Here is a 56,036-nt window from a genome sequence, read left to right as displayed (position 1 = left end):
CGCGACCCCTACCCTCCGCTACGGCTCAGCTCAGCCGCTCGATCACCATGGCCATGCCCTGGCCGCCGCCCACGCACATCGTCTCCAGGCCGAACTGCTTGTCGTGGAACTGCAGGCTGTTGATCAGCGTGCCCGTCAGGCGGGCGCCGGTCATCCCGAAGGGGTGACCCACGGCGATGGCCCCGCCGTTGACGTTCAGCTTGTCGAGGGGGATCTCCAGGTCCCGGTACGACGGGATGACCTGGGCCGCGAAGGCCTCGTTGATCTCGAACAGGTCGATGTCGCCGACCGTCAGGCCGGCCCGCTTCAGGGCCTGCTTCGACGCCTCGACCGGGCCCAGGCCCATGATCTCGGGGGAGAGGCCGGTGACACCGGTGGAGACGATCCGGGCCAGCGGGGTCAGGCCCAGCTCGCGGGCCTTCGTGTCGCTCATGATGACCAGCGCGGCGGCGCCGTCGTTCAGCGGACAGCAGTTGCCGGCCGTCACCAGGCCATCGGGGCGGAAGACGGGCTTCAGACCCTGAACGCCCTCCAGGGTCACGCCGGCGCGCGGGCCGTCGTCGGTGGAGACGACCGTGCCGTCCGGGGTGGTGACCGGGGTGATCTCGCGGGCCCAGAAGCCGTTCTTGATGGCCTCCTCGGCCAGGTTCTGGGAGCGGACGCCGAACTCGTCCATGTCCTGACGGGTCACGCCCTTCAGGCGGGCCAGGTTCTCGGCGGTCTGACCCATGGAGATGTACGCGTCGGGGACGAGGCCGTCCTCGCGCGGGTCGTGCCAGGACGAGCCCTCGCTCTCGGCGACGGCGGCCGTACGGGCCTCCGCGTCCCCGAAGAGCGGGTTGTGGGTGTCGGGCCACGAGTCCGAGTTGCCCTTGGCGAACCGCGACACCGTCTCCACGCCCGCGGAGATGAACACGTCGCCCTCGCCCGCCTTGATGGCGTGCAGGGCCATCCGGGACGTCTGCAGCGAGGAGGAGCAGTAGCGGGTGATGGTCGTGCCCGGGAGGAAGTCCATGCCCATCTGCACGGCCACGATGCGGGCCAGGTTGTTGCCCTGCTCGCCGCCCGGCAGACCGCAGCCCAGCATCAGGTCGTCGATCTCGCGCGGGTCCAGCTCGGGGACCTTGGCCAGGGCTGTCTGGATGATCGTCGCGGTCAGGTCGTCCGGGCGGACATCCTTGAGGGATCCCTTGAAGGCGCGCCCGATGGGGGAGCGGGCGGTGGAAACGATGACGGCTTCGGGCATCGGGACTCCAAGGGGGTGCGTCGTTGCGGGACCGGATGCGAAGTTACCGCCCCGTACGGTCGAGGTCACCGGCCTGGGGGTGTGATGCCGGTCGCTCCCACCGGTCCGCGCCGGGGGTCGCACCCCCAAGGGTGCGCCTCCGGCCGCGGACCGCGAAGGAAGGGGGGCCTACGGGGCGAGCCCCGCTGCGTCCGGGGCCGCGGGGGCCGGGTCCTCGCCCGACACCCGCCGCCGCCGGCGGTGCTTGAGCAGGACCCAGGGGCCGCGGCCCGCCGTGACCTCCGTACCCGCCTGGCCCGCCGCGGCCGACGCGGCCTTCGCCACCGGCAGCATGTCCTCGTCGCGCGAGACGTCCAGCCGGTCCGACTCGGGCCACAGGCCGAGCGCCGCGCACAGCGTGGGCAGCACGGCCATGGCGGCCGTCGCGTACCCCTCCGCCGACGGGTGGTAGGAATCCGGGCCGAACATCTCGCGCGGGTTCGCGGCGAACTCGGGCCCCAGCAGGTCCCCCATCGAGACCGTACGGGCCCCCAGGGCGACCACCCCTATGGTCTGCGCGGCGGCCAGCTGCCGGGACACGCGGCGGGCGAGCCAGCGCAGCGGCTGGTACACCGGCTCGATCGTGCCCAGGTCCGGGCAGGTGCCCACCACCACCTCGGAGCCGGCCAGCCGCAGCCGCCGCACCGCGGACGTCAGCAGCCGCACCGACTGGGTCGGGGGCATCCGGCGCGTCACGTCGTTCGCGCCGATCATGATTACGCACACGTCGGGCGGCGGCGCGTCCCGGTCCAGCAGCAGCCCGACCTGCCGGTCCAGATCGTCCGACATGGCACCCGACAGGGCCACGTTGCGCAGCTCGACCGGCCGCTCCGCGACCGCCGCGAGCCCCGAGGCCATCAGCGCGGCCGGGGTCTGCCGGGCCCGCCGCACACCGAGACCGGCGGCCGTCGAATCGCCCAGCATGCCCAGCCGCAGCGGGCCCGGGCTCTGCTCGGGCCCGCCGAACTCGCTCCCGTACAGCCCGTCCGCGCGCGGCGGCTCGCCCAGCCCGGTGCCCACCGTGCGCTTGGCGAACTGCACCTCCGCCAGTACCAGCCCGACCGCGGCGGCCCCGACGAGTCCGAGGCCGCCTCCGCCGTACGCCGCCCCCGCCGCGATCCGGCGGGCTGTTCTCGCCCTGGACATCCTTCAGGCCACCTCCTCGCGTCTCATTGACCCCTACCTGCCCCGTACGAGCGGTCGGTCAATCCCTTTCCGCATACCCTGGCCGGACCTCCCGGAGAACCCGTGGAGTCCCCTCCTTGGAGAACATGGTGCAATTCCACGACTCGATGATCAGCCTCGTCGGCAACACCCCGCTGGTGAAGCTCAACCGTGTGACCGAAGGCCTGCAGGCCACCGTCCTTGCGAAGGTCGAGTACTTCAATCCCGGCGGATCCGTGAAGGACCGGATCGCCGTACGGATGATCGAGGCCGCCGAGCAGAGCGGAGCCCTCAAGCCCGGTGGCACCATCGTGGAGCCGACCAGCGGCAACACGGGTGTAGGACTCGCCATCGTGGCCCAGCAGAAGGGCTACAAGTGCATCTTCGTCTGCCCTGACAAGGTGTCCATGGACAAGATCAACGTGCTGCGCGCGTACGGCGCCGACGTGGTCGTCTGCCCGACCGCCGTCGACCCCGAGCACCCGGACTCGTACTACAACGTGTCCGACCGCCTCGTGCGCGAGACCCCCGGTGCCTGGAAGCCCGACCAGTACAGCAACCCGAACAACCCCCGTTCGCACTACGAGACCACCGGTCCGGAGCTGTGGGAGCAGACGGACGGGAAGATCACCCACTTCGTCGCGGGCGTCGGCACGGGCGGCACGATCTCCGGCACCGGCAACTACCTGAAGGAGGTCAGCGGCGGCAAGGTCAAGGTCATCGGCGCCGACCCCGAGGGCTCGGTCTACTCCGGCGGCTCCGGCCGCCCGTACCTCGTCGAGGGCGTCGGCGAGGACTTCTGGCCGACGGCCTACGACCCGAACGTCACCGACGAGATCATCGCGGTGTCCGACAAGGACTCCTTCCAGATGACGCGCCGGCTGGCGAAGGAGGAGGGCCTCCTCGTCGGCGGTTCCTGCGGCATGGCCGTCGTGGCCGCGCTCAAGGCCGCCGAGGGCCTCGGCCCGGACGACGTGGTCGTCGTCCTGCTGCCGGACAGCGGCCGCGGCTACATGAGCAAGATCTTCAGCGACGAGTGGATGGCGGGACACGGCTTCCTGGAGGAGGCCGGACCGTCCGCCCGCATCGGCGACGTGCTGGACGACAAGGAGGGCGGCATCCCCTCCCTCGTCCACATGCACCCCGAGGAGACCGTCGGCGAGGCCATCGAGGTCCTGCGCGAGTACGGCGTCTCCCAGATGCCGATCGTCAAACCGGGCGCCGGCCACCCCGACGTGATGGCCGCCGAGGTCATCGGCTCCGTGGTCGAGAAGGAACTGCTCGCGGCGCTGTTCGCGCAGCGCGCCTCCCTCTCCGACCCGCTGGAGAAGCACATGAGCTCGCCGCTGCCGCAGGTCGGCTCCGGCGAGCCGGTGTCCGAGCTGATGTCGGTGCTCGGCGAGGCCGACGCGGCGATCGTGCTGGTCGAGGGCAAGCCCACCGGTGTGGTGAGCCGCCAGGACCTCCTCGCCTTCCTGGCGAAGACCGCGAAGTAGGCGACGGCCCGGCCCGGGGCACGGCGCGCGGGTGAATGCCCGCCGCCCGCCCCGGGCACCGGCGTTTTTTGGCCGTCGCGCAAACGGTACGGGCCGGACACGTGACAGCAGCACGGCCTTAACACGACCCCGGCACAGTGGTGGTTGTCGGCAGGGAGCCCGGGAAACCGGACCCGGCAGACACCACCGACGGTGTTCGCACACCTCCGGAGCGGCTCCCGGACCAGCGGACACCACGGACGCGGACGGCCCTGACCCGGCCGTGTCCCGCGTGGGGACCGCCGTCGTCCCGCCCCTCGCCCGCGAGGGTGCGGCGGTCCCCACGCACCAACCCCTTCTCCTTCCGGCTCGGTTCGCTTCCGGGCACCTTGTGCCGGCTCGTGACGGCGTACGTGCTCGAAGACCGCTCTCCCCGGCCACCGCCGGGAGGTGCGCCCCCGGCGCGCGGCTTCCGGCGCGCGTTCGCCCGCGCTCCCCGGCGCGCCCCTTCGGCTCACCCGCCGGGCGCGGCCCGGAAGCGGCGGCGCACCGCCGGGGAAGGGCCTCAGCCCGCGTCGTCCGGCCGGGCACGCCGCCGGCCCCGGCACGGGGGCCGGCCCCGTATCCGCCGTATCCGCATCGCGGGCACCGGCTTGCCCCGCTGCATAACCGCATGCAGAGTGCTCCGTGACTGAATAAATCACCGGGACGGAGGGGGCGGCATGAACGACAGCCCGGCGGCGCGGCTCCAGGCGCTGTTCGAAGGGCACCGGCTGACGCCGACCCAGCGGCGGATCGCGCACTGCATGGTGCGCGGGGCGGCGGAGGTGCCCTTCCTGTCGAGCGTCGAGCTCGCCGAGCTGGCCGGGGTGAGCCAGCCGTCGGTGACCCGGTTCGCCGTGGCGCTCGGTTTCGACGGCTATCCCGCGCTGCGCAAGCACCTGCGCGAGGTGGCTCCGGCCGAGCGGGCCGCCGCCGTCCGGGAGGACACGTACAACGAGTACCAGCAGGCCGTCCTGGGCGAGATCGAGAACCTGCGGCAGCTCGCCGAGATGCTCGCCGACCCCGCCCCGGTCGCGGAGGCGGGGCGGCTGCTCGCCGCCTCGGCCCCGCTGCCGGTGCTCGGGCTGCGGGCGGCGTCCTCGCAGGCGCGCGGCTTCGCGTACTTCGCCGCCAAGGTGCACCCGGACGTGCGGCTCCTGGACGAGGGCGGCTCGATGATGGAGGACCGCATCGACGCGGCCCTCTACGAGGGGGCCACGGCCCTGCTGTGCTTCGCCCTGCCCCGGTACCCGCGCGAGGTCGTGGACACCCTGGAACGCGCGCGCGGGGCGGGCCTGACCGTGGTGACGGTCGCGGACTCGGCCTTCGCCCCGGTGGCCCGCCATTCGGACCTCCTGATCCCCGCCCCGGTCGGCACCGGCCTGGCCTTCGACACGGCGTGTGCGCCGATGCTGCTGGGCCGGGTCCTGCTGGAGGCGATGGCGGACGCCCTGCCGGACGCCCAGGCCCGCCTGGAGGCCTTCGACTCCCGTGCGGCGGCCCGCGGCCTGTTCGTGGAGTGAGCCGAGTGAGCTGAGTAAGCCGAGTGAGCCTCAGCGGTACCTGAGCTCCGCCAGCTCGGTGGCCAGCCGCAGGCGCAGGGCCGGGATGTGCGCGAGGACGGGCAGCAGGGTGTTGCGCACGGCGCGCACGGCCCGGTTCCGGGTGGTCGCGACCCGGGTCATCCGGTGGGTCAGGGCCACCACGCGCAGGGCGACGGGGCGGCGGGCGGCCTCGTAACCGTCGAGGTCGCCGGAGGCCAGGGCGCGGCCGAGGGCGTAGCCGTCCTGGATGCCGGTGTTCATGCCCTGTCCGCCGGCCGGGCTGTGCACGTGGGCGGCGTCCCCGGCGAGGAACAGCCGGCCGGCGCGGTAGCGGTCGGCGACGCGGTGGTGGATCCGGAAGCGGGAGGACCAGACGAGTTCGCGGACCCTCGCCCGGCCGGGGACGCGTTCGTCGAGCAGGCCGCGGACGAAGGCGAGGTCCGGTTCGGCGGGGGCCTCGGCCACGGTGGCGACGATCCGGTAGCGCCCGGATGCGCCGGGGCCGTCCCCGGGCAGCGGGGCGATGACCACGAGGCCGGCGGCGCCGAAGACGAGCGACACCTCGCGCGGGCCGGGGGCCCAGTCCATCACCACGTCCGCGAGGACGAAGGACTCCTCGTACGCGCTGCCCTCGAAGGCGATGCCGGCGGCCTTCCGGACCGCGCTGTGCATGCCGTCGGCGCCCACGACGTGCGCGGCACGCAGGGTCTCGCCGGTGACGGTCGTGAGGGTGGCGCCGTCCGCGTCCTGGGCGACGGCGGTCACCTCGTAGGGACGGTGGACGTCACCGCCGAGCGCCCGCAGGCGGTGCAGGAGGACGGCCTCGGTCTCGTACTGGGGGACCATCAGCGCGTACGGGTGGGCCGTGGGCAGGCGGTCGAAGTCGACGGCCGCGAGCGGGCGGGCGCCGTCGCGGATCCGGAAGCGGGAGACGGTGACGCCGCGGCCGACGAGGTCGGCGGTCAGCGCGCCGCTCGGGTCGAGCGCGTCGAGGACCTCCAGGGTGCGGGCGTGGACGACGGCGGCGCGGGAGGTGTTGGCGCCCTCGGCCTGCCGGTCGAGCAGCACGAAGTCGATGCCGGCTTCCGCCAGGGTCACGGCGAGGGCGAGTCCGGTGGGGCCGGCGCCGACGACGGCGACCTCGGTGCGGGCGGGGAGCGGGAGTGCGGCGGTGCTGGTCATGGCGGCCTCCTCCGGGTGGCCAACGTTTGTTGGCCAACGACTGTTGACATCAGGGTGCGCCGGTTCCGCCGTCATGTCAACAGTTGTTGGCACACGCGTGTTGGCCTACGCTTGTTGGCGTGACCGAACGACGCTCCTCCGAACAGACCCGGGCCGTGATCCTGCGCGCCGCGCGCGAGCGGTTCGCCGCCCACGGGTACGAACGCACGACCATCCGGGCCGTCGCGGCGGACGCGGAGATCGACCCGTCGATGGTCATGCGTTACTTCGGCAGCAAGGAACAGCTCTTCGACGCCGCCCTGGCGGTGGACCTGCGCCTGCCGGACCTCGGCGCGGTGCCGGCCGGGGAGCTCCCCGCCACCCTCGTGCGCCACTTCGTGCAGCGGTGGGAGGGCGACCCGGCCGACGACGCCCTGCTGGTGCTGCTGCGCTCGGCGGTCACCAACGAGCGGGCCGCGGCCCGGATGCGGGAGGTCTTCGCCACGCAGGTCGCCCCCGCCCTGGCGGCGGCCCTCGGCCCGGAGCGCGCGGTCCGCACGGCCGGCCTGGTCTCCACCCAGCTGCTGGGCCTGGCCCTGGCCCGCTACCTGCTGCGCCTGCCCGCGGTCACCGCGCTGACCCCGGACGACCTGGTCGCGGGCCTGGCCCCGGCGCTGGCGGTCACCCTGGCCGCCGACTGAGCCCCGGCTCCGGCGGTCACCCTGGCCGCCGACTGAGCCCCGGCTCCCGCAGGAGTGCGTCGCCGAAGGCCGCGCCCGCTTCCGCCACGATGTCCGCGGTGGACTGCGCCGGGCGGGCGAGGCTGAAACGGACCCGACCGCCCGGGGCCACCGTGAAGCCGTGGACCGCCGGGCGCGGCAGGCTGTTGTAGCCGTAGTGGGCCGTGAAGAAGTACGCGCCCGTGTCCGGGACGCCGATCAGGTCGCCGGGGCCGAGCAGCGGCAGCTCGCGGGCCGTGGCCAGCAGGTCACCCGCGAAGCAGGCCGGGCCCGCGACGTCCTGGGCCACCGCGGGGCCGGTCTTCGGGGCGCCCTCGGCGTCGTACGGCAGGATCCGCACCGGCCAGGCCGCCGGGGCGTAGGCGGTGCGGGTCGCCAGCTGGACACCGGCATGGGTGAGGGCGATGGGCCGGGAGCCGCTGCTCTTGGTGTACTCGACCCGGGCCAGCACCAGGCCGTGCTTGGCCAGCAGGGACCGGCCGAATTCGGTGACCAGGCCGTACGCGCCGTCGAAGAGCGCCGGGACGGCTGCGCGCAGGGCGGACACGTACCCGGCGTACGTCGGGCCCGCCTCGTCGGAGGTGAAATCGACCGGCAGGCCGCCGCCGATGTCGAGGGTGTCGACCTGGCGGCGGCCGGCCGCCGTGTTGATCTCCTCGGCCAGGGCGTGCAGCTCCCGCACGCCCTGCGCGATCAGCTCCAGGGGGACGCCCTGCGAGCCCGAGTGGATGTGCAGGCGGGTCAGCCACGGCCGGTCCAGGAAGGCGCGTACGAGCCACTCGCGCGCCCCCCGATCGCGCAGGGCGACGCCGAACTTCGAGGTGGACGTCGCCGTGGACAGCGCGTCGATGGCGCCCGCGCCGGTCTGCGGGTTGATCCGGACGCCGATCGGGGCCGCGGTGGGCGCCGCGGCGACGAGGGCGTCCAGGCGCTCCAGCTCCTGGCGGTTGTCGGCGTTGACGGCGATCCCCAGGGCGAGCGCCTCGCGCAGCTCGGCCGTCGTCTTGGCGGGGGAGTCCAGGACGGTCCGGGCCGCGGGGACCCCCGCAGCCCGGGCCAGCGCCAGCTCGCCCGGGCTCGCGACCTCGCAGCCGAGCCCGGCGTCCGCGAGCAGTCGCAGCACCGGGACGAGCGGGGCGGCCTTGACGGCGAAGGCGTGCAGCACGGGTGTGCCGGGTGCCAGGGCGGCCGCGAAGGCCGCGGTCAGGGAGGCCGCCGAGGCGCGGATCCCGTCGGTGTCCAGCAGGCAGACCAGGGGCTCCGAGGAGTCGCTCCCGCCCACCAGCGCCTGCTCGACGGCGGCCCGCACGACCAGGTTCCGGCGCTCGGCGATGTCCTCGGTGGCCATGTCCGCCATCCCATCATCCGACGGGGCCGACCGCAGCTGTTGACTGAATCTATTCAGGGCGCGAGGATGTGAATGGAATTACCAACATCGGAGGAGGCACCGCCATGTCAGGACCCCGCCCCGTACGCGCCGCGCGCGGCACCGAGCTCAGCGCCCTGGGATGGCAGCAGGAGGCCGCGCTGCGGATGCTCCAGAACAACCTCGACCCCGAGGTCGCCGAGCACCCCGACAAGCTCGTCGTCTACGGCGGCACCGGCAAGGCCGCCCGCGACTGGCGCTCGTACGACGCCATGGTCCGCACCCTGCGGACCCTGAAGCAGGACGAGACGATGCTCGTCCAGTCCGGCCGCCCGGTCGGCGTCATGCAGACCCACGAGTGGGCGCCGCGCGTCCTGCTCGCCAACTCCAACCTGGTCGGCGACTGGGCCAACTGGGAGGAGTTCCGCCGTCTGGAGCACCTCGGCCTGACCATGTACGGCCAGATGACCGCCGGTTCCTGGATCTACATCGGCACGCAGGGCATCCTCCAGGGCACCTACGAGACCTTCGCGGCCGTCGCGGCCAAGCTGCACTCGATCGGCAAGGGCGGGGTCGGCGGCACCCTCGCCGGCACGATCACCCTCACCGCCGGCCTCGGCGGCATGGGCGGCGCCCAGCCGCTGGCCGTCACCATGAACGACGGCGTCGCGATCTGCATCGACGTCGACCCGCGCGCCATCGAGCGCCGCATCGAGCACCGCTACCTGGACGTCAGGGCCGACAACCTGCGCCACGCCCTCCAGCTGGCGGTCGAGGCCCGCGACGCCCGCAGGCCGCTCTCCATCGGCCTGCTCGGCAACGCCGCCGAGCTGCTCCCGCAGATGCTCGCCGAGGGCGCCCCGATCGACATCGTGACGGACCAGACCTCCGCCCACGACCCGCTGTCGTACCTGCCCGTCGGCGTCGACTTCGACGACATGGCCTCCTACGCGGCCAAGGACCCGGCCGGCTTCACCACCCGCGCCCGCGAGTCCATGGCCCGGCACGTCGAGGCCATGGTCGGCTTCATGGACGCCGGCGCCGAGGTCTTCGACTACGGCAACTCCATCCGCGGTGAGGCCCAGCTGGCCGGCTACGACCGCGCCTTCGCCTTCCCCGGCTTCGTCCCCGCCTACATCCGCCCGCTCTTCTGCGAGGGCAAGGGCCCCTTCCGCTGGGCCGCCCTGTCCGGCGAGGCCTCGGACATCCACAAGACCGACAAGGCGATGCTGGAGCTCTTCCCGGAGAACGAGTCCCTGCACCGCTGGATCAAGATGGCCGGCGAGCGCGTCCACTTCCAGGGCCTGCCCGCGCGCATCTGCTGGCTCGGCTACGGCGAGCGCGACAAGGCCGGCGAGCGCTTCAACGAGATGGTCGCCGACGGCACCCTCGCCGCACCCCTGGCGATCGGCCGCGACCACCTCGACTGCGGCTCGGTGGCCTCCCCGTACCGCGAGACCGAGGCCATGCTCGACGGCTCCGACGCCATCGCCGACTGGCCGCTGCTCAACGCCATGGTCAACGTCGCCTCCGGCGCCTCCTGGGTCTCCATCCACCACGGCGGCGGCGTCGGCATGGGCCGCTCCATCCACGCCGGACAGGTCACCGTCGCCGACGGCACCGCGCTGGCCGGCGAGAAGATCCGCCGCGTCCTGACCAACGACCCGGGCATGGGCGTCATCCGCCACGTCGACGCCGGCTACGACATCGCCGAGACCGTCGCCGACGAGCGCGGCGTGCGCGTCCCGATGCGCGAGGGCGACGACGCGTGAGCGAGAACGAGTTCACGCCCGCGGCCGGACCGGCCGCGGGCTCCGCCGGGGCGCCGTCGTTCCACCGGATGTGGGCCGAGCTCGCACCCGTCGGCCGCGACGCCGACACCGGCGGCTACCGCCGCTACGCCTGGAACGGGGCCGACGCCGACTGCCGCACCTGGTTCCAGGAGCAGGCCGAGGCACGCGGGCTCACCTACGAGACCGACCGCAACGGCAACCAGTGGGCCTGGCTCGGCGACCCCCTCGCCGGGGACGCCGTGGTCACCGGCTCGCACCTGGACTCCGTCCCCGACGGCGGCGCCTTCGACGGCCCCCTCGGCGTGGTGTCCTCCTTCGCGGCCCTGGACGAACTGCGCAGCCGAGGCGTCCGGTTCACCCGGCCGCTCGCCATCACCAACTTCGGCGACGAGGAGGGCGCCCGCTTCGGGCTCGCCTGCGTCGGCTCCCGGCTCGCCGCCGGACAGCTGACCAAGGAGAAGGCGTACGAGCTGCGGGACGCCGACGGCATCTCCCTGCCCCGGGCCATGGAGGCCGCCGGGTACGACCCCGAGGCCATCGGGGCCGACCCCGAACGGCTCGCCCGCATCGGCGCCTTCGTCGAACTGCACGTCGAACAGGGCCGCGCCCTGGACCTGTCCGGGGACCGGGTCGGCATCGCCTCGGCGATCTGGCCGCACGGCCGCTGGCGGTTCGACTTCCGCGGCGAGGCCAACCACGCCGGCACCACCCGCCTCGTCGACCGGCGCGACCCGATGCTGACGTACGCGGCCACCGTGCTGGCCGCCCGCACGGAGGCGGCCCTCGCCGGCGCCGTCGCCACCTTCGGGAAGATCTCCGTCGAGCCCAACGGGGTCAACGCCATCCCGTCGCTGGTGCGCGGCTGGCTCGACTCCCGCGCCGCCGACCAGGCCACCCTCGACACGGTCGTCACCGCCATCGAGAAGGCCGCCCGCGAGCGCGCCGACCGGGACGGCATCGACCTCGGGATCGTCCGGGAGTCCTTCACCCCGGTCGTCGAGTTCGAGCACGCCCTGCGCGACGAGATGAACCGGATCCTGGGCGGGGCCGTCCCCGTCCTCGGGACCGGGGCCGGACACGACGCCGGAATCCTCTCGGCCGCCGTCCCGACCGCGATGCTGTTCGTGCGCAACCCGACCGGAGTCTCCCACTCCCCGCGGGAGTTCGCCGCCGAGGACGACTGCGTGGCCGGTGTCCTCGCCCTCGCCGACGTACTGGAAGGCCTGGCATGCCGCTGACGACGTACTGGCTGGAGCACGCCTGGCTCGGCACCCTCGTCGAGCCGGGCGTCCTGCTGGAGGTCACCGAGGACGGGCGGATCGGCACCCTGCGCACCGGGGTCGCGACCCCGCCCCCCGGTGCGGGGATCCTGCGCGGCCTGACCCTGCCCGGGCTGGCCAACGCGCACAGCCACGCCTTCCACCGGGCCCTGCGCGGCACCGTCCAGATCGGCTCCGGCACCTTCTGGACCTGGCGCGAGCTCATGTACGAGATCGCCCAGAACCTCACCCCCGACAGCTACTTCACGCTCGCCCGCGCCGTGTACGCCGAGATGGCGCTGGCCGGCATCACCAACGTCGGCGAGTTCCACTACGTCCACCACGCGCCCGGCGGCACCCCGTACGCCGACCCCAACGCCATGGGCGAGGCCCTGATCGAGGCCGCCGCCGCGGCCGGCATCCGCATCACCCTCCTCGACACCGCGTACCTGTCCTCGGGCTTCGGTGAGGCACCCAACACCCACCAGCGGCGCTTCTCGGACGGCACCGCCGACGCCTGGGCCGCACGCGTCAGTGCCCTCAAGCCCCGCGGGCACGCCCTGATCGGCGCGGCGGTCCACTCGGTGCGGGCCGTGCCCGCCGACCAGCTGGCCACCGTCGCCCGCTGGGCCGAGGAACGCCGGGCGCCGCTGCACGTCCACCTCTCGGAGCAGACCGCCGAGAACGACGCCTGCCAGGCCGCCCACGGCCGCACCCCGACCCAGCTGCTGGCCGACCACGGTGTGCTCGGCCCGCGCACCACCGGCGTTCACAACACGCACCTCACGGACGCGGACATCGCCCTGCTCGGCGGCACCGGCACCGGCACCTGCATGTGCCCCACCACCGAACGCGACCTCGCCGACGGCATCGGCCCCGCCACCCGGCTCCAACGGGCGGGCAGCCCGCTCTCGCTGGGCAGCGACAGCCACGCCGTGATCGACCTGCTGGAAGAGGCCCGCGCGATGGAGCTCAACGAGCGCCTGCGCAGCCGCACGCGCGGCCACTGGACGGCGAACGCGCTGCTCACCGCCGCCACCGGCGACGGGCACGCGGCGCTGGGGCTGGCCGACGCGGGCCGCCTGGAGGCGGGCGCGCTCGCGGACTTCACCACGCTCGCCCTGGACTCCGTCCGCACGGCCGGTCCGCTGCCGCGGCTCGGTGCCGAGACGGCGGTCTTCGCCGCCACCGCCGCGGACGTCCGCCACACGGTCGTCGGCGGCCGGCACGTCGTCCGCGACGGCCACCACACCCTGGTCGAGGACGTCCCGTCCGCCCTGTCCGAAGCGATCGCGGCCCTCCGCCCCTGACCGTGCCGCCCGCGGCGAGCCCTTCCCCCACCCCGCCCTTTCGCCGTTTCCCGGGGCTCCGCCCCGGACCCCGCGCCCCGCACTCCCCCGGCCACCGCTGGGAGGTGCCCCCCGGCGAGGCTGGTGGTTCCAGCCCGTCCGACGCCCCAGGACCGGGTCCGGGCGGAGCCCGGTCTCGGGAAGCGGCGGGGTGGGGGACAAGCAAGCTCTGAGAGGACTCTCATGACCACCACCGCCATCACCAACATCGGCAGTCTCGTCACCAACGACCCGTCCGTCGGCGACGGCAGCCCCCTCGGCCTGATCGAGAACGCCACCGTCGTCATCGACGGAGACAAGGTCGTGTGGGTCGGCCACGCCGACGGGGCCCCGGCCGCCGACGCCGCGTACGACGCGCAGGGCCGCGCCGTCATCCCCGGCTTCGTCGACAGCCACAGCCACCTCGTCTTCGCCGGCGACCGCACCCAGGAGTTCAACGCCCGGATGTCGGGCCGCGCCTACTCCGCCGGGGGCATCCGCACCACCGTCGCCGCCACCCGCGCCGCCACCGACGCCGAGCTGGAGGCGAACCTCGTCCGCCACCTCGACGAGGCCCGCCGCCAGGGCACCACCACCTTCGAGACCAAGTCCGGCTACGGCCTCACCGTCGCCGACGAGGCCCGCGCCCTGCGCATCGCCTCCGCGCACACCGAAGAGGTCACCTACCTCGGCGCGCACATCGTCTCCCCGGACTTCGCCGAGGACCCGGCCGGTTACGTCGACCTCGTCACCGGCGAGATGCTGACGGCCTGCGCCCCCCACGCCCGCTGGGTCGACGTCTTCTGCGAGAAGGGGGCCTTCGACGGCGACCAGGCCCGCGCGATCCTCACCGCCGGCGCCGCCGCCGGCCTGATCCCGCGCGTCCACGCCAACCAGCTCTCCTACGGCCCCGGCGTCCAGCTCGCCGTCGAGCTGGAGGCCGCCTCCGCCGACCACTGCACCCACCTCACCGACGCCGACGTCGACGCCCTCGCCCAGGCCGCGGACACCACGGTGGCGACCCTGCTGCCCGGTGCCGAGTTCTCCACCCGCGCCCAGTGGCCCGACGCCCGCCGCCTGATCGACGCGGGCGCGACCGTCGCGCTGTCCACGGACTGCAACCCCGGTTCCTCCTACACGAGCTCCATGCCGTTCTGCATCGCGCTCGCCGTGCGCGACATGCGGATGACCCCCGACGAGGCCCTCTGGGCGGCCACCGCCGGCGGCGCCCGCGCGCTGCGCCGCGCCGACATCGGCGTCCTGGCCCCCGGGGCCCGCGCCGACCTGGCCCTGCTGGACGCCCCCAGCCATGTCCACCTGGCCTACCGGCCGGGCGTACCGCTGGTGTCCGCGGTGTGGCGGAAGGGCGTCCGCGCGCACTGACGAACGGTCGATCCGGGCCTGTCCTTTGTCTTCCCTCCGTAAGGCCCCGGGCGTACCTTGAGCCACCGATCTGATGTCCCGTCAGTTATCTGTGGCCCGAGGGGAAGACGAAGGTGACCGACCGCAAACGCTCCACCGCGCTCGCGCTGGCCTCCGCGCTGGCCGGATCGGCGGTACTGCTCGCCGCCCCCACGGCCCGTGCAGCGGTCGTCGACGTGGCCTACGACTGCAAGACCCCGATCGGGGACAAGTCGGCGGTGTCGCCCATCGACATCAAGGCCGTCAAGGAGGGCGACGGCTACAAGCTGACGATGTCCTTCCAGAAGGGCGTCTCGTCCAGCCCCATCGAGCTCGGCAAGGGCGCGATGAGCCCCAGCGCCGTCATCGTCGTCGGCGGGGCCGAGAAGGCGTCCGTACCGGTCTCCGGCCCGTCCAACCCCGAGGCCGTGCCGCCCGACACCCCCATCAAGATCACCGACCTCTCGGGCACCTACACCCCCGGGAAGAGCGGCAAGGTCACCTTCACCGCGGGCGTGCTCACCATCAAGGCGATGGGCACCACGACCACCTGCACCCCCGGCAACGGCCCCGGACCCTCACTGGAACTGGACGTCACCGCGGCCGGCGGCGGGAGCGGCACACCCTCCGGCGGCGACTCCCCGCCCGACACCCTCCCGCAGACCGGACCCGCCGACTCCGCCCTCGCCCTCGGCACCCTCGGCGGCACCGTGATGCTCGCGGGCGCGGCCGGCGTGCTCTGGCTGACCCGGCGTGGCCGGCAGGCCCGGTCCTGAACGGGGCACCCCCGGCCATGCCCGTGCTCCACAGCCCCCGGCGCGACGTCCGCCGCCTCCTCCTCCTGGTCCTGCTCGCCGCGGCCGCGCTGCACACGGTCCCCGCCGCCCCCGCGGCCGCCGACGAGCCGGGCTGGACCGCCGAGCCCGCCGCCGGAACGGCCGCTGCCCGGCCCGGCGGCACCCGGCCCTACTTCTACCTGGAGGGCGCCCCCGCGGCCGTGCTGGAGGACCGCCTCGCCCTGACCAACACCACCGACCGGGAGCGCACCGTCACCCTGCGCGGGGCCGACGCCTACAACACCGCCGACGGAGCCCTCGCGGTGCGTCCGGCCACCCCCGTGCCCGGCGCCGCGTCCGCGCCCGGCGCCGGTTCCTGGTTCAGCTTCGGCGCCGGAGCCACCGTGAGGATCCCGCCCCGTACCCGCGCGGTGGTCCCCTTCACCGTCACCGTGCCGCCGACGTCGTCACCCGGCGACCACCCCGCCGCCGTGATCGCCGCCGAAGCGGGCCGGGAGGTGGGCGTACGGGTCCACCTGCGGGTCGGCGGTCCCACCCTGGCCGCCCTCACCGTCGAGGACGTCGCCGTACGGGGCCGCGGCGCGGCCTCGGTCGTCGCCTACACCCTGGTCAACCGCGGCAACGTGGCCCTCGCCCCCGAACTGGACATCCGCGCCGAGGGCGTCTTCGGCGAGGTCCCCGGCCGCGGCCCGCGCGCCGTCCCCGTCGAGCTGCTCCCCGGGCAGCGGGTCGAGCTGACCGAGCCCTGGCCCGGCGCCCCGGCCCTCGACCGGGTCCGTGTCACGGTCACCGTGACCGCCCCCGGCGGCGCCCGGGCCGCCGGGGCCGCCTCCGCCTGGTTCCTGCCGTGGCGGGCCGCCGGCTGGACGGGCCTCGGGCTGCTCGGCCTCGGCGGGACCGCGCTGGGCGCGCTGTTCCTCGTACGCGGCCGGCGTCCGCGGCGGGGACCGGCGGACGGCGGGTCCGACGGCGGACCCTCCGGGAGGCCCGGAGCGACGACCCCTGCACCGGAACACGAACTGACGGGAGCCTCCAGGTGAGCGCCATGGTCGGCGGCATGGTCGGCGGCACGGTCGGCCGCACCGCCCGGTCCCTCCTGCTGGGGCTGGCGGCGTGCGCCCTCGCACTCCTCCCCGCGGTCCCGTCCGCCGCGGCCGAGGTACGGCCCACCGTGGCGCTCTCCCTCCAGGAGGCCGCCCAGGGCACCGAGCTCACCGTGACGGGCACCGGCTGGCGGGCCAGGACCCTGGTCATGCTGCTGGTCTGCGGGCAGAACATGATCGGCGGCACCAACAGCTGCGCCAACGCCGACGGGGCGGCCGTCTCCGTCGCCGATGACGGCCGCTTCGCGGCGCAGCTGCCCGTGGTGGCACCGCCGAAGCCCTGCCCCTGCGTCGTCAACGTCACCTCCGTCAACGGGGACCGGTCCACCGTCGCCGTCCCCCTGAAGATCACCGACCACCCGGTGGCCGAGCTGCCCGCCGAATCCGGCACGGGCCGCCTCGCGATGCTCACGGGGGTCCGGCTGGAGGGTGAGGACGGCGTGCTGACCTGGTTCGGCGCCCCGGCCGTCCGGAAGTTCGAGGTCACCGTCGGCAACCTCGGCACCGCCCCGGTCAAGGACCCCGTCTTCCAGCTCGGCATCGCCCACGGCGTGTTCGCCCCGCTGTGGGAGGAGGCCCGCTGGAAGGGGACCATCCCGCCCGGCGGCAAGGCGGAGGTCGCACTCGACGTCACCCTCCCCGCGGGCGCCCACGGCGACCACACGATCTCCCTCAAGTACGGCGAGACCGTCGTGGCCACCCAGCCCTGGGCAGTGGCCCGCCCGTACGGGGTCCTGCTCTTTTGGGGCCTGCTCCTCGTGGTGATCCCGGCCGCCCTCTTCCGCATCGGCATGGCCGTCGTCGACAGGGTCCGGCCGCGCACCGGGCACGGCGCCGGACGCCACCGGGGCGTACGGGCCGCCGCCGAGGTCGCGGCGGCCGTCACGGCCCGGCTGCCCCGGTTCCCCGCCGCGCGGCCGGCCGCGACGGCCCCGGCCGAGCGGCCGGCGGCTGAGCCCCCGGCGACCACCACGGCGGCCCTGCCGTGGTTCACCCCGGACAGCGCGCCGGAGACAGCACCACAGACGTCCGCACCGTCTGAGAACCGTTCGACGACGAAGGGACCATCGTGAAGAACCGACGGAGTGTGAGCGCGGCCCTGGTCGCGCTGCTGCTCGGCGGCGCGGGCCTCGCCATCACGGCTCCTCCCGCCCAGGCCGCGGAGGCCACGTTCAAGGTCAGGTGCGTGCCGCCGGCCGGCGGCGGCTCCCCGGTCGAGGGCGAGACCACCGCCAAGGTCACCGCCCCGGCCACGGCCAAGGTGGGCGACGAGGTCGAGGTGTCCTGGGAGACGGTCAAGCCGGCCTCGAACAACACCGACCTGATGGACATCCCGCGGGACTCCGTCCAGCCCACCGGCTGGATCACGGTCGGCGGTGGCGGCGGGGAGCTGAAGGTCGTCGGGGAGAAGAAGAACCCGCCGATCCCCAAGAAGGCCCCCATGCAGATGTCCACGATGAAGGGCAAGCTGAAGCTCACCAAGGCGGGCAGGGTCAGCCTGACCCCGGGCAGGTACGACGTCGCCGTCACCTTCCCCTTCGGCACCTTCGTCACCAAGTGCGCGCCGGTCGGCGAGGTCAGGGGCGGGGCCGTCATCGACGTGTCGGACGGCTCCAGCGGCGGCACCACCACGGGCGGTACGACGACAGGCGGTACGACGACGGGCGGCACCACCAGCGGCGGCACGACGACCGGCGGCACGAGCTCGGGCGGCACCACCACCTCGGGCGGCAGTGGCGGCGCAGGCGGCCGGACCGACTTCCCCGGCAAGGCGGTCGAGGTGAGCTTCGACTGCGGGGCGGTCGTCCCCGGCGGCATCAGGACCCCGGTCACGATCAACGCCAGGAAGAACGGCGGCAGCTACGACCTCACCGTCAAGACCGCCAAGGGCGCGATGGCGGCCCCCATGGCCCTGCCCGCCGGAGCCCTCAAGCCCTCGATGGACGTGAAACTCGGCGGCGCGGACAGCGGCACCGTCAAGGTCTCCGGCCCGGCCAACGCCGAGCCCATCCCGGACAAGGCCCCGGTCAGCCTCAGTGACATGACCGGCACCTACAAGCCCGGCAGGTCCGGCAAGGTGACGCTCAGCCCGGACCGGCTGACCATCGACGTCACGATGGCCCCCGGCTCCACGCCGATCAACGTCCCCTGCAAGGCGACCAGCAGCGGCGTCTCGCTGGAACTGGACACCACCGCCCAGCCGGGCGGCTCGGGCTCCTCGACCGGCGGCACCGGCAGCGCCGCCTCGGGCGGTCTCGCCGAGACCGGCGCGGAGGACGAGGGCGGCATCAAGGCCCTCGCCCTCGTCGCCGGCACGGTGATCCTGCTCGGCGGCGCGGTGTTCACCTTCACCCCGTGGCGCCGCCTGCGCGGCACCCGCTGACACGGGAACGGCCCGGCACACCTTCCGGTGTGCCGGGCCGTTCCCCCGCCGGGGCGGGACGGGTCAGTTCACTCCGTCCATCAGCGCGTTGACCTTCTTGCGGTACATGGCGATCGCGACACCGGCGAGGACGGCGGCGAACGCCTGGAAGAGGATCACGCCGACACCGTTCATCTGGACCTCGGCCAGGCCGAGCAGACCGGTGACGCAGTCACCGGCGGTGACCGCGAGGAACCAGACGCCCATCATCTGGGAGGCGTACTTCTGCGGCGCCATCTTCGTGGTGACCGACAGGCCGACCGGCGAGAGGCACAGCTCGGCGAGCGTGTGCATCAGGAAGATGAGCACCAGCCACCACATGGTGACCTTGGTGTCGTTGCCGGCGGTCTGGCTCAGGGGGATGGCGAAGACGAAGAACGAGGCGCCCACGATGATCAGGGCCACCGAGAACTTCACGATGGTGCTGGGCTCGCGGTTGCGGCGGGCCAGCGCCACCCAGGCGGCGGCGAAGACCGGGGCCAGGGCCACCACGAAGAGCGGGTTCAGCGACTGGAAGATGGTGGTCGGGACTTCCCAGCCGAACAGGCTGCGCTCGGAGCTCTTGTCACCGAACAGCGAGAGGGTCGAACCACCCTGGTCGTAGATCATCCAGAAGACGGCCGCGGCCACGAAGAACCAGATGTAGGCGCTCATCCGGGTCTGCTCGCCGGCGGTGAGGTCCTTGTCCCGCTTGATACGGGTGAGGACGGCGACCGGGATGATCAGACCGGCGATCGTGATCGGGTACAGCGCCCACTTGATGGTGAACATGTCCGCCGCGACCACGGCACCGTAGAAGACGGCGACGGCGGCGAGGACGGCGAGGGCCTTGGTGACCACGGCCTTGCGCTCGGCCGGGCTCAGCGGGTTCGGGACGACGCTGCTCTTCGGGCTCAGGGTCCGGCCGGCGAGCAGGAAGATGACCAGGCCGATGCCCATGCCGACGGCGGCGAGGAAGAAGCCCAGGTGCCAGTTGATCGTCTCGCCGATGGTGCCGATGGCGATCGGCGCCGCGAAGGCACCCACGTTGATGCCGATGTAGAAGATCGTGAAGCCACTGTCACGGCGCGGGTCGTCCGCGTCGGTGTACAGGTGGCCGACCATCGTGGAGATGTTGGCCTTCAGCAGACCGGAGCCGACCGCGACGAGCAGCAGGCCGACGAAGAACGCCAGCTGGCCGGGGACGGCGAGCGCCACGTGGCCCGCCATGATCACGAAGCTGGCGATGGCGACCGTCTTGCGGGCGCCCCAGACGCGGTCGCCGAACCAGCCGCCGGGCATGGCCATGAGGTAGACCATGGCCACGTAGACGGAGTAGATCGCCGTGGCCGTCGCCGCGGTGAAGCCGAGGCCGCCGCCCTGGCTGCCGGTCGCGGCGTCGACGCCGCCGGAGACCAGGTACAGGACGAGAAGCGCACGCATGCCGTAGTAGGAGAAGCGCTCCCACATCTCGGTCATGAACAGCGTGGCCAGGCCGATCGGGTGGCCGAGGACGGTCTTCTCGTGAGCGGGGCTCGGTGAGGCCGTCGTCAGGCTGGAAGCCATGGTCGATCCTTGCTTGCTCGGGACGCTTCGGCTTCGTGAGCTCATCCGCGCCCGGTGGGGGGTGGCCGGCACCGGCGGACGGACGTCCCACCCCACGCCTCGGGGTCTCGCCCCCGTCCAACGAGGGGGCGAAGGGAGTCCGCAACCGGGATCCACGCCCGCCCGCGCACCATCACGCGAGGGGCCCGGCCAACAGGTCGTTCACTGCCGTCAAGGCCGGCCGGTCAGTCGGTGATGAGACTGCCCGTCCGGTTCTGGACAGAAAGAGAGACCTATGTGCTGCTTTTCGGCACAAAGGTCCCTGAGGTATTGCATCAGGCGTCTCGCCACCATACGACACGACAGTGCGGCATATGAAAGGACTTGAGAGATGGATCACAAGGCGAGTCGGGAACCGTTCGACCATATTCGAAGGCGCTCCAGCGTTCATAAGCCCAGATCGGAAGGGGTCTGCAGGCAGGCCTCTCGATTCAGTCGCCGCGGACTACCATCACCCACATGACGCGTGTACTGCTCGCCGAGGACGACGCATCCATTTCGGAGCCCCTGGCCCGCGCTCTGCGCCGGGAGGGGTACGAGGTAGAGGTCCGGGAGGACGGCCCCACCGCCCTCGACGCCGGACTCCAGGGCGGGATCGACCTCGTCGTCCTGGACCTGGGCCTGCCGGGCATGGACGGACTGGAAGTCGCCCGACGGCTGCGCGCCGAGGGACACGGCTTCCCGATCCTGGTCCTCACCGCCCGGGCGGACGAGGTCGACACCGTCGTCGGCCTGGACGCGGGCGCCGACGACTACGTGACCAAGCCCTTCCGCCTGGCCGAACTCCTGGCCCGGGTCCGGGCCCTGCTCCGGCGCGGCGCCACCGAGACCGCCCAGCCCCCCGCCACCCACGGCGTACGGATCGACGTCGAGTCGCACCGCGCCTGGATGGGCGAGGAGGAGCTCCAGCTCACGGCCAAGGAGTTCGACCTGCTGCGCGTCCTGGTGCGCGACGCCGGCCGGGTCGTCACCCGTGACCAGCTCATGCGCGAGGTCTGGGACACCACCTGGTGGTCCTCCACCAAGACCCTCGACATGCACATCTCCTGGCTGCGCAAGAAGCTGGGCGACGACGCCGCCAACCCCCGCTACATCGCCACCGTCCGCGGCGTCGGCTTCCGCTTCGAGAAGAGCTGACCCCCGACCCCCTCAGGGCGAGAAAGGCCCTAGCCCATGCGCCGCCGCCTCATCCAGTCCACGCTCGCCGTGGTGCTCGTGGTGATCGCCGTCTTCGGGGTCTCCCTCGTCATCGTGGAGACCCGGACCATCACCAGCAGCGCCCAGGACCGGGTCGAGGCCGAGGCGCTGCGCCTCGTGGGCATCGTCGAGGCGAACGTCCTGGAGAAGAAGCCGAACCACCCCGCCGAACTCGCCGAGCAGCTCGACGCCGGGCACTACGCGCGCATCACGATCCCGGGGCAGCCGGCCGTGGAGGTCGGCGCCTCCATCTCCGGCAGCGTCGTACGGGGCACCGCCCGCGGCGAGCAGGGCGAGATCGTCGTCGTGGAGGAGGCACGCTCCACCGTGACCAGGGAGGTCGTACGGACCCTGGCCGTGGTCGGCGCGGTGGCCCTGCTGGCGGTCGTGGCCGCCGTACTGCTCGCCGTACGGCAGGCGAACCGGCTGGCCTCCCCGCTCACCGACCTGGCCGAGACCGCCGAACGGCTCGGCTCGGGCGACCCGCGGCCCCGGCACAAGCGGTACGGGGTGCCCGAGCTGGACCGGGTCGCGGACGTGCTGGACTCCAGCGCCGAGCGGATCGGCCGGATGCTCACCGCCGAGCGGCGCCTCGCCGCGGACGCCTCCCACCAGCTGCGCACCCCGCTCACGGCGCTGTCGATGCGGCTGGAGGAGATCACGGTCACCGACGACCTGGCGACCGTACGGGAAGAGGCCACGATCGCCCTGACCCAGGTGGAACGGCTCACGGATGTGGTGCAGCGGCTGCTCACGAACTCGCGTGACCCCCGCACGGGCTCCGCGGTCCCCTTCGACCTCGACGAGGTCGTCAAACAGCAGGTGGAGGAGTGGCGGCCGGCCTACCGCAGCGCGGGCCGGGCGATCGTGCGCTCGGGGAAGCAGGGCGTACGGGCCGTCGGTACGCCCGGAGCGGTCTCCCAGGTGCTGGCCACCCTCGTGGAGAACGCCCTGATGCACGGCGGCGGCACCGTCGCCCTGCGCACCAGGGTGATCGGCAACCAGGCGGTGCTGGAAGTCACGGACGAGGGACCTGGCGTCCCGCCGGACCTCGGCAACCGGATCTTCGAGCGGGCCATCAGCGGCCGGAACTCCACCGGGATCGGTCTCGCCGTCGCCCGGGACCTCGCGGAGGCGGACGGCGGCCGCCTGGAGCTGCTCCAGACGCAGCCCCCGGTGTTCGCGCTGTTCCTCAGCCGGACGGCCCCGGAACCGGCCGAGCGGGAGAAGACGGTCCGCTAGTGGTCCTGGCCGTCGTAGCCGTCGTAGCCGTCCTAGCTGTTCGCGGGCTCCGGCTCCGGCAGGGGTTCGGGCCGGCGTTCCGGCCGGGGCACGGGAGCCGGGTCCGGCAAGGGCTCGGTGGCGGTGGCGGCGCCGACGGGCGGGGCGACCGGCGGCAGGGCCTTGAACACCCAGGTCCGGTACGACCAGAAGCGGAAGACGGTGGCCGTGCCGATGCCGATGAACTTGAAGACGTTGCTGGCGAGCGGACCGTCCCAGCCGAAGCCGTAGGTGGCCGTGTAGAGCACACCGTTCTCGATGACCAGGCCGATCGCGCTGAAGCCGGCGAAGAGGGCCATCTCGCGGGTGCGGCCGCTCTGGGCGCGGTCCCGGTAGGCGTAGTAGCGGAAGCCGAGGTAGTTCGTGGCGATGGCCACGACGGTGGCTATCACACTCGCACGGACCACCTGGAGATCGGTGGTGTGCCGGATCAGGTTGAAGACACCCAGGTTGACCAGGACACCCAGGCCACCGACCGCCCCGAACCTGGCGACCTCCCTCAGGAGGCCGCGTACGCGTTCGAGGACCGATCCGCCCTGCGTGCTCATCAGTAGGCCAGTCCCTGTCGGTGTCACCGCCCCCTCGGGGCGTCCGGCGTTCTCCGTCAACCCACCCATGCTAAGTCTCCCCCCTGCGCTGCGTCTGTGCCTTCCGGCACCCTGCGACGCACGGCACACGAGGGGATCGCGCCAGGACACCCCACGGGGTCAGGTCCGGATGGCGGAATACCGGCGGATACCCTGGAGGAGTGACGTTCCCGGTAGTCGGCATGGTCGGCGGCGGTCAGCTCGCCCGCATGACCCACGAGGCGGGCATCCCCCTCGGCATCAGATTCAAGCTCCTCAGTGACACACCACAGGACTCGGCGGCCCAGGTCGTGAGCGACGTCGTCATCGGCGACTATCGCGACCTGGAGACGTTGCGTGCGTTCGCACGCGGCTGTGACGTGATCACCTTCGACCACGAGCATGTACCCACGGAGCACCTGCGGGCCCTGGAAGCGGACGGCATCCCCGTCCGCCCGGGGCCCGACGCTTTGGTACACGCCCAGGACAAGGGGGTGATGCGCGCCAAGCTCGACGAGATCGGCGCGCCCAGCCCCCGCCACCGGATCGTGAGCGATCCGGACGACGTGGCCGCCTTCGCGGACGAGGTCGGCGGTTTCCCCGTCATCCTCAAGACCGTGCGCGGCGGCTACGACGGCAAGGGGGTGTGGTTCGTCCGCACCCCCAAGGACGCCGAGGCCCCGTTCAAAGCGGGCGTCCCGGTCCTCGCCGAGGAGAAGGTGGACTTCGTCCGCGAACTCGCGGCGAACATCGTCCGCTCCCCGCACGGGCAGGCGGTCGCCTACCCCGTCGTGGAGTCCCGCCAGGTGGACGGGGTCTGCGACACGGTGATCGCTCCCGCCCCGGACCTCCCCGAGGAGCTCGCGGGCGAGGCCCAGGCCCTCGCCCTGCGCATCGCGCGGGAACTCGGCGTGACCGGCCACCTGGCCGTGGAACTGTTCGAGACCACCGACGGCCGCATCCTGGTCAACGAACTGGCGATGCGTCCGCACAACAGCGGTCACTGGACCCAGGACGGGGCCGTGACCTCCCAGTTCGCCAACCACGTGCGCGCGGTCCTGGACCTCCCGCTGGGCGACCCGCGCCCCCGCGCCCGGTGGACCGTCATGGCGAACGTGCTCGGCGGGGACTACCCCGACATGTACGCGGCCTACCTGCACTGCATGGCCCACGACCCCCAGCTCAAGATCCACATGTACGGCAAGGACGTGAAACACGGTCGCAAGGTCGGCCACGTCAACACCTACGGCGACGACCTGGACGATGTGCTGGAGCGCGCACGCCACGCTGCCGACTACCTCAGAGGAACGGTCACGCAATGAGCACCACCGCCGCAGGTCCGGTCATCGGCATCGTCATGGGGTCCGACTCGGACTGGCCCGTGATGGAGGCCGCCGCCCAGGCCCTCGACGAGTTCGAGATCCCCTACGAGGTCGACGTCGTCTCCGCGCACCGGATGCCGCGCGAGATGATCGAGTACGGGGAGCAGGCCGCCGGACGCGGCCTGAAGGCGATCATCGCGGGCGCGGGCGGAGCCGCCCACCTGCCCGGCATGCTCGCCTCGGTCACCCCGCTGCCGGTCATCGGCGTCCCCGTGCCGCTCAAGCACCTCGACGGCATGGACTCCCTGCTGTCGATCGTCCAGATGCCGGCCGGGGTCCCCGTCGCCACCGTCTCGGTCGCCGGCGCCCGCAACGCCGGCCTGCTGGCCGTACGGATGCTGGCCGCCCACGACACGGAGCTGCTGGCCCGGATGCGCGACTTCCAGCAGGAGCTGAACGACCAGGCCACCGAGAAGGGCAAGCGGCTGCGCACCAAGGTCGCGAACGCGGAGTCCTTCGGGTTCGGCAAGTGAGCGCGGCGCAGCGTCTGGCGGAGGCGCGCGAGCTGCTGGCCGAGCACCCCGTCGTGGACGGTCACAACGACCTGCCCTGGGCGCTGCGCCAGCAGGTGCGCTACGACCTCGCGCAGCGAGACCTCGCGGGCGACCAGTCCGCACACCTGCACACCGACATCCCCCGGCTGCGCGCCGGGGGTGTCGGCGCGCAGTTCTGGTCGGTGTACGTGCGGTCCGACTACGCGGGCGACGAGGCGGTCAGCGCCACCCTGGAGCAGATCGACGCCGTCGCCCAGCTGATCGACCGTTACCCCGGCGACCTCGTGCGGGCGCTGACGGCGGACGACATGGAGCAGGCCCGCGCCGACGGCCGGATCGCCTCGCTGATGGGCGCCGAGGGCGGCCACTCCATCAACAACTCGCTCGCCACGCTGCGCGCCCTGCACCTGCTGGGCGTGCGGTACATGACGCTCACGCACAACGACACCATCGACTGGGCGGACTCGGCGACCGACGAGCCCCGGCACGGCGGCCTGACCGATTTCGGCCGCGAGGTCGTCCGGGAGATGAACCGCGTCGGCATGCTGGTGGACCTCAGCCACGTCGCCGCGACGACGATGCGGGACGCCCTCGCCGTCTCGGTCGCCCCGGTGGTCTTCTCGCACTCCTCGGCGCGCGCGGTCTGCGACCACCCGCGCAACATCCCCGACGACGTGCTGGCGCTGCTGCCGGCCAACGGCGGGGTGGCGATGGCCACCTTCGTCCCGAAGTTCATCCTCCCGGCGGCGGTCGAATGGACCCTGGCCGCGGACGAGAACCTGCGGACGCACGGTTTCCACCACCTCGACACCACCCCCGAGGCGATGGCCCTGCACCGGGCGTTCGAGGCGGAACGGCCGCGGCCGGTGGCCACCGCCGCCACGGTGGCCGACCACCTGGACCACATGCGTGAGGTGGCCGGGATCGACCACATCGGCATCGGCGGGGACTACGACGGCACGGCCTTCACCCCGTCCGGCCTGGACGACGTCGCGGGCTACCCGAACCTCGTCGCGGAGCTCCTGGCGCGCGGCTGGTCCAGGGCCGACCTGGCCAAGCTGACCTGGTCCAACGCGGTCCGCGCGCTGCGCGACGCGGAAGCGGTCGCGCGCGAGGTGTCGGCGACCCGGGGCCCGTCGAACGCGGTGCTCCAGGGGGGCCGGCGGACCTAGCCAGTGCTGTGACCTGCGGTTCACTCGAACGCCACACCCGCCGGGCGGCCGCGCAACCCCGCGTGTCACGGTGGCAGCACCTCTCCCTGCTGCCGCCGAGACCGGAGCGAACGCCATGGCCGACCTGCAGGACGAACCCCACTCCGTGGGCATCGGGGCCGAGCACCTCACGGCCCCCGCCGGACCCGGGACGCAGGCGAGCGCCCTCGAACGGGCCGCCGCGCTGCTGTCCGTCCACCCCGTCGCCGACGGGTGCAACACGCTGGTCTGGACCCTGCGCCAGAGCCCGTACCACGACATCGAAACCCCCGACGCGGGCGTCGACACCGACATCCCGCGCCTGCGCGCTGGGGGAGTGGGGGCACAGTTCTGGTCCCTGCTCGTGCCGCCGCAGGGCGGGCCGGGCGAGGGCGCGGCCGGCGACCGGGTCGTCTCCGACACCCTGGAGCAGATCGACGCGGCCCTGACCCTGATGCGGCGCTACCCCGACAGCCTCCGCCTCGCACTCAGCGCCGACGACATGGCGGACGCCCGCAACCGCGGCCGGATCGCCTCGTTCCTCGGGCCCGTCCCGGGCCGGACGCTGACGGACTCCCTGGGCGCGCTGCGCGCCTTCCACGCGCTGGGCGTACGGATCCTCGCGCCCGCGGGAGCGCCCTGGGCGCAGGAGACGCTGACGGCCTTCGGCCACGAGGTGGTGCAGGAGGCGAACCGGCTGGCGATCCTGCTGGACCTCACGGGCTGCGAACCGGAGGTCGCCCGCCGGCTCGTGGGGGCCTCCAAGGCCCCGGTGATCATCTCGAACACGGGGGCCGCCGCGCTGAACCCGCATCCGGGGAACGCGACCGACGAGGTGCTCGCCCTGCTGCGCGAGGCGAAGGGCCTGGCGATGGTCACCTTCGACACCGCGCGCACCGGGGACTCCCTGCACGCGGTGGCGGACCACCTCGACCACGTACGGGCCATCGCCGGCCCGGACTGCGTCGGACTCGGAGCGACCTTCGGCACCGAACCGCCGGGCCCCCGCCCGACGGGCCTCACCGACCCCTCGGGCTACCCGCGGCTGATCGCGGAACTCCTCGACCGCGGCTGGCCGGAGTCCGACCTGGCCCTCCTGACCTGGGGCAACGCCCTCCGCGTGATCCGCGACACCGAATTCACCGCCCGCCGCCGCCCGAACCCCGCCGCTCCGGCCTAGCCGCGCCGCCCCTTCCGGCCCCGCCGGCGTTCGGGGCGCCGGGTCCGGGGCGGAGCCCCGGGTTCGTCCCCTCTGCCGGGCAACCCCGCAGGGGTCAGGCCAGGGGCCGCCCCATCGCCCGGTACGTCCAGCCAGCGGCACGCCACCGCACCGGGTCCAGCGCGTTGCGGCCGTCCAGCACGAGCCGGTCGGTGACGACGGAGGCGAGCTCGACCGGGTCGAGGTCGCGGAACTCGCGCCACTCGGTGAGGTGGAGGACCACCTCCGCGCCCCGGGCCGCCGCGACGGCGGAGTCCGCGTACCCGAGGGTCGGGAAGACCCGCCGGGCGTTCTCCATGCCCTTGGGGTCGTAGACGGTGACCTGTCCGCCCTGAAGGTGTATCTGGCCCGCCACGTTCAGCGCGGGCGAGTCCCGCACGTCGTCCGAGTCCGGCTTGAAGGTGGCGCCGAGCACGGCGACCCGCTTGCCGAGGAAGGACCCGCCCACGGCCTCGCGGGCGAGCTCGACCATGTGCACGCGCCGCCGCATGTTGATCGAGTCGACCTCGCGCAGGAAGGTCAGGGCCTGGTCGGCGCCCAGCTCGCCGGCGCGCGCCATGAAGGCACGGATGTCCTTGGGCAGGCAGCCGCCGCCGAAGCCGATGCCGGCCCGCAGGAACTTCGCGCCGATCCGCTCGTCGTGGCCGATGGCCTCGGCCAGCTTGGCCACGTCGCCGTCGGCGGCCTCGCAGACCTCCGCCATGGCGTTGATGAAGGAGATCTTGGTGGCGAGGAAGGAGTTGGCCGCGGTCTTCACCAGCTCCGCGGTCGGGAAGTCGGTGACGACGAGCGGGCTGCCCTCGGACAGCGGCGTCTCGTAGACCTCGCGCAGTATCTTCTCGCCGCGCTCGCCCTGCACGCCGATCACGATCCGGTCGGGGTGCAGGGTGTCCTGGACGGCGAAGCCCTCGCGCAGGAACTCGGGGTTCCAGGCCAGCTCCACGTCCTCGCCCGCGGGGGCGAGATCCGCCAGCAGCCGCGCCAGCCGCCGTGCCGAACCGACCGGCACCGTGGACTTGCCGACGACCAGCACCGGGCGGGTCAGGTGCGGGGCCAGCGAGGTCATCGCGGAGTCGACGAAGGACATGTCGCAGGCGTACTCGCCGTACTTCTGCGGGGTGTTCACGCAGACGAAGTGGACGTCGCCGAAGGCGCCGACCTCCTCGTAGGAGGTGGTGAAGCGCAGCCGCCCGGTCGAGCCCGGCAGCCCGGCCACGTGCTTGGCCAGCAGTTCCTCCAGTCCGGGCTCGTACATCGGCACCCGGCCCGCGGCCAGCGTTTTGATCTTCTCCGGCACCACGTCCAGCCCCAGCACCTCGAAGCCCAGCTCCGCCATCGCCGCGGCGTGGGTCGCGCCGAGGTAGCCGGTGCCGATCACAGTGATTCTGAGGGGGGCCATGGGTGCTCCAGAGGTGCGGGGCCGTTTGCGGCCACTGAGCATAGTCGGGCCCGCAGGCTGGGACCGTCCCAGGAGCACCGTCTCTGTCACGCAGCTCACGTGGCCCGTCCATATCGCCATCCGTGACCGGGACACTAAGCTTGGGTTACTTAACGGTAGTTAGCATCACGTATCGCGTGTCACTGGGGAGTGAGAGATCTTGGCGGGTTCTGCCGACTTCGACCTGTACCGCCCGGCCGAGGAGCACGACATGCTCCGCGAGTCGGTCCGCTCGCTCGCCGAGGCGAAGATCCTGCCGTTCGCAGCAGCCGTCGACGAGGAGTCCCGCTTCCCGCAGGAGGCCCTCGACGCGCTGGTCGCCAACGACCTGCACGCCGTCCACGTGCCCGAGACCTACGGCGGTGCGGGCGCCGACGCCCTGGCCACCGTCATCGTGATCGAGGAAGTGGCCCGCGTCTGCGCCTCCTCCTCCCTCATCCCGGCCGTGAACAAGCTCGGCTCCCTCCCGGTGATCCTCTCCGGCTCCGAGGAGCTCAAGGCCAAGTACCTCGGCCCGCTGGCCAAGGGCGACGCGATGTTCTCCTACGCGCTCTCCGAGCCGGACGCGGGCTCCGACGCCGCCGGCATGAAGACCCGCGCCGTGCGCGACGGGGACTTCTGGGTGCTCAACGGCGTCAAGCGCTGGATCACCAACGCGGGCGTCTCCGAGTACTACACGGTCATGGCCGTCACCGACCCGGAGAAGCGCTCGAAGGGCATCAGCGCCTTCGTCGTCGAGAAGGGCGACGAGGGCGTGTCCTTCGGCGCGCCGGAGAAGAAGCTCGGCATCAAGGGCTCCCCGACGCGCGAGGTCTACCTCGACAACGTCCGGATCCCCGCCGACCGCATGATCGGCGCCGAGGGCACCGGCTTCGCCACCGCGATGAAGACCCTCGACCACACCCGCATCACGATCGCCGCCCAGGCCCTCGGCATCGCACAGGGCGCCCTGGACTACGCCAAGGGCTACGTCCAGGAGCGCAAGCAGTTCGGCAAGCCGATCGGCGACTTCCAGGGCGTGCAGTTCATGCTCGCGGACATGGCCATGAAGATCGAGGCCGCCCGCCAGCTCACGTACTCTGCCGCCGCCAAGTCCGAGCGCGTCGACGGCGACCTGACGTTCTTCGGCGCCGCGGCCAAGTGCTTCGCCTCCGACGTGGCCATGGAGGTCACCACGGACGCCGTCCAGCTCCTCGGCGGTTACGGCTACACCCGTGACTACCCGGTGGAGCGCATGATGCGCGACGCCAAGATCACGCAGATTTATGAAGGCACGAATCAGGTTCAGCGGATCGTCATGGCCCGCAACCTGCCGTAGCCGCAAGCCTGCGACCTGCGCGTACCAGGACGACCCCCGGCCACGGCCGGGGGTCGTCCCGGTACGGGCCCCGCTCGCGGCGCGCGCCCGCCGACACATCCGGCACCGGCTTCCGGGCGCCCCCGGATGGGCTAAATTTGGACCTTCGTACGCCGGAATCGGTTGGGGAGAACGCAATGACGGAAGCGATCCTGCTGGTCGGCGGACAGGGGACACGGCTGCGCCCCGTGACGGTGAACACGCCCAAGCCCATGGTCCCCACGGCAGGCGTCCCGTTCCTCGCCCACCAGATAGCCAGGGCCGCCGCCGCCGGCGTCACGCACATCGTCATGGCCACCTGCTACCTCGCCGAGGTCTTCGAGCCCTACTTCGGGGACGGTTCCGACTTCGGCCTCAGCCTCGAATACGTGGTGGAGGACGAGCCCCTGGGGACCGGCGGCGCCATCCGCAACGCCGGGCAGCGGCTGACCGGCGGCCCCGACTCCTCCGTCCTCGTCTTCAACGGCGACATCCTCACCGGCCTGGACATCCGCGGCCTGGTGGACGCGCACGAGACGGCCGACGCCGACGTCTCCCTGCACCTGGTCCGGGTCGAGGACCCGCGCGCCTTCGGTCTCGTCCCCACCGACCCCGACGGACGGGTGCTCGCCTTCACCGAGAAGCCGCAGACGCCCGAAGAGATCATCACCGACCAGATCAACGCCGGCTGCTACGTCTTCCGCCGCAGCGTCATCGACTCCATCCCGGCCGGCCGTCCGGTCTCCGTCGAGCGCGAGACCTTCCCCGGCCTGCTCGCCTCCGGGGCCACGCTCCACGGGGTCACCGAGAACACCTACTGGATGGACCTCGGCAAGCCCGAGTCCATCATCCAGGCCTCCGCCGACCTCGTCCGCGGAGTCGTCCCCTCCCCGGCCGTGCCGGGCCGCCGCGGCGAGTCCCTGGTCCTGCCCGGCGCACAGGTCGCCGCCGGAGCCAAGCTGTCGGGCGGCACCGTCGTCGGCGCCGGCGCCCGGATCGAGGCCGGGGCGGTCGTCCAGGGCTCCATCGTGCTCGACGACGCCGTCATCGGCCCGGACGCGCAGGTGAACGCCAGCCTGATCGGCGCCCGCGCCCGCGTGGGCGCGCGGACCGTGCTCGACGGCACCGTCGTCGGTGACGGCGCCGTCGTGGGCGCCGACAACGAACTGCGCGCGGGCGCCCGGGTGTGGTGCGAGGCCGAGCTGCCCGCCGCCGCCATCCGCTTCTCCCCGGACGCCTGATTCCCGGTCCGGGGAGGCGGGGCGGCACCCCTCCCGCGGTCAGTTGCCGCGGACGGTGACCTTCTCGTCGTTCTGGATCTGCTTCACCAACTGCTGCACCTTCGCCTTGTCCCAGACGAGGTTGCCGCCGCGCTGGCCGGAGATCGGGATGTTCATCGACACACCGTCACCACCGTTGACGCCCTTCATCGCGAAGAACATCTGGCCCATGTCGTACAGGCCCATGTCCTTGTCGACGATGAGCGTGTCCAGGCCCGCACCCAGCACCGGGTAGAGCGTGAACGGGTTCAGGATCGTCGAGGGGGTCGCGGCCTGGCCGGCGAGCGCCGCCAGGAACTTCTGCTGGTTCTTGGTCCGCTGGAGGTCGGACTCGGCGAAGGCGTAGCGGGTACGGACGAAGGCCAGCGACTGCTCGCCGTTCAGCGTCTGCCGGCCCGCCTGGAAGTCGGCGCCGGACTTCTCGTCCTTGAAGCCCTTCTCGATGTCGAGCTCCACACCGCCCAGCGCGTCCACGATGTTCGCGAAGCCGGCGAAGCCGATCTCCGCGTAGTGGTCGATGCGCAGGCCCGTGTTGTGCTCGACCGTCCGCACCAGCAGCTCGGGACCGTCCTCCGCGTACGCCGCGTTCAGCTTGACGCGCCGCCCCTGCGCGGGGAACTTCTTGCCGGACTGGGAGCCGACGAAGGAGGGGATCTCCACGTCCGAGTCGCGCGGCAGCGAGATCATGGTGTTCCCGCTGGAGCACTTCGCCAGGATCATCATGGAGTCGGTCCGCTTGCCCTCGGCCGAGCCCGTGTGGAGCTTCTTCTTCTCCTCGTCGGACATGCCCTCACGGCTGTCCGAGCCCACGATCAGGTACGTCGTGCAGTCGCCCTCCTTCGGCCGCTCGATGACCTTGGAGAGGTCGACCTCGCGGCGCACCTTGGAGTCGGCCCAGAAGTAGGTGGAGACGGACGTCACGAGGAGCGCGGAGACCAGCACGATCGAGCCGACCTTGATGCGCTTGCGCCAGTCCGGCGCGGGGCCGGGCCGTCCCCCGGGGCCGCCCGGCCCCGACGGTCCGCCGGGGCCGGGCGGGCGGCCGGGAGCGCCGCCGGAGGGCGAGCCGTAGACCTGGCCGGTGTTGTAGCCGCTGTCGTAACCGCCGTACGTGTCGTGGCCGCCCACCTGCTGCGGAGGGACACCGGGCGTGGGCAGCGGCCCCGCCGGACGCTGCGGCCGCGGGGGCTGCGCGGGCCGCGGCGGCTGCTGGGGTTGCCGCTGGATGTGCCGCATCCGCTGCACACCTTCGGGCTGCGGACGCGCGCTGCCGCGTCCGTAGGCGTCGTCACGACCTTCTGGCCAGTCATTCATGCGCCCAAGAATGCCTGCCGGGGCGGCGCCTTCGACAGCCCGGGGGAGGATCCGTACCGGTGCTGTTGCAGAGCTGATGCCCGCGTGTCCCATCTAAGGTGTCCGTATGACACAGATACCGGGCGAGCTGCCCGGGAAGCCGACCGCTGCCTCCCGGACGACCCTCAGCCACATCATGACCGCCAACGACACCAACCTCCTGGGCACGGTGCACGGTGGCGTCATCATGAAGCTGGTCGACGACGCCGCCGGCGCCGTGGCGGGCCGTCACTCCGGTGGTGCGGCGGTCACCGCCTCCATGGACGAGATGGCCTTCCTCGCTCCCGTGCGCGTGGGCGACCTCGTCCACGTGAAGGCCCAGTGCAACTGGACCGGCCGCTCCTCCATGGAGATCGGCGTACGCGTCCTCGCCGAGCGGTGGAACGAGTCCACCCCCGCCACCCAGGTCGGCAGCGCCTACCTCGTCTTCACCGCGGTCGACTCCGAGGGCAAGCCCCGCCGGGTCCCGCCGGTGCTCCCGGAGACGGAGCAGGACGAGCGGCGCTACCAGGAGGCCCAGATCCGCCGCACCCACCGGCTCGCCCGCCGCCAGGCCATCATGGCCCTGCGCGAGGAGCGCGCCGCCCAGGGATTCGACGACTGAGACGGCCCGCGGCAGGCCCGTGCGGCCGCCGCCGTGCCGCCGCCGTACGGGCCCCTCAGCTCCCTCAGCCCCCTCAGCTTCCGCAGACCACCTGATCACCGCTGACGACCCCGAAGGCGCCCTGGTACGGGTCCTCCGCGCGCACCGGCACCACCCTGCGGTAGTCGGCGCCCGCGATCACCGTGACCGTCCGGCCCTGCCCCGCGACCGCCCGCAGTTCACTGCCCGGCAGCGCGGTCGCCACCGACCGCGCCGAGCGGTCCCAGCGCGGGTCGTAGGTGATCACCGTGCGCTTGACGTCCCGGCTCGCGCCGTTGCCCGGGGCCCGCGTGGTGTCGAAGCCGGTGGCGCGCAGCGCGGAGTCGACGCGCCCGCCCAGCCCGTCGATCCGCGTCCCGTTCTCCACCTGGACCCGGACCTGCGCGGGGGGCACGTCCACCGGCACGGCGGCGGGCCGGCCGGCGGCGGCCTTCCCGGGCCGGGCCGGGGCCAACGGCCGGTCCTCGCGCAGCGCCTCGAAGAGCTTGGCCGCCTTCGGCTCGTCCCACTTCACGGTGGAGCCGATGCCCTTGACGCGGAACGAGGGATTTCCGACGGGCACCGAGGCGAACTCGGAGGAGGAGGGGGTGAAGTCCCGCATCGCCTGCCCGAGCGCCAGCAGCTGCTCCGAGCCGAAGCCCCGGTCGGCGCGGACCGAGCCGAGCAGGGTGGAGCTGAGCTCCTTGAACTTGACCGGGTTCAGCAGCACCCCGCCGCCGGTCGCCTGCTTGATCAGGGCGGCGACGAACCGCTGCTGGCGCTGCATCCGGCCGAGGTCGGAGGCGCCGTCGACGTGGCGCGAGCGCACGTACTGCAGGGCCTGCCCGCCGGTCAGCCGGTGGGTGCCGGGCAGCAGGTCGAGGCCGGTGTTCGGGTCGCGCATGGTCTTGGCGGTGCAGATCTCCACGCCGCCCATCGCGTCGACCGTCTTCATGAAGCTGGTGAAGTCGACCTCCAGATAGTGGTCGATCTTCACCCGGGTCATGTTCTCGACCGTCCGCACGGTGAGGTTGGGCCCGCCCTCCGCGTATGCCGCGTTCAGCCTCACGGGGTGGGGTCCGTGCGCCTTTCCGGTGACGAGGTCGCGGTGCGCGGGCACTTCGGCGTAGCTGTCGCGGGGCAGGCTGACGACGCTCGCCCGCTCCCGGTCCGCCGACAGGTGCACCAGCATGATCGTGTCGGTGCAGCGGCAGGGCGCCCCGCCCAGGCGGTACTCGCGCTTCTCCTCGGGGCTGACCTTCTCCCGGCCGTCGGTGCCCACCAGCAGGAAGTTGATGCCGTGTCCGGCCTGCGGGCGGTTCTTCATGTCCTTGAACGGGTCCACCCGTTCGATCCCGGTGTCCAGACCGGTCATCACCGCGTGCCCGATGGCCCCGGAGCCCAGCACCGCCACCGACAGCCCGGCCGCGAGCCGCACCCCCCAGCGGGGCCGGCCCGCCCGGTGCCGGGCCGGTCCGCCGCCGCCGCGCCGCACGTGCTGTGGCCGGGGCGGCCCGGCTGGACGGGTGGGACGGTGCGGCTGGGGCACGGTGGACACCTCCGCGGGAGCACAGGGATACCGGTCGAAGGACGGGCCGGCCCTCGGGTGCCTCGGCCGGCTGATTCGACAGAACAGTAGGCCCATACGATCAGCCGCTGTCCGTACCGATCGCTCGGCGCGCACCTGGTTCCCCCGTACGCGGTAACGTGACACCGATACCCGACCTTGAAGGACCACATGCCCGCCCAGCAGCCCGCAGTCTCGGTGATCATGCCGGTGCTCGATGAGGAGCACTACCTCCGCGAGTCCGTCCGCCACATCCTGGAACAGGAGTATGCGGGCGAGATGGAGGTGGTGATCGCACTCGGGCCGTCCACGGATCGCACCGACGAGATCGCCGCCGAACTGGTCGCCGAGGATCCCCGAGTCCACACCGTTCCGAATCCCACCGGCCGGACTCCGGCGGCCCTCAACGCCGCCATCAAGGCCTCGCGTCACCCGATCGTGGTACGCGTCGACGGCCACGGCATGCTCTCCCCGAACTACATCGCCACCGCCGTCCGCCTCCTGGAGGAGACCGGTGCGCAGAACGTCGGCGGGATCATGCACGCCGAAGGCGAGAACGCCTGGGAGGAGGCCGTCGCCGCCGCGATGACCTCGAAGATCGGCGTCGGCAACGCCCCCTTCCACACCGGTGGCCGGGCCGGCCCGGCCGAGACCGTCTACCTCGGCGTCTTCCGCCGCGAGGCGCTGGAACAGCAGGGCGGCTACAACGAGGAGTTCATCCGCGCCCAGGACTGGGAGCTGAACTTCCGTATCCGCGAGGCCGGCGGGCTGATCTGGTTCTCGCCCGAGCTGAAGGTGCAGTACCGGCCTCGGCGCTCGGTCAGGGCCCTGGCCAAGCAGTACAAGGACTACGGCCGCTGGCGGCACGTGGTGGCCCGCTACCACTCGGGCTCCATCAACATGCGCTACCTGGCCCCGCCGGCCCTCGTCTGCGCGCTCGCCGCGGGCGTGGTCCTGGGCGTTACCGTCACCCCGCTGGGCTTCGCCGTCCCGGCGGGCTACCTCGCGGCGATCGCCGCGGGCTCCGTCCCGGCGGGCCGGGGGCTGTCGCTGGGGGCCCGGGCGCAGATCCCCGTCGCCCTGGCGACCATGCACCTGAGCTGGGGCTTCGGCTTCCTGACCAGCCCGCGGTCCCTGGCGGACAAGCTCATCGCGAGCCGCCGCCCGGCCGTGGTGCCCGGCGTCCCGCAGGCCTGAGACGCGAACGGGGCCCGGCGCGGGGACTGCGATCGTACGCAGCTCCCGCGCCGGGCCCCTTGCGCGTGTCCGATGTGCCCGTCCGCTACCAGGTGAAGCCGGGCTGGATCGGCATGCAGGCCTGGTCGTTGTCGCCGTTGAGGGCGTGGGCGGAGTCCGGGGCCTTGGTCGGGGCCGCCGGCGGCGCGGCCGGCGAGCCGCCGGTCCGCCAGTCCTTTCCGACGAACAGGACGATCCCGGCGACCTGGTCGGACTTCTGCATCGAGCCGGCGGGCAGGCCGAGGGCGGTGGCCACGGCGGCCGCGTCGGCCGCCTGGGCGTCGGTGGCGAAGCGGATCACCGAGGTGTCCTCGGCGCCCGTTTGAGTGTCGGCGACGACCTTGGTGAAGCCCTTGCCGGTCAGCAGGGCGGCGACCTCGCTGGCGCGGCCCTTCACCTTGGGCTGGGCGCCGTCCTTGCCCCCGGTCGCGTTGCGGACGGTGACCGCGATCTTCGCGGGCGGCGCGGCCGTGGCGGCGGCCGTCGGGGTCGTGCTCGGCTGCTGGGACGGGGCGGACGGGGTGGACGACGAGGCCGGTGCGCCCGGGGCCGCGGGCGTCGCGGAGGGCGAGGGGGAGCCGGAGCCCCGGCCGTCGAGGGCGATGTCCTCGCGGACCATCCTGAACAGGTCCTCGGCCTCGCCCGGCTTGGGCTCGACGCGGCCGTCCAGACCGGGCTTGGTGCTGTAGATCCACGGCATGGTGGTCATGGTGATCCGGCCCGGCGGGACCTTCTTCAACTCCATGCTGAGGTCGAACAACTTGTCGATCTTGTTCAGGCCGGTGTCCACGACCATGGCCTCGATCGCCGCCTGGGCCAGGCTGTTGAGCTTGACCGGGTTGCTGAGCTTCGCGTTCTTGCGGAACTCCCGGGCCATCGAGTTCATGTACTGGTGCTGGGCGTGGGTGCGGCCTATGTCGGTGCCGTCCTCGAAGCCGTAGCGGGTGCGCAGCCACTGCAGGGCCGTCTCGCCCTGGATGACGCTCGTGCCCTTCGGCAGCTTCAGACCGGAGCCCTTCCCGTCACGGGTGCGGGAGTGCACGTTCTGCTCGACGCAGACCGGGACGCCGCCGATGGCGTCCGCCATCCGGACCACGCCCTTGAAGTCGATCATCATGAAGTGATCGATGGGGATCTTGGTCAGCTCGGTCCAGGCGGCGACCGTGCAACCCGGTCCGCCGCGCTGGATCGACTCGTTGGTCTGGACGAGGCCCTTGCTGGCCGGGTGCACCTTGCCGCCCGGCTCGGTGCACTTGGGCATCATCAGCATCGTGTCGCGCGGCATCGAGACCACGGACATGTTGGTGCGGTCCGCGGACAGGTGCAGCAGCATCTGGACGTCCGCGAGCGGCGGTCCGTCGAAGGTGTCCGTGGCCCCGCCGAGGGCCTGGTTCTCCGCGTCGTCGCGCGCGTCCGAGCCGATCAGCAGGATGTTCAGCGGGGTCTGCCCGAAGGCGTTGGGCTTGGAACCGCCCAGTTTGTTCTCACCGAGGTTCAGTGCGTCCGTCTGGATGCTGCCGTTCAGGTGCCGGTAGTACAGGTAGCCGGCCGCCGCGGTTGCGAGTATGAGCAGGGACAGGACGCAGGAGATCCAGCGCAGTGCGCGCCGGCGGCCCCGCCCGGCGGGGCGGGCGCCGGCCCCGCCGGGCGGCCTGGAGCCGCCCCTCGGTGGGGGCACCGTGCCGGGCGCGCCCGCCCCGCCGACGGGTATGTCCCCGTCGGCCTGGGCGCTCGCCCCCTCCTCCCGCACGCCGCTGTGCCTCACGCGTCTCCCCCTCAAGGTCCTTCTTGGTCACATTGCGCCGGTCCGACCGGCCAGGTCCCGCTACTTGGCGCAGATCGCCTTGTCGGCCTGCGCCTGCTGGACGTCCTCCGGCAGTTCCTGCGGCACCGGCGGGGCCAGCGGGCTGCCCGCCTTCTGGAAGTCCGGACCCAGCGTCAGCTTCATCGGGGTCTGCGCCGCCGCGTCGGTCGTCCCCATCTTCAGCGCGGTGGCCGGCAGCCCGAGGGCGTCCGCGAGCGCCCGGGCCTGGTCGGCCTGGTCGGGCGCGAACTCCAGCTGTGTGGCGTCGACCTTCGAGGGCGCGTTGCCCTGGTTGCTGGCCTTGGACATCCCCTTGGAGTTCTGCAGCCACTGCAGCGTGGTGGAGGCGGCGCCCTTGGGCCCGCCACCGTTGTAGACGCTCACCCGTACCTCACCCGCGGGCGCCCGGTTGCCCTGGAGCAGTGCGTCCTGCTTGGCCTTCGCGTCCGCGTCGGCCGCCTCCTTCGCCGCCTGCTCCTTCTTCTCGACCTCCGTGAGCGAGACGTCCCCCCGGATCATCTGCAACAGCGGTTCGGCCAGCCCCTGGTTGACCACGACGGTCGCCTTGACCTTCTCGGCCGGGTTGTCGAGCACCGGCAGGGTGGTGAAGGTGATGTTCTTGAGGTCGATGTCCTTCAACTCGCCCGCGAGATCGGTGAGTTTGTCGATGGACCCCAGCCCCTGGTCCACCGTCAGCGACTTGGTGGCCGCCTCGGCGAGCGAGAAGAACTTCTTCGGACTGGTCAGCGTCTCCTTGGATTTCATCTCGCGCATCATCGAACCGAGGAACTGCTGCTGGGTCTTGATGCGGTCCAGGTCGCTCTCGTTGCCGAAGGCGTGCCGGGTGCGTACGAAGGCCAGCGCCTGCTCGCCCTCCAGCTTGTGCTCGCCCTTGGACAGCTTGAGCCTGGAGTCCTTGTCGTCGACGTCCTTCTCCAGGCACACGGGCACGCCGCCGACCGCGGTGCTGAGGGTCTTCACCGCGTTGAAGTCGACCATCATGAAGTTGTCGACCTCTATGCCGGTGAGGTCCTTGACCGTACGCATCGTGCAGCCCGCGTCACGGCCCTCCTGGCCCAGGCTGGTGTTGAAGCGCACGCCCTTCGCGCCGCGGATCTGCTTCACGGTGCCGTCCGGCTGCTTCGTCGGGCAGTCCGGGATGTTGGTGATCAGGTCGCGGGGGATGGACAGTGCGGTGGCGTTGGAGCGGTCCTTGGCGACGTGGAAGAGGATCGTGGTGTCGGCGTGCCCGACGCTGTCCTTGTCGCCGTAGCCCTCGTTGCCCGCACCGCTGCGCTTGTCGGTGCCGATGACCAGGATGTTGATGGCCTGGTCCTTCTTGAAGCCGCCGGTGCCCGCGCCCGCGATGTCGGTGACGCTGAGGTTGCCGTTGAGGTGGTCGTAGTAGAGGTACGCCGCCGTGGCGCCGCCGACCAGCAGCAGCGCCAGGGTCCCGCTGGTGATCAGCAGGGCCTTCTTGCGGCGTCCGCCACCGTCGCCCTTGCGCGAGCGGCCGCCCCTGCGGCCGCCGGGCGGGGCGTCGCCCCGGCGCGGCTTCGGTACACCGGGCGAGGTGGTCCTGGGGCCGGCGGGCGCCGACGAGGATCTGCGCGGGGCGGCCACCTTGGGGCGTTCTTGCGCTGCGGAGTCGTTCAATTGCAGCTCGTAGTGGCCGGTGCGGGGATTGAGCACCCACTGGTCTGCGGGGTCGATCTCGTCCGCCCGCCCACGGCTTTGCGCATCCACGGTTGCTCGAATCCTCCGTCGGGTGCCTCGCGATGCGCCTCCCCAAGGCGCACGGTCAACGATCCGGCTGCTGGTACCCGGTCTCCGGTCCGGCCGGGCACCGGATCGCTCACCTTATCCGCCCTGTTCGGCGGTAAACCATGGTGGTGACAAATTCCACTCCCCTTATAACGGGGCGAACTGCTCATCCCGCTCGGTTCGGTCACCGGCTTTTGGGATTGCTTTACCGGCACTCGGAGTTCCCCGCGGTCGTTCCTGTGAAGGTAGGGATGGGTGCGGAGGGGGTCGAGGTTCCCTCGCCGGTCGAATTCCCTTCCGAAAGCGCGCCGGAGGCGGTCGCGGCCGGGGTCGGCGCGGCGGTCGCCGGGCCCGTGGCCTGCGCCGAACCCTGCGGCGACGCCTGCGCCGAAGCCTTCGGCCGCGGCGGGGTCACCGTCACCGGTTCGTCCTCCCGCAGCTGCCGGAACAGCCGTGCCGCGTCCGGCTCCACCAGCTCGTCCCGGTTCGGGTCGGGGGCGTACGCCCGGCGCGGCACGGTCAGGAAGGTGATGCGCTCGGTCGGTATACCCCTTACGCCCCGTACGAGTTCGTACATGTTCCGCAGCGAGGCCAGCCCGGGGTCGGTGGTCACCGACGAGGTCGCCGCGTCCAGCAGCGGATACAGCCGGGCCGGGTTCAGCAGAACGCCGTTGCTCTGCACCTTCTTGACGAGCGAGCCGAGGAACTGCTGCTGGCGCTCCATCCGTTCGGTGTCGCTGCCGTTGCCCAGGCTGTGCCGGGCGCGGACGAATCCCAGTGCCTGCTCGCCCCGCAGGGTCTGTCGGCCGGCCGGCAGCTTCAGCTTCGCCTGTACGTCGTCGACCGGATCCTTCAGGCACACCTCCACCCCGCCCACGGCGTCGACCATCCGCTTGAACCCGCGGAAGTCGATGACCATGTGGTGGTCGATCCGGATGCCCGTGAGCTTCTCCACGGTCCGGATCGTGCAGGCGGCCCCGCCCCACTCGAACGCCCAGTTGAACTGCGCGAAGGAGACGCGCGTGCGGCTCCCGTCCGGCTGCAGGCAGGAGGGGATCTCCGTCATCAGGTCCCGCGGTATCGACACCGCCGTCGCGCTCCCGCGGTCCTTCGGCAGGTGCAGCAGGATCGTCGTGTCCGAGCGCTGGGTGCCCTTGTCCTGCCCGTAGCCGGCGTTGCCCCGGCCCGAGCGCGAGTCGGAGCCGATCAGCAGGATGTTCCGGGCACCCGTGGCGAGGGCCGCCGGGCGCTCGCGCTCGAAGCGCTCCAGCTCGGCCGCGGCCGAGGTGTCCTCGGTGATGTTCCCGTCGAGCCTGTCGTAGAGCCACCAGCCGGCGGCCGCCCCCGCCGGCACCAGCAGGGCCAGCCCGAGGCCGATCCAGCGCATCGGGCGACGCCTGCGGTTCCGCGGAGGCCGTGGGTCGCCTCCGGCCGCATCGGTGCCGCCCGGTATGCCTGCGCTGTCCGTCACTGGCGTGCATCCCCTCGCCGCTGCGAGCAGCCGTACGGGTGAGCACGGCCACTGCCGATCCTGCCCCCGGGACGTCGCGGCAGCCCGGGGGCGGGGTCGTGTCTAGGGCCATGCGGGTGACAGATCGGCCGTTCCCGAGATTGATCAGTCCGGGTGACGGACCACGCCCCGGTTTCAGACCGTGTGGGTGACGCGCTCGCTCTCGGTCCGCTGGGCCAGCGCCTGTGCGGACAGCCGGTCCAGGTTCCGGCAGAGCACCACGGAGGCCCCGGCCGCCAGCGCGGCGTACAGCCCCGCGGACAGCCCCTCCCAGGTGTCGTAGCCCAGCCCGGTCAGCACCCGCGACCCCGCACCCAGCCCGAGCTTCGCCGCGTCCTCGCGGGCCCGGTCGACCAGGGCCGCGTGCGAGAGCTCCGTACCGTCGACGACCAGCGCGGGACCTGCGGGCTCCACTGGGATGAAGGGGGCGAAACGGTCACCCTGGCCCGGCACCTCCACCGCGTAGTCCGCGAACCCGGCCGGGGGCTGCGGGAAGCGCCCGCCCAGCGGCCGCAGAGCGAGCGCCACCCGCTCGCCGCCGCACTCCAGCGCCTCCTGAAGCGTGTCCGGCCCGCTGACCACGAGATCGGCGTCGGCCGGGTCCCCGCCCACCGCGGCCACGACCCCGACCGAGTCGCAGGCGAGCAGCCACACCGCGCTCTGCCAGTGAGCGGGGAGCAGCAGTGCGAGCCGGTCCCCGGGCTCGGCCCCCAGGTCGCCCTGGAGCAGGTTCGCGGTCTTGGCCACCCAATTGGCGAAGGTCGCGACGGACAATTCGACGCGTTCGCCGGTGGCGTCGTCGTAGAAGGTGACGAGCGGGCGGCCCGGATCGGCGGCGAGCGCGGATCGCAGCAGGTCGGCAGGGGTGCGGTCAATGGCGTTCACCCGGCACAGGGTACGCGGGGCCCTCCCCCGTACGGGGGTGCGCGGCTCCTCCGTACGAGGGAGGGGCATCCGCGGCGCAGCGGACGGAGCATCAGATCTCGGATGGCGCCCCGTGGGGAGCGTGCCCACCATCCTTTTCATGCGTGGATTCCTTGCTTCCTCGATCGGCGTCGCGACGGCCGCCGTACTGGCCCTGCCCCTCGCGCTCCCGACTCCAGCACTCGCCGAAACCGTCCCCGTGACCCCGGCCGGGTCCACCCAGTCGCTGCCGCTCGTCCCCCTGGGACCCGCGGCGGACCGCACACCCGGCGTCCCCGGAATGAGCGCCTCGCCCCGCGGCCCCGAGACGCAGGGCCTGGCCGCCCGCGAGGTCAAGACGTTCTCGATGGTCGGCGTCGTCTGGGACGACGTCACCGCCCAGCTCAACGGCCGCGTCCAGGTCCGTACCCGCTCCGTCCGGACCGCCACCTGGTCCGACTGGCAGGACGTCGAGGTCCACAACAGCGAGCACGCGGCCGACCTCGACGCGGTGGAGCGCGAATCCGGCCGGGTCCGCGGCGCCACCGCCCCGCTGTGGGTCGGCGAGTCCGACGGCGTCGAGGTCCGCGTCCAGGCGGAACTGGACACCCCGGCCACCCGCGCGGGCTCCCGGCTGCCCTCGGGCATGCGCATCGAACTCATCGACCCGGGCGCTGCCGAGCCCGCCGGGGCCGGTGACGGCAAGAACAGCGGACCGGCCGACGACAAGGGCGAGATGGCCGTGCCCGGCCTGACCATGGACATGGCCGAGGCCTCCGCGGTCAACGTGCCCCACGCCCCGCTCGGCGCGAACGAGATCACCGAGCTGAACAAGGCCGACTCCACCGCGGACGCCGTCTTCGCCGGCGAACTGACCGCGGCGGCCGCCCCGTACATCGGCCCGCGCCCGCGGATCGTCACCCGCAGGGGGTGGGGCGCGGACGAGTCCCTGCGCGAGAAGGCCTTCGCCTACACCAACACCGTGAAGGCGGCGTTCGTCCACCACAGCGCCTCCGGCAACAACTACGCCTGCAAGGACGCCCCGGCGGTCCTGCGCAGCCTGTACCGCTACCACGTGGTCAGCAGCGGCTGGCGAGACTTCGGCTACAACTTCGCCGTCGACAAGTGCGGCACCGTCTACGAGGGCCGCGCGGGCGGAGTCTCCAAGCCGGTCCTCGGCGCGCACACCATGGGCTTCAACACGGACAGCATGGGCGTGGCGGTGCTCGGCACCTTCACCTCGTCCGCACCCCCGGCCCCCGCCGTCGACGCGGTCGCCCGCCTCACCGCCTGGAAGCTCGGCCTCTTCGGCCGGGACCCGCGTGCGAAGACCACGCTGAAGTCGGGCGGCGGCAACCGCTACCCGAAGGGCAGGAACGTCTCGATGAACGTCATCGCGGGCCACCGCGACGGCTTCGCGACGGAGTGCCCCGGCAAGCAGCTGTACGGAAAGCTCCCCACGACCCGTACCTCCTCGGCCAGACTCCAGGGCCGCCCGTAGCCTCCGGCGGCGGGCCGACGCCGCAGGCCTCGGCCCCGTCGTCGACGTCGCTGCCCCGGCCGTCGCCGGAGGCTGCCCCCGGGCTCGCGGTGCCCGTCGCCGGACGCCGCGAGCCCGGGCGGCCGGGCGGGCTACGCTCGATCCATGGCCGGCCGTTTCGAACCCCTCAACCGCACCGCCGTGCGCGGCGGGCGCACCGCCGTGCCGCCGGGGCGGGGGAGCGGCGTCGGCGGCGGGGGAGCGGCACGCCGCTGGACCCCCGACGGCCCCGTCGACCTCGGCCTCACCCTCGGACCGCTCCGCCGCGGCCCCGGCGACCCCACCTTCCGCACCACCTCCGACGGCTCCGTCTGGCGCGCCACCCGGACGCCCGACGGGCCCGCCACCCTCCGCGTCGCCCGGTCCGGCACGGACGTCGACGCCGAGGCCTGGGGCGCCGGCGCCGCATGGCTCCTCGACCGCCTGCCCGTACTCCTCGGCGCGGGCGACGATCCGGCCGTCTTCGTCCCCCGCCACCGCCTCGTGCACGCCAGCCACCGCCGCCGCCCCGGCCTGCGCCTGACCCGCACCGGCCTGGTGCTGGAGTCCCTGATCCCCACGGTCCTGGAGCAGAAGGTCACCGCCGACGAGGCCTACCGCGCCTGGCGGCGCCTGGTACGGCAGCACGGGGAGCCCGCGCCCGGCCCGCACGGGCAGGACCTGTACGTCATGCCCGCCCCCCGCACCTGGGCGCTGATCCCGTCCTGGGACTGGCACCGGGCCGGGGTCGACACGAAGCGCTCCGACACCATCGTCCGGGCCGTCCGCGTCGCGAACCGCCTGGAGGAGGCCGCGGCCATGGACCTGCCCGAGGCCGTCCGGCGTCTGGAGGCCGTCCCCGGCATCGGCCCGTGGACCTCCGCCGAGACCCTGCAGCGCAGCAACGGCCACCCCGACGCCGTCACCACCGGCGACCTGCACCTGCCCGGCATCATCGGCTACGCCCTCGCCGACGACCGCGACGCGGACGACGCCGCCATGCTGGAGCTCCTCGCCCCGTACGAGGGCCAGCGCCACCGCGCGGCCCGCCTGATCCTCCTGGCGGGCCGCACCCCGCCCCGCCGCGCCCCGCGCATGCCGCGCAGCGACATCGGCCGCTTCTAGCGCGGTGACCGCGAGGGTGCACCGGGTCGCGGCGCCCTGACACGGCACTTGGCCGCGTTGTCGGACCACCCGCGTACGTCCGGTACGGGCCGCGCCCCTCCGCCGTGCGAGGCACGGCACCGGACGCCGCGCCCCGGCAGACCCTCACGGCCACAGCACCGGCGTTGCCCGCGGGGCTTGCCGCAGGTGTCCGGCGCCGTGTCCCGCACGGTCCCGCACGGTCCCGCCCGTCCAGGCCGTCCAGGGCCCGATCCGCCACAGCCGGCCCGGGCTTCGGTCCGCGCGGCTCGCCGCAGGCGGGCCGTCAGCGGATCTCGATGAAGTCCTCCGGCGAGCGGCCCGGCCGCTGCGGCGGGGCCGCCGCCGGGTGGCCGACGGCCACCGTGCCCATCGGGTCCCAGTCCGACGGCAGGTCCAGCACCTCCCGCACCACGTCCCGGCAGAACATCGTCGAGGACACCCACGCCGACCCCAGCCGCTCACCGGCCAGCGCGACCAGCAGGTTCTGCACGCCCGCGCCCATCGCCACCACGAACATCTCCCGCTCGGCGGCGTCGCGCCGAGCGTGCCCGTAGTGGTGCGCCCCGTCCGTCACCAGGCAGGGCACCACCAGGTACGGGGCGGCGCGCAGCACGTCCCCGCGCCGTACCCGCCTGGCGACGGACTCCTCGGACTTGCCGTCCGCGCGCAGGTCCGCGATCCACGCGTCCCGCATCGCGTCCAGCAGCCGGACCCGCGAGGCCTCGGACTCCAGCAGCACGAACCGCCACGGCGTGGTGTGGTGCGGGGCCGGGGCCGTCACGGCCGCCGCCACCGCCCGCCGCACCGCGCCCGGGTCCACCGGCTCCGCCGTGAAGGCCCGTACGGTGCGACGCTGGGTGACGGCCTCCCGTACCGCCTCCGAGGTCCCCAGCCGGAACATGTCGTCGGCCGGTGTGCGCACCAGGTCCCGCGCCGAGGCACCCTCGCCCAGGACGTGCGCCAGCCCCCGTACGACGGCCACCGGCAGGCCGGCCGCCTTGCCCTTGACCAGGTCGCCGGCGGCGGCCAGCTCGTCCGCCGTCGCCACCACGGTCGCGCTCAGCGGATTGCCGTGGGTGTCGGTCCCGCCGCGCAGGTCGTCCAGGACCCGCACCCCGGCGGAGCCGATGGCCACGTCCGTCAATCCGTTGCGCCACGGCCGCCCGAAGGTGTCCGTGACGACCACGCCCACGTCCACGGAGAGCGTGTCGCGCACCCCGGCACGGATCGCCGCGGCCGAGGCGTCCGGGTCCTCGGGGAGCAACAGGACCGTGCCGGGGGCGGTGTTGGAGGCGTCCACGCCGGCCGCGGCCATCACCAGGCCCTGCCGGTTCTCGACGATGCGCAGGGGTCCCCGGCGCGCGACCACCCGTACGGTCTCCGCGTCGATGGCGGCCTCGCGCGAGTCCGCCCGCACGATCCGGCCCTCGGCCTTGGAGACGATCTTCGAGGTGATGAGCAGGACGTCACCGTCGCGCAGATCGGGTGCGGCCGCCGTGATCAGCTTCGCCAGGTCGTCGCCCGGCCTGACCTCGGGTATCCCGTCGACGGCCCGCACCTCGTACGAGGGCGCCGCCGTCACCGAGAGGCCTCCGCCAGCTCCAGTGCGGCCCGGGCCATCTCGGCGGTGGCCTCCGGGTCGGTCATCATCAGGGGCACCGCACGGCAGGTGATCCCGGCGGCCTCCACTTCGGCGACGGCGTCCGCGTCGGAGGTGTCGACCAGCCAGCCGTCGAGCAGTTCGGTCCCGTAGTGCAGGGCGACCGCGGCGGCCGTGGACTCGACGCCGACCGCGGCGAGGACCTTGTCGGCCATCCCGCGCACGGGCGCACCGCCGACGATGGGGGACAGGCCCACGACGGGGGCGTCGGCGGCGGCCACGGCGTCCCGGATGCCGGGCACGGCGAGGATCGTGCCGACCGACACCACCGGGTTGGACGGCGGGAGGACGATCACGTCGGCCGCGGCGATGGCCTCCAGCACGCCGGGCGCGGGCTTGGCCTGTTCGGCCCCGACGGGTACGACGGCCTCCGCGTCCACCGAGGCACGCAGCCGGACCCAGTACTCCTGGAAGTGGATGACCCGGCGCTCGCCGGTCCCGGCCTCGGTGATCGCGACGTGGGTCTCGACCCGGTCGTCGGACATGGGCAGCAGCCGGACGCCGGGCTGCCAGCGGTCGCAGAGGGCCTCGGTGACGGCGCTCAGGGGGTAGCCGGCACCGAGCATCTGCGTGCGGACGATGTGGGTGGCGAAGTCACGGTCGCCGAGGCCGAACCAGGTGGGTCCGACCCCGTAGGCGGCGAGTTCCTCCTTGACGGTGAAGGACTCGTCGGCGCGGCCCCAGCCCTGCTCCTCGTTGATGCCCCCGCCGAGGGTGTACATCACCGTGTCCAGGTCCGGGCAGACCTTGAGCCCGAAGAGGTGAATGTCGTCACCGGTGTTGCCGATGACCGTGATGTCCGCGTCGGGCACCGCCGACTTGAGTCCGGACAGGAAACGGGCGCCGCCTATACCGCCGGCCAGAACAACAATGCGCATACGAACAGTGTGTCAGCCGAAGGCTGTCGTCGAGGGGTGGTGGTCGGGTGACGGGTGGGAGTGTCAGCCGAAGGCTGTCGTTGAGGGGTGGTGGTCGGGCGGCGGGTGGGAGTGTCAGCCGAAGGCTGTCGTTGAGGGGTGGTGGTCGGGTGACAGGTGGGAGCGGCGGGCCGGTCGGGCTCAGGCGGGGACGGACTCGGATGCGGCCGGGGAGCAGTTGTGCATCGGCATCTCGGTCAGGCCGGGGAAGTAGACGTGCAGGCTGACCGCGCCTTCGAGGGTGTCGTTGACGACCTCGTGGGTGTATCCGGGGGCGAAGACGCGCTGGCCGCCGGCGCGGTGGGTGAGGCGTCCGCGGGAGGTGTGCTCGGTGAGCTCGCCCTCCAGGACGGTCAGGACACCGGAGGAGGCGCCGTGGTCGTGCCGGCCGCTGCCCTGGCCGGGGACCCAGCTGAGCAGCCAGACCTCGTAGCCGGGTCCGGTGCGCAGCCGGTGGTACCAGCGGGTGGTGGCGTCGTACTGGACGAGGTGCTCCCAGGAGGCGCGGTCCTCGGCGATGGAGCGGGCCAGGCCGACGAACTCGGCGACGGTGGCCGGGTGTTCGCGGGCGGGCTGGAGGAGGTGCTGGACGGCGAGGATGTCGCCGGCGATCTGGAGGTCGCTCTCGACGGTCGCCGGTGCGGCCGAGGGGACGGCGGCGGGTGCGGCTGCGGCGGTGCGGTGGGTGGTGCTGTTCATCGGGGTGTACCTCGACGGATGTCAGTCGTGCTGGCGGTCGCTGTGGGGTGGGGCCGGAGCTCTGGGGAGCCGAGGCTCCACGGGCATCAACAGCAGCAACAGCAACAGCGAACCTGGGCAGCGCACAGGAACCCACGAATGGGGGTCCGGGTGGTGGCTGCGGGCGCTGACATGCGAACTAGGAGAACGGGTCCACGGTCCGGCTGTCAACTCAATGTCCGCTTTGGGGTAAAAGTTTCACCTCATCCGGTTACTGTATGCGGAGAAAGGTTTGTGCAGTCTGCGGCGGGGGAGGTGGCGCTGCGCCGGGACTCAAACCTGATTCGGCCATGTCGTGACCTGAATGTGATCTACGCCGCTCTTCGCGGATGATCGCAACCCCGCTTCCGGGGCACGCGTGGATAACGGGTGAAGGCGACATCTCGTGATGCCGATGGCATGTGTCACGATTTTTGGCGATATGAACACTTACTGCATAGGCTTGGTTCCGCAGAGTGAATAAGGGGCCCAATAGCAGATCTCGGCTTGACTGCCCCGGAGCCACGCACTTGTAATTTCACTCGTGTCGTTACGTAGCTATGAGTGACGACGTGACCACGGGGACGCACCAACGGAGCGAGGGGCGCACATGACCGAGCTGTTTCAGGAACTGCTGGTCGAGGAAGCGGACGAGGAGCTCGGATGGCAGGAGCGCGCCCTGTGCGCCCAGACCGACCCCGAGTCCTTCTTTCCCGAGAAGGGCGGCTCCACCCGCGAGGCCAAGAAGGTCTGCCTCGCCTGCGAGGTCCGCTCCGAATGCCTTGAGTACGCCCTCGCCAACGACGAGCGATTCGGCATCTGGGGCGGCCTGTCCGAGCGCGAACGCCGCCGCCTGAAAAAGGCGGCCGTCTGACACCGCCGCAGCGACGGCCGCCCGGCACCCGCAGCACCCCGCACGACATATCCGAATATCCGAGCAAGGCGTCCGGTACGACGCACAGCCGAACGAAGAGCACCGCACCCGGTCCGCCTCCTGCACCTTCCCCGCAGGAGGCGGACCGCTGCTTTGGCAGCCGTTAGGGTAAGGCGCTGTCCAGCAGCCTCCGAGGGCACACCACCCCCGGACCCCCGGCCGGAGGGCCCGTACCGCGATGTCCCTGCACAGCCAGACGACGGCCTCCCACCAGGCCCCCGTCACACCCGAGTTCCCCCGGCACGTCGTCACCGCGGTCCTCGTCGCCCACGACGGCGCCCGCTGGCTGCCCCGGACGCTCGCCGGCCTCCTCGGCCAGGAACGCCCCGCGCAGAACCACGTCGCCGCCGACACCGGCAGCGCCGACGAGTCCGCACGGCTGCTCACCGACGCCCTCGGCGACGACCACGTCCTGCACCTCGCCCGCCGCACCGGATTCGGCACCGCCGTCGAAGAATCCGCCCGCACCGCCGGCACCCTCACCCCCGAGGACCTCCCGTACCTCAAGCGCCCCAGCGGCTGGGACCCCGTCAGCCGCACCTGGCGCGACGACGCCTACGACCTCCCCGAGCTCCCCCACGGCGAACCCGTCCAGTGGCTCTGGCTGCTCCACGACGACAGCGCCCCCGAACCGGACGCCCTCGCCGAACTGCTCCGCGTCGCCGACGGCAACCCCGAAGCCGCGATCATCGGCCCCAAGCTCCGCGGCTGGTACGACCAGAAGCAGCTCCTCGAAGCCGGCGTCACCATCGCCCGCAGCGGCCGCCGCTGGACCGGCCTCGACCGCCGCGAACAGGACCAGGGCCAGCACGACCAGGTCCGCCCCGTCCTGTCCGTCTCCACCGCCGGCATGCTCGTGCGCCGCGACGTCTACGACGACCTCGGCGGCTTCGACCGGCGCCTGCCCCTCATGCGCGACGACGTCGACCTCTGCTGGCGCGCCCAGAGCGCCGGCCACACCGTCCTCGTCGCCCCCGACGCCGTCATGCGCCACGCCGAGGCCTCCGCCCGCGAACGCCGCACCGTCGACTGCGCGGGCCGCACCACCGCGAGCCCGCACCGCGTGGACAAGGCCGGCGCCGTCTACACGATCCTCGCCAACAGCTCCGGCCGCGCCCTGCCCTACGTACTGCTGCGCGTCCTGTTCGGCACCGTGCTGCGCACCCTCGCCTACCTCATCGGCAAGGCCCCGGGCCAGGCCGTCGACGAGATCACCGGCCTCCTCGCCACCCTGCTGCGCCCCGGCCGCCTCCTGGCCGCCCGCAGAGCCCGCCGCCGCCCCGCCGTACCCGCCTCCGAACTGCGGCCGCTCTTCCCCCCGCCGGGAGCCTCCCTGCGGGCCAACGCCGACCAGCTCGCCGGCTACTTCGGCGGCGACCGCCACACCGACTCCGCCCCCGCCGGCCGGCACGGCGGAGGCAGCATCCTGACCGCGCCCGCCGAGGACGGCGACTACCAGGAGACCGAGCGCTTCGCACGCCTCAAGCGGATCGCGCGCAACCCCGCACCCTTCCTCTTCGGACTCCTCCTTCTGGTCTCCCTCGCCGCCTGCCGCGCCCTGATCGGCGGCGGCTCCCTCATGGGCGGCGCCCTGCTGCCCGCCCCCGGCAGCGGCCTCGACCTGTGGAGCGCCCACACCGACAGCTGGCACCCCGTCGGCACCGGCTCCACCGCCGCGGCACCGCCCTACCTGGCCGCCCTCGGCGCCTTCTCCACCCTGCTGTTCGGCTCCACCCAGGCCGCCCTGACCCTCCTGCTCGTCGGATCCGTCCCGCTCGCCGGCCTCACCGCCTACTTCGCCTCCCGCCCGCTCGTCGAATCCCGGCTGCTGCGCGCCTGGGCCGCCACCGCCTACGCCTTCCTCCCCGCCGTCACCGGCGCCCTCGCCGGCGGCCGCCTGGGCACCGCCGTCCTCGCCGTCGTGCTCCCCCTCATCGCCCGCTCCGCCGTCGCCGCCTTCAGCCTCGGCGAGCACGCGGCCACCACCGAACAGCGGGCCGGCTGGCGCGCGGTGTGGACAGCCACGCTCCTGCTGACGCTGGCCACCGCCTTCACCCCGGTCGTCTGGCCGCTCGCCGCCCTCCTCGGCACCGTCGCGCTCGTCCTGCGCCGCGCGCAGTGGAAGACGTACGGGCTGCGGCTGCTCGCCGTCCTCGCCGTCCCCCTCCTCGTCCTCGCCCCCTGGTCGCTGGGCCTGTTCACGCACCCCGGCCGCTTCCTCCAGGAGGCCGGACTGCCCTTCGGAGCCGGCTCCGCGGGCGCGGCGGACCTGCTCGGCATCAGCCCCGGCGGTCCCGGCACCGGCGCCCGCCTGATCCTCGTCGGCATCGTCCTGGCCGCCCTGGCCGCCCTGCTCCGCGCCGACCGGCAGTTCGCCGTCCGTACCGCCTGGGCCACCGCCCTGGCCGCCCTCCTCCTCGCGGTCCTCGTCAACCGGACCGCCTGGGCCGGACCCGCCACCCTCGTCTACGGACTCGGCCTCCTCGCGGCCGCCACCGTCGGCGCGGACGGCGCCAAGCACCGGGTCGCCGCCCGCAACTTCGGCTGGCGCCAGCCGGTGGCCGCTCTCATCGCCCTCGCCGCCGCCGCGGGCCCGCTGATCGCCGCGGCCACCTGGATGCTCGCCGGCGCCGACGGCCCGCTCCAGCGCCGCGACCCGGTACAGGTACCGGCCTTCGTCGCCGACGCCGGCGGCGACGACAACCAGACCCGCACCCTTCTCCTCGACATCGCCAGGCCCGCAACGGTCTCCTACAGCCTCGTCCGCGGCCCCGGCGGCCGCATCGGCGATGCCGAGATCGCCGCCCGGACCGGCGACGACCCCCGCCTCGACAAGGTCGTCTCCAACCTGGTCGCCGGCTCCGGCGCCGACCAGTCCAGCCAGCTCAGCGCCTATGCCATCCGCTTCGTGATGTTCCGCCCCGGCGGCCCCGAGGACATCCGCCGCGTCCTCGACGCCACCCCCGGCCTGAGCCGGCGCCACCAGCAGGACGGCACCGCGCTGTGGGGCGTCGAACCCTGGCTGCCGCGCGCCGTCATCGTCTCCGCCCAGCAGGGCGAGGCCCCGATCCCGGTCGCCGCCGGCCCCGTGGAGGTCCACGGCACGATCCCCGCCGGCGAGGCGGGCCGCGTCCTGCGCATCGCCGACCGGGCCGACGCGGGCTGGCAGGCCACGGTCGACGGCACACCGCTCAAGCCCAGGACCCTCGACGGCTGGGCACAGGGCTTCGAACTCCCCGCCGACGGAGGCCGCCTCGACCTCGTCCACGAGAGCTCCCTGCTGCGGACCGTCTGGAACTGGACCCAGGGCCTGCTCGCCCTGGTCCTGCTGGTCATGGCCCTGCCCGGCCGGCGTGCCGAACTCGACGACGACCTGCCCGAGGAGGAGGCCGCGCCCGCGTCCCGGCCCGGTCCCGGTGAGGCCGGCGAGGGCCGCCGCGCCCGCAGGCTCCGTGCCGAGGCCGAGGCGGACACCGCACCCGGCCCCGTGGAGACCGCCACCGCCGCCGACCCGTACGCGCAGATCCCCGCGCAGCCGGTCTACGGCGAGGAGTCCTACGCGTACCAGGCTTACGCGGAGCAGGACGGCTACGCGTACGAACCCCAGCAGCCTCAGCAGCCCCAGCAGCCGCACCAGGAGCAGTACGCGTACGAGCAGTACCCCGGCTACGACCAGCAGCAGGGCGGCGCCCCCTACGGGACCCCGTACCCGCAGCAGCACCAGCCGGCCTACGGCCAGGACCCGCAGCACTACCCCTACGGGTACGAGCCCTACGAGCAGTACCCACCCCACGACGCCCACGCACCGCACGACCCGCGTCCCGACGGGAGCTCCCAGCAGTGAAGCAGCGCGCACCCCTGACGCTGGCGGCCGTGGCCGCGGCGCTGGCCGCCCTCACCGGCGCGGCCGCCCTCACCGCGCCCGCGGGCGGGCCCTTCGACGGCACGGCGGCGAAATCCGCCCGGATGCCGGTGGAGCGGTCCCTGCTGGTGTGCCCGGGCCCCAGCTCCTCGGACATCGCCGAGACCACGTACACGTCGTTCACGCCCGGCGCCCCCGCCGGCGAGGGCAAGGGATCGGCCCGGCTGCTCGGCGCGACCAAGGACGCCAAACCCGTCCTGGAGCCCAAGGAACCCGGCAAGCCCGTCGGCGCCACCGCCAACGGGGCCGACGCCCCCGCCCTCACCGGGAGCGCCGACGGGGTCCTGGCCCCCGGCTGGACGGCACAGCTGACCACCAAGGTCGCGGCCGGACGGGCCCGGGGCGTACTCGGCGTCGGCTGCACCGCGCCCGGCACCGACTTCTGGTTCCCCGGGGTCAGCACCGCCAAGGGCCGCGAGGACTACGTCCACCTCACCAATCCTGACGACGCGGCCGCCATCGTCGACATCACGCTCTTCGGCCCCGACGGCGTGGCCAAGGCCGACGCGGGCACCGGCGAGAACATCCGGGTCGACGCCAGGTCCACCAAGACCGTCCTGCTCTCCTCCCTCCTCCCGGCCACCCAGCTCGCCGACGCCACCGCCCACGTGACGACCCGCGCGGGCCGCGTGGGCGCCTCCGTCCAGGTCGGCGAGGAGAACGTGGGCGCCGACTGGCTGCCCGCCTCCACCGACCCGGCCGGGTCACTGGTGCTGCCCGGCATCCCGGCGGACGCCGCCTCCGTACGGCTGGTCGCCTTCGTGCCCGGCGAGGAGGACGCGGACCTCAAGGTGCGCCTGACCGGACCGGGCGGCGCCATCAGCCCGGCCGGCAACGAACAGCTGCACGTCAAAGCGGGGATGACGGCGGTCATGGACCTCAAGGACCTGACCCGCGGCGAGCCCGGCTCGCTGGTGCTGACCCCGAAGGACCCCGAGAAGGCCGCCCCGCTGGTCGCGGCGGTCCGCGTGGTCCGCGGCAGCGGGGTCAAGCAGGAGCTCGGTTTCATCCCGGCCACCGCACCGGTCGGGACCCGGGCGACCGTCGCCGACAACCGGCCCGAGCAGAACACCACCCTGCTGTCGCTGACCGCCCCGAGCGCCGACGCCAAGGTCAAGGTGACGGCGTCGCCGGGCACCGGCGGCGGCGAACCGGCCTCCCAGGAGGTCACGGTCAAGGCCGGCACCACGCAGACGCTCGGCCTCGCCCCCGCCGGCGGGAAGGGCTCCTACGCCCTCACCGTCGAGACCCTCTCGGGCGGCCCGGTCCACGCGGCGCGCACCCTGTCCCTCCCGGAGGACGGGATCGCGATGTTCACCGTCCAGGGCCTCTCCGACGACCACTCCACGGTGTCGGTGCCCAAGGCCGCCCAGGACCTCTCCGTCCTGACCGGGTGACGGGACGGCGACCCCCGCCGCGTCCGGATCAGTCCTGGCCGTAGCGGGGGTCCACCGTCTCCGGAGTGAGGCCGAGCAGCTCCGCCACCTGCTCCACCACGATCTCGTGGACCAGCATCGCCTTCTCGTCGCGCGACTTGGTACGGATCTCCACCGGCCGCCGGAAGACCACGATCCGGGCAGGCCGTCCCTGGCGGGACTCCGACACCGCGCCGAGCGGCACCGCCTCGTCGTTCCAGCCGCCGTCCGCACCGCCCGGCGGCCCCGGCACGTCACCGACCAGGAACTCCACCTCCGACAGCTGCGGCCAGCGCCGTTCCAGCCGCTCGACGGAGTCCCGTACGAGGTCCCCGAACAGCTCCGCCCGGCTCGCCGCCAGGGGCACCTGCGGAGGGGCCAGCGGACCGCGCATCCCGCGCCCGTGCCGGTCCCGCCGACGCGTTCTGGGTTCGACGGGGACCCCCGCGGGGGGCTCGGCGGGGCAAGGGGGCAGAGGGCTGTCCGTCACCCCCGCAGGGTAGCTCCGAGCACGACACGGGGGAGCGAGCAGCGGTGGAGTCGTCGCGGCCCGGTCAAGAGTGCGGTACCGTCCAACGTCGTGAGCCTTGTACGTCGCTGTTCGCGCACCGCGTGCGGCCGCCCTGCCGTCGCGACACTGACGTACGTCTACGCCGATTCGACCGCAGTTCTCGGCCCGCTCGCCACATACGCCGAACCCCACTGCTACGACCTGTGCGCCGAGCACTCGGAACGCCTGACAGCCCCGCGGGGCTGGGAGGTCGTCCGACTGTCGGACGGGTCCGGTCCGTCGCGCCCCAGCGGCGACGACCTCGAAGCCCTGGCCAACGCCGTTCGTGAGGCGGCCCGCCCGCCGGGCCGCGCGCCCGGGTCCGGCGGATCCGGCAAGGGCGGTCAGTCCACCGGCGAGACACGCCGCGGACACCTGCGCGTCCTGCGATCGCCGGATTCCTGACCTCGGGTCATCTGCGGTGCCGCTGCGGGTTCAGGGTAGGTTTGCCGAACCGCACAGAACCTCAGGAGGGCAGGCAGTGGCCGCAGATCTTTCGAACATCGTCAAGGCGTATGACGTGCGTGGCGTTGTGCCGGACGAGTGGGACGAGTTGCTGGCGGAGCTGTTCGGTGCTGCTTTCGTCGAGGTCGTGGGTGGCTCGGCGATCGTGGTGGGTCATGACATGCGTCCTTCGTCGCCGGGTCTGT

At 72.9% G+C, this 56,036-nt stretch carries 44 protein-coding genes and 1 pseudogene; 28 read left to right on the top strand and 17 right to left on the bottom strand.

Annotated features, from left to right (window positions below):
• Positions 1–25 precede the first annotated feature (25 nt).
• Positions 26–1,246: an acetyl-CoA C-acetyltransferase gene (locus ACIPXC_RS08090; RefSeq protein WP_401614684.1), complete on the bottom strand. Its 1,221-nt coding sequence runs from the start codon at positions 1,244–1,246 to the stop codon at positions 26–28.
• Positions 1,247–1,414: 168 nt separating this feature from the next.
• Positions 1,415–2,431: an SGNH/GDSL hydrolase family protein gene (locus ACIPXC_RS08085; RefSeq protein ID WP_401614682.1), complete on the bottom strand. Its 1,017-nt coding sequence runs from the start codon at positions 2,429–2,431 to the stop codon at positions 1,415–1,417.
• A 128-nt stretch (positions 2,432–2,559) separates the two neighbouring features.
• Between ACIPXC_RS08085 and ACIPXC_RS08080 the strand changes: the two genes are divergently transcribed.
• Entirely contained in the window at positions 2,560–3,945 is a 1,386-nt protein-coding gene (locus ACIPXC_RS08080) for a cystathionine beta-synthase (protein WP_030961425.1), read from the top strand.
• Positions 3,946–4,646: 701 nt separating this feature from the next.
• Entirely contained in the window at positions 4,647–5,489 is an 843-nt protein-coding gene (locus ACIPXC_RS08075; protein ID WP_401614680.1) for a MurR/RpiR family transcriptional regulator, read from the top strand.
• Between the two features lie 30 nt (positions 5,490–5,519).
• Here ACIPXC_RS08075 and ACIPXC_RS08070 read toward each other — a convergent pair whose 3' ends face one another.
• On the bottom strand, positions 5,520–6,692 hold the full coding sequence (locus ACIPXC_RS08070) for an FAD-dependent oxidoreductase (RefSeq protein WP_401614678.1): 1,173 nt from the start codon (positions 6,690–6,692) through the stop codon (positions 5,520–5,522).
• 119 nt (positions 6,693–6,811) lie between these two features.
• Between ACIPXC_RS08070 and ACIPXC_RS08065 the strand changes: the two genes are divergently transcribed.
• Entirely contained in the window at positions 6,812–7,372 is a 561-nt protein-coding gene (locus ACIPXC_RS08065) for a TetR family transcriptional regulator (RefSeq protein ID WP_401614676.1), read from the top strand.
• 16 nt (positions 7,373–7,388) lie between these two features.
• On the opposite strand, the gene ACIPXC_RS08060 is transcribed toward ACIPXC_RS08065, so the two are convergent.
• Positions 7,389–8,768, bottom strand: a complete 1,380-nt coding sequence (locus ACIPXC_RS08060) for a diaminopimelate decarboxylase (RefSeq protein ID WP_401614674.1) — start codon at positions 8,766–8,768, stop codon at positions 7,389–7,391.
• A 95-nt stretch (positions 8,769–8,863) separates the two neighbouring features.
• Between ACIPXC_RS08060 and hutU the strand changes: the two genes are divergently transcribed.
• The 8 genes from hutU (at position 8,864) to ACIPXC_RS08020 (ending at position 18,841) form a co-directional block, all read left to right on the top strand.
• Complete coding sequence (hutU, locus tag ACIPXC_RS08055) at positions 8,864–10,549, top strand: urocanate hydratase (protein ID WP_401614672.1); 1,686 nt, start codon at positions 8,864–8,866, stop codon at positions 10,547–10,549.
• Between the two features lie 68 nt (positions 10,550–10,617).
• Positions 10,618–11,808, top strand: a complete 1,191-nt coding sequence (locus tag ACIPXC_RS08050) for an allantoate amidohydrolase (RefSeq protein WP_401614966.1) — start codon at positions 10,618–10,620, stop codon at positions 11,806–11,808.
• Positions 11,799–13,139: a formimidoylglutamate deiminase gene (locus ACIPXC_RS08045; protein ID WP_401614670.1), complete on the top strand. Its 1,341-nt coding sequence runs from the start codon at positions 11,799–11,801 to the stop codon at positions 13,137–13,139. The genes ACIPXC_RS08050 and ACIPXC_RS08045 overlap by 10 nt, the downstream gene beginning before the upstream one ends.
• 222 nt (positions 13,140–13,361) lie before the next feature.
• Complete coding sequence (gene hutI, locus ACIPXC_RS08040; RefSeq protein WP_401614668.1) at positions 13,362–14,540, top strand: imidazolonepropionase; 1,179 nt, start codon at positions 13,362–13,364, stop codon at positions 14,538–14,540.
• Between the two features lie 113 nt (positions 14,541–14,653).
• Complete coding sequence (locus tag ACIPXC_RS08035) at positions 14,654–15,334, top strand: LPXTG cell wall anchor domain-containing protein (protein WP_401614666.1); 681 nt, start codon at positions 14,654–14,656, stop codon at positions 15,332–15,334.
• A 17-nt stretch (positions 15,335–15,351) separates the two neighbouring features.
• Positions 15,352–16,395: a hypothetical protein gene (locus ACIPXC_RS08030; RefSeq protein ID WP_401614664.1), complete on the top strand. Its 1,044-nt coding sequence runs from the start codon at positions 15,352–15,354 to the stop codon at positions 16,393–16,395.
• Positions 16,396–16,400: 5 nt separating this feature from the next.
• On the top strand, positions 16,401–17,531 hold the full coding sequence (locus tag ACIPXC_RS08025; RefSeq protein WP_401614963.1) for a hypothetical protein: 1,131 nt from the start codon (positions 16,401–16,403) through the stop codon (positions 17,529–17,531).
• Entirely contained in the window at positions 17,528–18,841 is a 1,314-nt protein-coding gene (locus tag ACIPXC_RS08020; protein WP_401614662.1) for a hypothetical protein, read from the top strand. The genes ACIPXC_RS08025 and ACIPXC_RS08020 overlap by 4 nt, the downstream gene beginning before the upstream one ends.
• 63 nt (positions 18,842–18,904) lie before the next feature.
• Here the strand turns inward: ACIPXC_RS08020 and ACIPXC_RS08015 are convergent, their stop codons facing one another.
• Positions 18,905–20,425: a peptide MFS transporter gene (locus ACIPXC_RS08015; protein ID WP_401614660.1), complete on the bottom strand. Its 1,521-nt coding sequence runs from the start codon at positions 20,423–20,425 to the stop codon at positions 18,905–18,907.
• 498 nt (positions 20,426–20,923) lie between these two features.
• On the opposite strand from ACIPXC_RS08015, the gene ACIPXC_RS08010 reads away from it, so the two are divergent.
• A complete protein-coding gene (locus ACIPXC_RS08010; RefSeq protein ID WP_401614658.1) occupies positions 20,924–21,601 on the top strand; it encodes a response regulator transcription factor in 678 nt (225 codons plus the stop codon).
• Between the two features lie 36 nt (positions 21,602–21,637).
• Positions 21,638–22,903: an ATP-binding protein gene (locus ACIPXC_RS08005; RefSeq protein WP_401614656.1), complete on the top strand. Its 1,266-nt coding sequence runs from the start codon at positions 21,638–21,640 to the stop codon at positions 22,901–22,903.
• A 32-nt stretch (positions 22,904–22,935) separates the two neighbouring features.
• Here the strand turns inward: ACIPXC_RS08005 and ACIPXC_RS08000 are convergent, their stop codons facing one another.
• Positions 22,936–23,490, bottom strand: coding sequence for a GtrA family protein (locus ACIPXC_RS08000; protein WP_401614654.1), 555 nt, complete (start codon positions 23,488–23,490; stop codon positions 22,936–22,938).
• A 200-nt stretch (positions 23,491–23,690) separates the two neighbouring features.
• Here ACIPXC_RS08000 and ACIPXC_RS07995 point away from each other — a divergent pair, with 200 nt between their 5' ends.
• From ACIPXC_RS07995 to ACIPXC_RS07980, 4 genes are all read left to right on the top strand, one after another.
• On the top strand, positions 23,691–24,830 hold the full coding sequence (locus tag ACIPXC_RS07995) for a 5-(carboxyamino)imidazole ribonucleotide synthase (RefSeq protein WP_401614652.1): 1,140 nt from the start codon (positions 23,691–23,693) through the stop codon (positions 24,828–24,830).
• Positions 24,827–25,363: a 5-(carboxyamino)imidazole ribonucleotide mutase gene (gene purE, locus ACIPXC_RS07990; protein ID WP_401614650.1), complete on the top strand. Its 537-nt coding sequence runs from the start codon at positions 24,827–24,829 to the stop codon at positions 25,361–25,363. Before ACIPXC_RS07995 ends, purE begins: the two co-directional genes overlap by 4 nt.
• Positions 25,360–26,556 carry a dipeptidase gene (locus ACIPXC_RS07985; RefSeq protein WP_401614648.1) on the top strand — a complete coding sequence of 399 codons (1,197 nt, stop codon included), beginning with the start codon at positions 25,360–25,362 and terminating at the stop codon, positions 26,554–26,556. Before purE ends, ACIPXC_RS07985 begins: the two co-directional genes overlap by 4 nt.
• 115 nt (positions 26,557–26,671) lie before the next feature.
• The gene (locus ACIPXC_RS07980; RefSeq protein ID WP_401614646.1) at positions 26,672–27,754 is read left to right on the top strand and encodes a membrane dipeptidase; all 1,083 of its coding nucleotides are present in this window, start codon (positions 26,672–26,674) and stop codon (positions 27,752–27,754) included.
• A 94-nt stretch (positions 27,755–27,848) separates the two neighbouring features.
• Here ACIPXC_RS07980 and ACIPXC_RS07975 read toward each other — a convergent pair whose 3' ends face one another.
• Positions 27,849–29,192, bottom strand: a complete 1,344-nt coding sequence (locus ACIPXC_RS07975; RefSeq protein WP_401614644.1) for a UDP-glucose dehydrogenase family protein — start codon at positions 29,190–29,192, stop codon at positions 27,849–27,851.
• A gap of 199 nt (positions 29,193–29,391) precedes the next feature.
• Here ACIPXC_RS07975 and ACIPXC_RS07970 point away from each other — a divergent pair, with 199 nt between their 5' ends.
• Together ACIPXC_RS07970 and ACIPXC_RS07965 are read left to right on the top strand one after the other, a co-directional pair.
• Positions 29,392–30,549: an acyl-CoA dehydrogenase family protein gene (locus tag ACIPXC_RS07970; protein ID WP_030659849.1), complete on the top strand. Its 1,158-nt coding sequence runs from the start codon at positions 29,392–29,394 to the stop codon at positions 30,547–30,549.
• A gap of 176 nt (positions 30,550–30,725) precedes the next feature.
• The gene (locus tag ACIPXC_RS07965) at positions 30,726–31,808 is read left to right on the top strand and encodes a sugar phosphate nucleotidyltransferase (RefSeq protein WP_401614642.1); all 1,083 of its coding nucleotides are present in this window, start codon (positions 30,726–30,728) and stop codon (positions 31,806–31,808) included.
• 39 nt (positions 31,809–31,847) lie between these two features.
• Here ACIPXC_RS07965 and ACIPXC_RS07960 read toward each other — a convergent pair whose 3' ends face one another.
• Positions 31,848–33,161, bottom strand: coding sequence for an LCP family protein (locus ACIPXC_RS07960; RefSeq protein ID WP_401614640.1), 1,314 nt, complete (start codon positions 33,159–33,161; stop codon positions 31,848–31,850).
• A 106-nt stretch (positions 33,162–33,267) separates the two neighbouring features.
• Between ACIPXC_RS07960 and ACIPXC_RS07955 the strand changes: the two genes are divergently transcribed.
• Entirely contained in the window at positions 33,268–33,804 is a 537-nt protein-coding gene (locus ACIPXC_RS07955) for an acyl-CoA thioesterase (RefSeq protein ID WP_359125942.1), read from the top strand.
• A gap of 73 nt (positions 33,805–33,877) precedes the next feature.
• On the opposite strand, the gene ACIPXC_RS07950 is transcribed toward ACIPXC_RS07955, so the two are convergent.
• Positions 33,878–35,260, bottom strand: a complete 1,383-nt coding sequence (locus ACIPXC_RS07950; RefSeq protein WP_401614960.1) for an LCP family protein — start codon at positions 35,258–35,260, stop codon at positions 33,878–33,880.
• Between the two features lie 300 nt (positions 35,261–35,560).
• Between ACIPXC_RS07950 and ACIPXC_RS07945 the strand changes: the two genes are divergently transcribed.
• Entirely contained in the window at positions 35,561–36,586 is a 1,026-nt protein-coding gene (locus ACIPXC_RS07945; RefSeq protein ID WP_401614637.1) for a glycosyltransferase family 2 protein, read from the top strand.
• A gap of 85 nt (positions 36,587–36,671) precedes the next feature.
• On the opposite strand, the gene ACIPXC_RS07940 is transcribed toward ACIPXC_RS07945, so the two are convergent.
• The 4 genes from ACIPXC_RS07940 to ACIPXC_RS07925 form a co-directional block, all read right to left on the bottom strand.
• The gene (locus ACIPXC_RS07940) at positions 36,672–38,390 is read right to left on the bottom strand and encodes an LCP family protein (protein WP_401614635.1); all 1,719 of its coding nucleotides are present in this window, start codon (positions 38,388–38,390) and stop codon (positions 36,672–36,674) included.
• 60 nt (positions 38,391–38,450) lie between these two features.
• Entirely contained in the window at positions 38,451–40,175 is a 1,725-nt protein-coding gene (locus ACIPXC_RS07935; RefSeq protein ID WP_401614632.1) for an LCP family protein, read from the bottom strand.
• A gap of 223 nt (positions 40,176–40,398) precedes the next feature.
• Positions 40,399–41,664: an LCP family protein gene (locus ACIPXC_RS07930; RefSeq protein ID WP_401614630.1), complete on the bottom strand. Its 1,266-nt coding sequence runs from the start codon at positions 41,662–41,664 to the stop codon at positions 40,399–40,401.
• 174 nt (positions 41,665–41,838) lie between these two features.
• Entirely contained in the window at positions 41,839–42,588 is a 750-nt protein-coding gene (locus ACIPXC_RS07925) for a TIGR03089 family protein (protein WP_401614628.1), read from the bottom strand.
• 139 nt (positions 42,589–42,727) lie between these two features.
• On the opposite strand from ACIPXC_RS07925, the gene ACIPXC_RS07920 reads away from it, so the two are divergent.
• Together ACIPXC_RS07920 and ACIPXC_RS07915 are read left to right on the top strand one after the other, a co-directional pair.
• On the top strand, positions 42,728–44,107 hold the full coding sequence (locus ACIPXC_RS07920) for a peptidoglycan recognition protein (protein WP_401614626.1): 1,380 nt from the start codon (positions 42,728–42,730) through the stop codon (positions 44,105–44,107).
• Positions 44,108–44,251: 144 nt separating this feature from the next.
• Positions 44,252–45,250 carry a DNA-3-methyladenine glycosylase family protein gene (locus ACIPXC_RS07915; RefSeq protein WP_401614624.1) on the top strand — a complete coding sequence of 333 codons (999 nt, stop codon included), beginning with the start codon at positions 44,252–44,254 and terminating at the stop codon, positions 45,248–45,250.
• A 304-nt stretch (positions 45,251–45,554) separates the two neighbouring features.
• On the opposite strand, the gene ACIPXC_RS07910 is transcribed toward ACIPXC_RS07915, so the two are convergent.
• The 3 genes from ACIPXC_RS07910 to ACIPXC_RS07900 all read right to left on the bottom strand — a co-directional run bounded on the left by ACIPXC_RS07910 (position 45,555) and on the right by ACIPXC_RS07900 (position 48,547).
• Positions 45,555–46,853, bottom strand: a complete 1,299-nt coding sequence (locus ACIPXC_RS07910) for a coenzyme F420-0:L-glutamate ligase (RefSeq protein ID WP_401614622.1) — start codon at positions 46,851–46,853, stop codon at positions 45,555–45,557.
• A complete protein-coding gene (cofD, locus tag ACIPXC_RS07905; RefSeq protein WP_401614620.1) occupies positions 46,850–47,809 on the bottom strand; it encodes a 2-phospho-L-lactate transferase in 960 nt (319 codons plus the stop codon). Before cofD ends, ACIPXC_RS07910 begins: the two co-directional genes overlap by 4 nt.
• Positions 47,810–47,989: 180 nt before the next feature.
• Entirely contained in the window at positions 47,990–48,547 is a 558-nt protein-coding gene (locus tag ACIPXC_RS07900) for a cysteine dioxygenase (protein ID WP_401614618.1), read from the bottom strand.
• A 628-nt stretch (positions 48,548–49,175) separates the two neighbouring features.
• On the opposite strand from ACIPXC_RS07900, the gene ACIPXC_RS07895 reads away from it, so the two are divergent.
• From ACIPXC_RS07895 to ACIPXC_RS07885, 3 genes are all read left to right on the top strand, one after another.
• A complete protein-coding gene (locus ACIPXC_RS07895) occupies positions 49,176–49,439 on the top strand; it encodes a WhiB family transcriptional regulator (RefSeq protein WP_003983763.1) in 264 nt (87 codons plus the stop codon).
• A gap of 238 nt (positions 49,440–49,677) precedes the next feature.
• Positions 49,678–53,343, top strand: coding sequence for a glycosyltransferase family 2 protein (locus tag ACIPXC_RS07890; RefSeq protein ID WP_401614616.1), 3,666 nt, complete (start codon positions 49,678–49,680; stop codon positions 53,341–53,343).
• Positions 53,340–54,818: a DUF5719 family protein gene (locus tag ACIPXC_RS07885; RefSeq protein ID WP_401614614.1), complete on the top strand. Its 1,479-nt coding sequence runs from the start codon at positions 53,340–53,342 to the stop codon at positions 54,816–54,818. The genes ACIPXC_RS07890 and ACIPXC_RS07885 overlap by 4 nt, the downstream gene beginning before the upstream one ends.
• A 28-nt stretch (positions 54,819–54,846) precedes the next feature.
• Here ACIPXC_RS07885 and ACIPXC_RS07880 read toward each other — a convergent pair whose 3' ends face one another.
• Complete coding sequence (locus ACIPXC_RS07880) at positions 54,847–55,326, bottom strand: metallopeptidase family protein (RefSeq protein WP_078906579.1); 480 nt, start codon at positions 55,324–55,326, stop codon at positions 54,847–54,849.
• A 90-nt stretch (positions 55,327–55,416) separates the two neighbouring features.
• Here ACIPXC_RS07880 and ACIPXC_RS07875 point away from each other — a divergent pair, with 90 nt between their 5' ends.
• Both ACIPXC_RS07875 and manB read left to right on the top strand, forming a co-directional pair.
• Positions 55,417–55,791 (top strand): DUF3499 domain-containing protein, encoded by a 375-nt coding sequence (locus ACIPXC_RS07875; RefSeq protein ID WP_386460068.1) that lies wholly within the window; start codon positions 55,417–55,419, stop codon positions 55,789–55,791.
• A gap of 76 nt (positions 55,792–55,867) precedes the next feature.
• Positions 55,868–56,036, top strand: a pseudogene (manB, locus tag ACIPXC_RS07870) (phosphomannomutase/phosphoglucomutase); the annotation flags it as partial.

The sequence above is a fragment of the Streptomyces sp. NPDC090021 genome (assembly GCF_044748225.1).
In the GTDB taxonomy this organism is placed as follows: Bacteria; Actinomycetota; Actinomycetes; order Streptomycetales; family Streptomycetaceae; genus Streptomyces.
This window is presented reverse-complemented; position numbering and strand designations above follow the sequence as displayed.

Coding starts and splice junctions, on each gene's coding strand:
- ACIPXC_RS08090 (WP_401614684.1), bottom strand. CDS start 1,246: ATGCCCGAAGCCGTCATCGTTTCCACCGCCCGCTCCCCCATCGGGCGC.
- ACIPXC_RS08085 (WP_401614682.1), bottom strand. CDS start 2,431: ATGTCCAGGGCGAGAACAGCCCGCCGGATCGCGGCGGGGGCGGCGTAC.
- ACIPXC_RS08075 (WP_401614680.1), top strand. CDS start 4,647: ATGAACGACAGCCCGGCGGCGCGGCTCCAGGCGCTGTTCGAAGGGCAC.
- ACIPXC_RS08070 (WP_401614678.1), bottom strand. CDS start 6,692: ATGACCAGCACCGCCGCACTCCCGCTCCCCGCCCGCACCGAGGTCGCC.
- ACIPXC_RS08060 (WP_401614674.1), bottom strand. CDS start 8,768: ATGGCGGACATGGCCACCGAGGACATCGCCGAGCGCCGGAACCTGGTC.
- hutU (WP_401614672.1), top strand. CDS start 8,864: ATGTCAGGACCCCGCCCCGTACGCGCCGCGCGCGGCACCGAGCTCAGC.
- ACIPXC_RS08050 (WP_401614966.1), top strand. CDS start 10,618: ATGTGGGCCGAGCTCGCACCCGTCGGCCGCGACGCCGACACCGGCGGC.
- ACIPXC_RS08045 (WP_401614670.1), top strand. CDS start 11,799: ATGCCGCTGACGACGTACTGGCTGGAGCACGCCTGGCTCGGCACCCTC.
- hutI (WP_401614668.1), top strand. CDS start 13,362: ATGACCACCACCGCCATCACCAACATCGGCAGTCTCGTCACCAACGAC.
- ACIPXC_RS08030 (WP_401614664.1), top strand. CDS start 15,352: ATGCCCGTGCTCCACAGCCCCCGGCGCGACGTCCGCCGCCTCCTCCTC.
- ACIPXC_RS08025 (WP_401614963.1), top strand. CDS start 16,401: ATGGTCGGCGGCATGGTCGGCGGCACGGTCGGCCGCACCGCCCGGTCC.
- ACIPXC_RS08015 (WP_401614660.1), bottom strand. CDS start 20,425: ATGGCTTCCAGCCTGACGACGGCCTCACCGAGCCCCGCTCACGAGAAG.
- ACIPXC_RS08010 (WP_401614658.1), top strand. CDS start 20,924: ATGACGCGTGTACTGCTCGCCGAGGACGACGCATCCATTTCGGAGCCC.
- ACIPXC_RS08005 (WP_401614656.1), top strand. CDS start 21,638: ATGCGCCGCCGCCTCATCCAGTCCACGCTCGCCGTGGTGCTCGTGGTG.
- ACIPXC_RS08000 (WP_401614654.1), bottom strand. CDS start 23,490: ATGAGCACGCAGGGCGGATCGGTCCTCGAACGCGTACGCGGCCTCCTG.
- purE (WP_401614650.1), top strand. CDS start 24,827: ATGAGCACCACCGCCGCAGGTCCGGTCATCGGCATCGTCATGGGGTCC.
- ACIPXC_RS07980 (WP_401614646.1), top strand. CDS start 26,672: ATGGCCGACCTGCAGGACGAACCCCACTCCGTGGGCATCGGGGCCGAG.
- ACIPXC_RS07975 (WP_401614644.1), bottom strand. CDS start 29,192: ATGGCCCCCCTCAGAATCACTGTGATCGGCACCGGCTACCTCGGCGCG.
- ACIPXC_RS07965 (WP_401614642.1), top strand. CDS start 30,726: ATGACGGAAGCGATCCTGCTGGTCGGCGGACAGGGGACACGGCTGCGC.
- ACIPXC_RS07960 (WP_401614640.1), bottom strand. CDS start 33,161: ATGAATGACTGGCCAGAAGGTCGTGACGACGCCTACGGACGCGGCAGC.
- ACIPXC_RS07955 (WP_359125942.1), top strand. CDS start 33,268: ATGACACAGATACCGGGCGAGCTGCCCGGGAAGCCGACCGCTGCCTCC.
- ACIPXC_RS07945 (WP_401614637.1), top strand. CDS start 35,561: ATGCCCGCCCAGCAGCCCGCAGTCTCGGTGATCATGCCGGTGCTCGAT.
- ACIPXC_RS07920 (WP_401614626.1), top strand. CDS start 42,728: ATGCGTGGATTCCTTGCTTCCTCGATCGGCGTCGCGACGGCCGCCGTA.
- ACIPXC_RS07915 (WP_401614624.1), top strand. CDS start 44,252: ATGGCCGGCCGTTTCGAACCCCTCAACCGCACCGCCGTGCGCGGCGGG.
- cofD (WP_401614620.1), bottom strand. CDS start 47,809: ATGCGCATTGTTGTTCTGGCCGGCGGTATAGGCGGCGCCCGTTTCCTG.
- ACIPXC_RS07900 (WP_401614618.1), bottom strand. CDS start 48,547: ATGAACAGCACCACCCACCGCACCGCCGCAGCCGCACCCGCCGCCGTC.
- ACIPXC_RS07895 (WP_003983763.1), top strand. CDS start 49,176: ATGACCGAGCTGTTTCAGGAACTGCTGGTCGAGGAAGCGGACGAGGAG.
- ACIPXC_RS07890 (WP_401614616.1), top strand. CDS start 49,678: ATGTCCCTGCACAGCCAGACGACGGCCTCCCACCAGGCCCCCGTCACA.